At 61.3% G+C, this 57,671-nt stretch carries 45 protein-coding genes, 1 pseudogene and 1 CRISPR repeat array (1 of these 47 running past the window's edge); of the genes and pseudogenes, 30 read left to right on the top strand and 16 right to left on the bottom strand.

The window, feature by feature from the left end; genetic code table 11:
* The 4 genes from cmr6 to crn3 form a co-directional block, all read left to right on the top strand.
* On the top strand, positions 1-284 hold the end of the coding sequence (cmr6, locus tag MAMT_RS03080) for a type III-B CRISPR module RAMP protein Cmr6 (protein WP_178086885.1). 1,009 nt of this gene lie to the left of the window's left edge; 284 of the gene's 1,293 nt are visible here — the last part of the coding sequence; its start codon lies off the left edge, out of view; the stop codon is at positions 282-284.
* Positions 281-1,141, top strand: a complete 861-nt coding sequence (cmr1, locus tag MAMT_RS11810; RefSeq protein WP_142659546.1) for a type III-B CRISPR module RAMP protein Cmr1 — start codon at positions 281-283, stop codon at positions 1,139-1,141. Before cmr6 ends, cmr1 begins: the two co-directional genes overlap by 4 nt.
* The gene (locus MAMT_RS03070) at positions 1,138-2,355 is read left to right on the top strand and encodes a PDDEXK family nuclease (protein ID WP_142659544.1); all 1,218 of its coding nucleotides are present in this window, start codon (positions 1,138-1,140) and stop codon (positions 2,353-2,355) included. Before cmr1 ends, MAMT_RS03070 begins: the two co-directional genes overlap by 4 nt.
* Before the next feature lie 131 nt (positions 2,356-2,486).
* Positions 2,487-3,446, top strand: coding sequence for a CRISPR-associated ring nuclease Crn3/Csx3 (crn3, locus tag MAMT_RS03065; RefSeq protein ID WP_142659542.1), 960 nt, complete (start codon positions 2,487-2,489; stop codon positions 3,444-3,446).
* A 281-nt stretch (positions 3,447-3,727) separates the two neighbouring features.
* Here the strand turns inward: crn3 and MAMT_RS03055 are convergent, their stop codons facing one another.
* Entirely contained in the window at positions 3,728-4,141 is a 414-nt protein-coding gene (locus MAMT_RS03055) for a hypothetical protein (RefSeq protein ID WP_178086884.1), read from the bottom strand.
* A 19-nt stretch (positions 4,142-4,160) separates the two neighbouring features.
* Here MAMT_RS03055 and MAMT_RS11280 point away from each other — a divergent pair, with 19 nt between their 5' ends.
* The 6 genes and pseudogenes from MAMT_RS11280 (at position 4,161) to MAMT_RS03030 (ending at position 9,938) form a co-directional block, all read left to right on the top strand.
* The gene (locus MAMT_RS11280; RefSeq protein ID WP_178086883.1) at positions 4,161-4,337 is read left to right on the top strand and encodes a hypothetical protein; all 177 of its coding nucleotides are present in this window, start codon (positions 4,161-4,163) and stop codon (positions 4,335-4,337) included.
* Between the two features lie 142 nt (positions 4,338-4,479).
* Positions 4,480-5,631: a CRISPR-associated ring nuclease Csm6 gene (gene csm6, locus MAMT_RS03050; RefSeq protein WP_142659537.1), complete on the top strand. Its 1,152-nt coding sequence runs from the start codon at positions 4,480-4,482 to the stop codon at positions 5,629-5,631.
* A 159-nt stretch (positions 5,632-5,790) separates the two neighbouring features.
* A pseudogene (gene cas1 / locus MAMT_RS03045) lies at positions 5,791-6,426 on the top strand (CRISPR-associated endonuclease Cas1); the annotation flags it as partial.
* Positions 6,371-6,799 (top strand): CRISPR-associated endonuclease Cas1, encoded by a 429-nt coding sequence (cas1, locus tag MAMT_RS11860; protein WP_142659533.1) that lies wholly within the window; start codon positions 6,371-6,373, stop codon positions 6,797-6,799. The pseudogene cas1 (MAMT_RS03045) and the gene cas1 (MAMT_RS11860), both read left to right, overlap by 56 nt.
* A gap of 122 nt (positions 6,800-6,921) precedes the next feature.
* Positions 6,922-7,197 (top strand): CRISPR-associated endonuclease Cas2, encoded by a 276-nt coding sequence (cas2, locus tag MAMT_RS03035; RefSeq protein ID WP_246186494.1) that lies wholly within the window; start codon positions 6,922-6,924, stop codon positions 7,195-7,197.
* A gap of 211 nt (positions 7,198-7,408) precedes the next feature.
* A CRISPR array of direct repeats spans positions 7,409-9,204; the repeat unit is 37 nt; unit sequence GTCGGGGACCGGAGAGATGCCGAAAGGCAATGGAGAC.
* Between the two features lie 362 nt (positions 9,205-9,566).
* The gene (locus MAMT_RS03030) at positions 9,567-9,938 is read left to right on the top strand and encodes a 4a-hydroxytetrahydrobiopterin dehydratase (protein WP_142659529.1); all 372 of its coding nucleotides are present in this window, start codon (positions 9,567-9,569) and stop codon (positions 9,936-9,938) included.
* Positions 9,939-10,004: 66 nt separating this feature from the next.
* On the opposite strand, the gene MAMT_RS03025 is transcribed toward MAMT_RS03030, so the two are convergent.
* The 3 genes from MAMT_RS03025 to MAMT_RS03015 form a co-directional block, all read right to left on the bottom strand.
* A complete protein-coding gene (locus MAMT_RS03025) occupies positions 10,005-10,907 on the bottom strand; it encodes an NAD(P)-dependent oxidoreductase (protein WP_142659527.1) in 903 nt (300 codons plus the stop codon).
* Between the two features lie 355 nt (positions 10,908-11,262).
* On the bottom strand, positions 11,263-12,651 hold the full coding sequence (gene lpdA, locus MAMT_RS03020) for a dihydrolipoyl dehydrogenase (RefSeq protein ID WP_142659525.1): 1,389 nt from the start codon (positions 12,649-12,651) through the stop codon (positions 11,263-11,265).
* A gap of 23 nt (positions 12,652-12,674) precedes the next feature.
* The gene (locus MAMT_RS03015) at positions 12,675-13,919 is read right to left on the bottom strand and encodes a dihydrolipoamide acetyltransferase family protein (RefSeq protein WP_142659523.1); all 1,245 of its coding nucleotides are present in this window, start codon (positions 13,917-13,919) and stop codon (positions 12,675-12,677) included.
* 261 nt (positions 13,920-14,180) lie between these two features.
* Here MAMT_RS03015 and MAMT_RS03010 point away from each other — a divergent pair, with 261 nt between their 5' ends.
* Both MAMT_RS03010 and MAMT_RS03005 read left to right on the top strand, forming a co-directional pair.
* Positions 14,181-15,344, top strand: a complete 1,164-nt coding sequence (locus MAMT_RS03010) for a helix-turn-helix domain-containing protein (RefSeq protein WP_142659521.1) — start codon at positions 14,181-14,183, stop codon at positions 15,342-15,344.
* 134 nt (positions 15,345-15,478) lie between these two features.
* Positions 15,479-16,984, top strand: coding sequence for a tetratricopeptide repeat protein (locus MAMT_RS03005; RefSeq protein ID WP_178086882.1), 1,506 nt, complete (start codon positions 15,479-15,481; stop codon positions 16,982-16,984).
* Between the two features lie 18 nt (positions 16,985-17,002).
* On the opposite strand, the gene MAMT_RS03000 is transcribed toward MAMT_RS03005, so the two are convergent.
* Complete coding sequence (locus tag MAMT_RS03000; protein WP_142659516.1) at positions 17,003-20,575, bottom strand: 2-oxoacid:acceptor oxidoreductase family protein; 3,573 nt, start codon at positions 20,573-20,575, stop codon at positions 17,003-17,005.
* Positions 20,576-20,736: 161 nt separating this feature from the next.
* Between MAMT_RS03000 and MAMT_RS02995 the strand changes: the two genes are divergently transcribed.
* Complete coding sequence (locus MAMT_RS02995; RefSeq protein WP_142659514.1) at positions 20,737-21,084, top strand: DUF3088 family protein; 348 nt, start codon at positions 20,737-20,739, stop codon at positions 21,082-21,084.
* Positions 21,085-21,452: 368 nt separating this feature from the next.
* Positions 21,453-22,697, top strand: coding sequence for a hypothetical protein (locus MAMT_RS02990; RefSeq protein ID WP_178086881.1), 1,245 nt, complete (start codon positions 21,453-21,455; stop codon positions 22,695-22,697).
* 17 nt (positions 22,698-22,714) lie between these two features.
* Here the strand turns inward: MAMT_RS02990 and MAMT_RS02985 are convergent, their stop codons facing one another.
* The 4 genes from MAMT_RS02985 to MAMT_RS02970 all read right to left on the bottom strand — a co-directional run bounded on the left by MAMT_RS02985 (position 22,715) and on the right by MAMT_RS02970 (position 27,434).
* Entirely contained in the window at positions 22,715-24,595 is a 1,881-nt protein-coding gene (locus tag MAMT_RS02985) for a SulP family inorganic anion transporter (RefSeq protein WP_142659511.1), read from the bottom strand.
* Entirely contained in the window at positions 24,541-25,692 is a 1,152-nt protein-coding gene (locus tag MAMT_RS02980; protein WP_142659508.1) for an Lrp/AsnC family transcriptional regulator, read from the bottom strand. The genes MAMT_RS02985 and MAMT_RS02980 overlap by 55 nt, the downstream gene beginning before the upstream one ends.
* Before the next feature lie 82 nt (positions 25,693-25,774).
* The gene (gene leuB / locus MAMT_RS02975) at positions 25,775-26,860 is read right to left on the bottom strand and encodes a 3-isopropylmalate dehydrogenase (protein ID WP_142659506.1); all 1,086 of its coding nucleotides are present in this window, start codon (positions 26,858-26,860) and stop codon (positions 25,775-25,777) included.
* A gap of 31 nt (positions 26,861-26,891) precedes the next feature.
* Positions 26,892-27,434, bottom strand: a complete 543-nt coding sequence (locus MAMT_RS02970) for a LeuD/DmdB family oxidoreductase small subunit (protein WP_142659504.1) — start codon at positions 27,432-27,434, stop codon at positions 26,892-26,894.
* 225 nt (positions 27,435-27,659) lie between these two features.
* Between MAMT_RS02970 and MAMT_RS02965 the strand changes: the two genes are divergently transcribed.
* The 8 genes from MAMT_RS02965 to aat all read left to right on the top strand — a co-directional run bounded on the left by MAMT_RS02965 (position 27,660) and on the right by aat (position 38,397).
* Positions 27,660-28,631, top strand: a complete 972-nt coding sequence (locus MAMT_RS02965; RefSeq protein WP_142659562.1) for an aspartate carbamoyltransferase catalytic subunit — start codon at positions 27,660-27,662, stop codon at positions 28,629-28,631.
* Positions 28,628-29,908: a dihydroorotase gene (locus MAMT_RS02960; RefSeq protein WP_142659502.1), complete on the top strand. Its 1,281-nt coding sequence runs from the start codon at positions 28,628-28,630 to the stop codon at positions 29,906-29,908. Before MAMT_RS02965 ends, MAMT_RS02960 begins: the two co-directional genes overlap by 4 nt.
* Positions 29,896-31,071, top strand: coding sequence for a glutamine-hydrolyzing carbamoyl-phosphate synthase small subunit (gene carA, locus MAMT_RS02955; protein ID WP_142659500.1), 1,176 nt, complete (start codon positions 29,896-29,898; stop codon positions 31,069-31,071). The genes MAMT_RS02960 and carA overlap by 13 nt, the downstream gene beginning before the upstream one ends.
* Positions 31,068-32,147, top strand: a complete 1,080-nt coding sequence (gene trpD / locus MAMT_RS02950; protein WP_142659498.1) for an anthranilate phosphoribosyltransferase — start codon at positions 31,068-31,070, stop codon at positions 32,145-32,147. Before carA ends, trpD begins: the two co-directional genes overlap by 4 nt.
* A gap of 29 nt (positions 32,148-32,176) precedes the next feature.
* Entirely contained in the window at positions 32,177-33,292 is a 1,116-nt protein-coding gene (locus MAMT_RS02945) for a S1C family serine protease (protein ID WP_142659496.1), read from the top strand.
* Between the two features lie 94 nt (positions 33,293-33,386).
* Positions 33,387-36,416 (top strand): preprotein translocase subunit SecA, encoded by a 3,030-nt coding sequence (secA, locus tag MAMT_RS02940; protein ID WP_142659560.1) that lies wholly within the window; start codon positions 33,387-33,389, stop codon positions 36,414-36,416.
* 33 nt (positions 36,417-36,449) lie between these two features.
* Complete coding sequence (locus MAMT_RS02935) at positions 36,450-37,685, top strand: competence/damage-inducible protein A (protein WP_142659494.1); 1,236 nt, start codon at positions 36,450-36,452, stop codon at positions 37,683-37,685.
* Positions 37,686-37,734: 49 nt separating this feature from the next.
* On the top strand, positions 37,735-38,397 hold the full coding sequence (gene aat / locus MAMT_RS02930) for a leucyl/phenylalanyl-tRNA--protein transferase (RefSeq protein ID WP_142659491.1): 663 nt from the start codon (positions 37,735-37,737) through the stop codon (positions 38,395-38,397).
* A 47-nt stretch (positions 38,398-38,444) separates the two neighbouring features.
* Here aat and MAMT_RS02925 read toward each other — a convergent pair whose 3' ends face one another.
* Positions 38,445-38,813, bottom strand: a complete 369-nt coding sequence (locus tag MAMT_RS02925) for an ArsR/SmtB family transcription factor (protein ID WP_142659489.1) — start codon at positions 38,811-38,813, stop codon at positions 38,445-38,447.
* A gap of 64 nt (positions 38,814-38,877) precedes the next feature.
* Here MAMT_RS02925 and arsB point away from each other — a divergent pair, with 64 nt between their 5' ends.
* From arsB to arsA, 3 genes are read left to right on the top strand one after another with little or no spacing between them, the layout of a single operon-like run.
* Complete coding sequence (gene arsB / locus MAMT_RS02920) at positions 38,878-40,029, top strand: ACR3 family arsenite efflux transporter (RefSeq protein WP_142659487.1); 1,152 nt, start codon at positions 38,878-38,880, stop codon at positions 40,027-40,029.
* Positions 40,026-40,382: an arsenite efflux transporter metallochaperone ArsD gene (arsD, locus tag MAMT_RS02915; RefSeq protein ID WP_142659485.1), complete on the top strand. Its 357-nt coding sequence runs from the start codon at positions 40,026-40,028 to the stop codon at positions 40,380-40,382. The genes arsB and arsD overlap by 4 nt, the downstream gene beginning before the upstream one ends.
* 14 nt (positions 40,383-40,396) lie before the next feature.
* The gene (gene arsA, locus MAMT_RS02910; protein ID WP_142659483.1) at positions 40,397-42,151 is read left to right on the top strand and encodes an arsenical pump-driving ATPase; all 1,755 of its coding nucleotides are present in this window, start codon (positions 40,397-40,399) and stop codon (positions 42,149-42,151) included.
* 5 nt (positions 42,152-42,156) lie between these two features.
* Here the strand turns inward: arsA and MAMT_RS02905 are convergent, their stop codons facing one another.
* Positions 42,157-42,648 carry an arsenate reductase ArsC gene (locus MAMT_RS02905; RefSeq protein WP_142659481.1) on the bottom strand — a complete coding sequence of 164 codons (492 nt, stop codon included), beginning with the start codon at positions 42,646-42,648 and terminating at the stop codon, positions 42,157-42,159.
* Between the two features lie 94 nt (positions 42,649-42,742).
* Here MAMT_RS02905 and MAMT_RS02900 point away from each other — a divergent pair, with 94 nt between their 5' ends.
* On the top strand, positions 42,743-43,564 hold the full coding sequence (locus MAMT_RS02900) for a lysophospholipid acyltransferase family protein (protein ID WP_142659479.1): 822 nt from the start codon (positions 42,743-42,745) through the stop codon (positions 43,562-43,564).
* Here MAMT_RS02900 and MAMT_RS02895 read toward each other — a convergent pair.
* Genes MAMT_RS02895 through MAMT_RS02885 form a run of 3 tightly spaced genes read right to left on the bottom strand, consistent with a single transcriptional unit; the run spans position 43,482 to position 46,369 of the window.
* Complete coding sequence (locus tag MAMT_RS02895; RefSeq protein WP_246186493.1) at positions 43,482-44,381, bottom strand: M14 family metallopeptidase; 900 nt, start codon at positions 44,379-44,381, stop codon at positions 43,482-43,484. The two genes, MAMT_RS02900 and MAMT_RS02895, sit on opposite strands and share 83 nt — an antisense overlap.
* Before the next feature lie 36 nt (positions 44,382-44,417).
* Entirely contained in the window at positions 44,418-45,230 is an 813-nt protein-coding gene (gene mazG, locus MAMT_RS02890; RefSeq protein WP_142659477.1) for a nucleoside triphosphate pyrophosphohydrolase, read from the bottom strand.
* Positions 45,227-46,369: a DUF362 domain-containing protein gene (locus tag MAMT_RS02885; protein ID WP_246186492.1), complete on the bottom strand. Its 1,143-nt coding sequence runs from the start codon at positions 46,367-46,369 to the stop codon at positions 45,227-45,229. Before MAMT_RS02885 ends, mazG begins: the two co-directional genes overlap by 4 nt.
* A 26-nt stretch (positions 46,370-46,395) precedes the next feature.
* Between MAMT_RS02885 and dnaG the strand changes: the two genes are divergently transcribed.
* From dnaG to recA, 3 genes are all read left to right on the top strand, one after another.
* Positions 46,396-48,144 carry a DNA primase gene (gene dnaG / locus MAMT_RS02880; RefSeq protein WP_142659475.1) on the top strand — a complete coding sequence of 583 codons (1,749 nt, stop codon included), beginning with the start codon at positions 46,396-46,398 and terminating at the stop codon, positions 48,142-48,144.
* A gap of 69 nt (positions 48,145-48,213) precedes the next feature.
* Positions 48,214-50,076 carry an RNA polymerase sigma factor RpoD gene (rpoD, locus tag MAMT_RS02875; RefSeq protein ID WP_246186491.1) on the top strand — a complete coding sequence of 621 codons (1,863 nt, stop codon included), beginning with the start codon at positions 48,214-48,216 and terminating at the stop codon, positions 50,074-50,076.
* A gap of 82 nt (positions 50,077-50,158) precedes the next feature.
* Complete coding sequence (recA, locus tag MAMT_RS02870) at positions 50,159-51,220, top strand: recombinase RecA (RefSeq protein WP_142659554.1); 1,062 nt, start codon at positions 50,159-50,161, stop codon at positions 51,218-51,220.
* Between the two features lie 29 nt (positions 51,221-51,249).
* Here recA and MAMT_RS02865 read toward each other — a convergent pair whose 3' ends face one another.
* Entirely contained in the window at positions 51,250-53,880 is a 2,631-nt protein-coding gene (locus MAMT_RS02865) for a valine--tRNA ligase (protein WP_142659471.1), read from the bottom strand.
* An 86-nt stretch (positions 53,881-53,966) separates the two neighbouring features.
* Positions 53,967-56,384: an AsmA-like C-terminal region-containing protein gene (locus tag MAMT_RS02860; RefSeq protein WP_142659469.1), complete on the bottom strand. Its 2,418-nt coding sequence runs from the start codon at positions 56,382-56,384 to the stop codon at positions 53,967-53,969.
* A gap of 63 nt (positions 56,385-56,447) precedes the next feature.
* On the opposite strand from MAMT_RS02860, the gene MAMT_RS02855 reads away from it, so the two are divergent.
* Positions 56,448-57,671, top strand: a 1,224-nt coding sequence (locus MAMT_RS02855; RefSeq protein WP_142659467.1) for a glycine--tRNA ligase, incomplete at its 3' end; no start/stop codon positions are given.

The raw sequence follows: 57,671 nt of genomic DNA, 5'->3' as shown, positions 1-57,671 counted from the left end.
GCGAGCGCGCTCGGAAGCGGGCAACCCTTACGCCGGATCCGAATTGGCTGGAAGTTCTTGCCAAGGAGAGGGAGGACCAGCTCCGGGGGAGGATCAACCGATTTAAGTATGAGGAGCAGTATTGGAGCGAAGCGGACAGGAACGAGGGGTACCAGCTCACTCTGCTCCATTTCCTTACCGTGCAGAATCCCGATCTTTACCAAAAAGAAAGGTCGAATCCCAAGTCCAGTGTTCTCAAAGGCCTCCAGAATCTGACCGAAAAGTTCGGGAGGAGGCTGCCGTGAGTCCTGAACCCTACGAATTCGAATTCCTGACCCCGTGCTTCTGTGGGGGAGCCGATCCGGCCAAGGCGGAGCTGCGAGCCTCCACCATTAGAGGCCAGTTGCGCTGGTGGTTTCGAGCATTGGGAGGAAGCAGGGAGGAGGAAGCGTGTTTGTTTGGATGTATCGGAGACTCGGCGCGCGCTTCCTGCGTGGCGGTCCGTATTGTGGAGTCACCAGATGGGGGAGATCGGGACTGGGCAGGTTGGAGTGTTGGAAGTTACATCTGGTACTTCATCAGGAGCAATCCGCAGAGGTGGCAAGCCGATGGCGCGCTCCCTCCGGGAAGCAAAGCCAAAGTAGAGATCTTCTTCCGTCGATCTCTTGATTCGGATCTCGAGAAGCGCTGGAAAGACGCTTGGAGAGCCTTTTGCCGTTTTGGCGCGATCGGCTATCGGATGACTCGTTGTGCCGGAGCTTTCCGGGTGAGTGGATTCGATGGAGAGAGAGAAGAATATGAAAAAACGGCGAATGCCATTTTGAAACCCGCCGGATTCCATTTCCGCTTTTTCTGGGAGGAGAAACGGGATTCTTGGCGAGGCATCGTGAAGCTGGCCGAAGAAAAACTAAGAGACCCTCTCCGAAAATCCTTCTCCGCGATGAGGCCTAGCCCTCTTGGCTACTCTAGTCTACCGTCGGAGTTTCGTGCCTATTATCCACCGCGACAGACGAGTGCTGTCTATTTCCGGCCACTCAAGCTCGCAGAGAAAGAGTATTATCTGATGCTTTTTGAGGCGCCTCACAAGTGCGTGGTTGGGGAAGAGGTCCGGCGTACTTCATCGGTCGGATCTGTCTTGGAAAAGGTGTTTCCCCAACCATGATGCCGCTGATTCTGCCGCAAAATCCGACTCTCCTCACTCTCGCCAGCCGCCAGATTTGGCCGCAGGTGCTCGCCGTCCTGCATCTCCGACCGGCTCGTGTCGTCTTGCTCCATAGCGAGAACAGGGCCGAGTCGAAAGACCCCGCGCAGCGACTCAAGAGATTTTTCGATGCGTCCGGCCTTGTTCCCAAAGGGGGAACGAAGATGGAGGAAATTCCTTATCACGACTTCGAAGGAATTGTGCATCGATTGGAAACGCTGGAAGTCGATTCCCAAAGAAGCCTTCTCCATTTCACGGGTGGGAACAAGCTGATGGCGACGGCCGCTTTCCAGTGGGCGAGCCGGCGCCATATCCCCTCGTTTTATCTGGAGCGGGGGAGTCGGCTGATCTGGTTTTTTCCGAATCACGACGAGACCAGCACACGGGAGGAGTCCTTGGACGGCCACGTTGCGGATGCCCTCGATCCGTTGGATCTCCTCCGCTGCCAAATCGAAGCTTCGGAATTGGAGCGAAAAGGCCAGCTCCTCGGACTCAGCGCGAGAGGAGCCGAGCTTTCCCTGGAGGAGATTTCCGCTCGTTGCGCCCAAGGAGAAGACTTACGGGGACTCCTGTCGATCGAGGATCGGACCGAAGGCGACCGATTTCCCAAGGAGGGAGACCGGCTTGAGTACAACACTGCCGTCGTGCTGCTCAAGCTCGGCGTCCATCGCATCCGGCGGAGCCTCCGGCTCAAGGTGAAAAGCGCCATGGGCGTTTCGACCGCTTTACCCCACGAAGAGATCGACCTGCTCTTCAATTTCGGTGGGAGGCTTTGGCTTGTGGATTGCAAGGACAAGCGCCCGACCGAAGAGCTGGTTGACGCGTTGGAAGACCAGTTCCAAAGAAATCGGGTTTCGATGGAGAGGTTTGCGGGACTTCTTGCTCGGATTCGGGATGAGCTCTCCATCGGCCAACTCAAGGCGTTGAAGCTCGACCTCTTATCGATCCAGGACGCGGGTGGCCTTCTCGGCCGGACAATTTGCGTCCGGAGAAGCGCCTTGCCGGCGGAGGTGGTTGAATACGCCAGGCGGAAGGGAATCGATCTCGTCCGCTCGTCCGACCTCGCGGACGGCCTGCGGGCTCTGCTTGGCGTGAACATGCCGGCAAGCAGCCGCCAGTTATCGAGACTTCAAGAGAAATTTGCGCAGCAGAGCCATCCGCATCCTGACGGATAAGATATTAAAGCAAGCCGGGCCTTTTGTCGCGAGTTCCCATTTTGTCGCGTCGAACGAAAAAGGTCCGATGTTTCCCCGCTGTTTTCCTCTCGCGACACGCGAGGCAACCCTGTAACCGTGCAAATCAATGTATGAAAAACTTAAGCTTGCGTCTTGTTTCTCCTCCGCATCCCTTTCAGATCCTTGCAATCCATCTTACCGGAAACGGAATCCTGGATGCCAAGGAGCTGCCGGGAATCTCCCTGCCGGAAGAGATCGACTATCAGAAAGGCCTGATCCTTTTCGGAAAAGGCCCGATATGGCTCTATACCTACCTGGCCCATTTGGCTCATCCCTGTCGCTGGCTTGCCGTGTACGATCCCCGTTGTGGCGGCATCGTCGTAGAAGCGCACCATCCCGACGCTCCTTCGGTGGGCGAGATTCTAAGCCGTGAATCGATCGATCCTCATCTGCCTCGAAGGGAAGTCGGCCCTCCGGCGGCGAGCCATCCGCCGGAGGCTCCAATCCACCGAGTCGTGGCGGTCGTGGGTCCGCCGCACAGTGGCAAATCGGTTTTTCTCTTCTGGCTCCGGGAAGCGCTACGCAGACGAGTGTCACCCGAAAGGTTTCAGAACGATCTTTTCACGATTCGCGCCTGTCCGGACGGAGAAGGCGACTGGTTTTTCGAAGCCCCAGGCGCGGGAGAAACCCTGCGCTACAAGAATCATTGGGATGCCGAATTCGTCGCCAAGAGCGTAGAGCAGATTCAAAACCTGTCCCGAACGAAGGTTCTCCTGCTCGTCGATTGCGGGGGCAAGATCGACCGCTTCAATCGGGATATCTTAAGCGTCTGTACCGACGTTCTCATCGTCTCCGGGGATGCGGAGGCGTTTGCCGAGTGGCGCGGAGCTGCCCAGGTCTGCGGCCTTCAGAGACTCGCAGAGGTGCAGTCTGTGCTGGAGCCGACAAGGCAGGTCCTTTCCCACTCTCCCTTTCGAATCCGGGTGGGACGTCTGGATCGTGGCGCTGCTCCTTCCGAGCTTCCACCTGAGTTGGTGGATAAGTTGCTCGACTGTTTCCGTCCGCTCGGGGAATCGCGAGCCAGCCTGTGAATCCTTCCATTCACGCCGGCCGAAAACGGATCCGCTTTTTGCAAAATCCCCAAAGGAAATGTGACCAGTCCGAGCCTTGGATCGAGGATCCGTCTCGCGCCATCGAGTCCGTCCCGGCACTCGCCAGCTTGCTCTTGTCTCCCGAACCCACGAGGTCATTGTAATGGGCTGGAGTGGAACTCCCATACGACTTTCCATGAACTTCGACTCGGCTTCCCTGACCAGCCGCAGCAGGCGGGAAAACAACGAAGACGCCCGCGGCTGGGCGACCGTGGGAGAGCTCACGGCATGGACGTGGCCGACGGCCTGAGGGGAAACGGGGAAGAGAGATGGCTTTCCAGCTTGCCATGGACACGTTTCTTGAGGCCTTCCTGCTCCAGCTTTCGCTCTCCTCCGAAGCCCTCCTCGGCTATGTCGCCCGAGCCGATCAGACCATCAAAGAAAGCCAGGAAACTCATCCCATGCTCGCTCGGATGGGATCGACCATCGTGGCCGCGATCGGCGACGGCCGGCGTCCGCGCATGATCCACCTTGGCGACTCTCGCTTCTACTGGTTTCGCGGAAGGAAGGGTTTCTTCCAATCGAAGGACCACAGCGTCCTTCAAACCCTGTGCGACGCCGGAATCATCGGGCCGGAAGAGATCCGCTCCCGTCCCAACCGCAATATCCTTTTGAGATACCTTCCTCTTCTGCACCGACGGATTCTGGGGTCCGGTGCGGGAAGAGGATGGGGAGAAGAATCTTTGCCAGGCTGCCAGCGCCTCCGATTGGCTCCAGTGGATGGAGGCGCTCCGGCAACAGAGGGCATCGGACCTCGCGGACGGCGACAACTATACCGCGATCGGCGTGCTGGTCGGAGGGAACGGAAAGCCATGGACCGATTTGGCCTAAGATGCACCGGGTGCCGTACGATGCTACACCGTCTTACGGGAGGAACAGGGATGGGATTTTGCTGCCGCTTGGATAGCCGGAATCGGGGAGTCGGCGGTAGAGCATTCCTTGCGGCGGATCGCTTGCGGGAAGCGTCACGAACATGAGCCCCGTCGAGCGGTCCTCCAAGGAAATCGTCTTGCTCGCGGTAACGGGCATGGCGCCCGCCGTGGTCACGGAAACCCTCTGGGCGTTGGCCCACGAAAATCCTCCCACGATTCCTCACCGAATCCGCATTCTGACCACAACGGCGGGCAAGCGGTGCGCGGAAGAAGCTCTCTTTCTCCCTTCCGCCGCTTTTGGCGGACGCCCGGTGTGGGAAGCTCTCCGGCAGAGCCTCTTGCGCGGTCGGGCGCAGCGCGGTCCCCGACTCATTCTCGACGAGATCCGAGTCCTTGGCCGTCCCGCTCCCGAAGAGGGCAGGCGGCGAGCGCTGGAGGATATTCGGACCGCTTCGGAAAACCAAGCTCTTGCCGACGCTCTCTTGGAGGAAGTTCGCCAGATCACCGAAAACCCCGATACCGCACTGATCGCCTCCATCGCCGGGGGACGCAAGACCATGAGCGCCCTGCTTTATGCCTGCGTCTCTCTCCTCGGGAGGCCGCAAGACCGTGTGACCCATGTGCTCGTGAATGAGCCTTTCGATCATCCTGGGCTCTCCCCTCGCTTCTATTTTCCCGCCGAGCCGCCTTTGCAGCACGCATACCCCGGCCACGGGGATGACCGTCTCCAGGTGGTCTCCTCCGAGGCAGCCCACATCGAACTGGCGGACATTCCCTTCGTTCCGCTCCGCATGCTCTTTCCGCGACAGATCGGCTCTTTCCCCGGCCACTTCACCGCGTTGGTGCGGTCCTGCTCCGGCCGTATCGCCTCCCTGGCGAAAAGGCCGCACGTCGCACTTCGGGAAGATCGTCCTCTTATCGTCGTCAACGAGCATCTCATTTCACTCTCCGGCCGGGAGCACGCGCTCTACGCTTTCCTTCTCGACCGCCATCGAAAAGGGATGCGTCCTTTCCTTGCACAAAAGGACGCGCTCGAAGACTTGACCGCGTTCCTCTCCCAATGGGCGAGGGCTCATCCGACCGAGTCATTTCAACACAGAGCGGCCATCGAATGGGTGGAGCCGGGCGAGGACGATCTGCGCAAGCTGCTGAGCTCCTTAAAGGGCAAGCTGAAAGCTGCCGGACTCGCCGCCGAAATCGACCGGCTGCTCCCCCATCGTGGATCGTTCGGAATCGACGTGGCGCTCGCTTGAGCCGGGAGTCTGCGGAAGACCATCCGATTCGCCTCGCTCGGGATGTCCTCCGACGTCATGGCCCAAGCGGGATCGCGCCGCCGAGATTAAAGTAGAATCAGAAAGGATCAGGATGTCGTCGCGGGCTTCCCATCGAAGACATCCTCCTTGAGAGATCTTATGCCGAGCGCGTGCATCGTTCAAAGCTATGCCAAGGTCGGACTCCTCTCGGAGCGGCTCGTGGTCTTCGGTTCCCATGGCACGAATGGAGATGCGGAGGTCCTGCGGGAGATCCCCATCATCGATCTCGACAGGCTTACGATCGAAGAAAGCGTTTCAATTACTACGCCAGCTCTTGCCGAGCTTCTCCGCCGGGGTATCCCCATCCACGTCCTGGGGACCAACGGGCGCTTCCTCGGCAGCTTCCTCTCGGCTCAAAACGATCACGGCCAGTGGCGTCTGACCCAATATTCCAAGACCCTCGATTCCGCCTTTGCGCTAACCATGGCGGGCCGCATCATCAGCGCAAAGATCTACAACCAACGTCGCCTGATCCAGCGCCTCGCGGCGAACCGGAACTCGGATGCCTCCTCGGCCCTTAACGCCCTGGAACGGATCCTCAGGCAGGTCGCTCATTCCACTTCCCTGCCTGAGCTTCGCGGGCTAGAAGGAGCGTCCACCGCTCGCTACTTCGACGCTTGGGCGGCTTTCCTGCCTCCCGAGTTCCCCTTCGAGCGGAGGTCTACTCGGCCTCCGCTCAATCCCGTCAACGCATGTATTTCGTACGGAGCGGTTCTTCTTTACGCGGAAGCAGCCAGCTTCCTCCACGCCCCATGGGCTCGATCCCGCCCTCGGGCTCCTCCATGTCACCGAAGACGGCCGCTGGTCGCTTGCGCTCGATCTGATCGAGCCGTTCCGCCCCATCCTCGTGGAAGCGCTGGCCCTGGATCTGTTCAGCCATCAGATCCTCAATCGACAACTCTTCGAAAGCCGTGAGGGTGGTGTTTATCTTGCTCGCGACGGAAAGAAAAAATTCCTCCTCCAATATGAGCGGAGGATGGAGCGGCAGTTTTTGTCCGAGGCTGTCGGCTGCCGCACCACGCTCCGAGCAGAACTGGAACGCCAAGCCACCAACTACAAGGCTGCGCTGGAAAACCCGGGTAAGTTCGAACCATTCTTGATGAACTAAACAGGAAGGGTATGACAGAAGAGCGGCCCTGCCCGGACTCGAGGAATACCGAGGACACTTGCTGGTGGGAGGAAGCGTTCGCATCCCTCCCCTACAAAAGGTCCCCGCCGGGGGAAAAGAAGATGCTGAGCATCATCGCCTATGATATCGCCGACCAGCGCCGGCTGGCCCGGGTCGGCCGTATCTGCGAGGATTACGGGATGCGCGTGCAGTACAGCGTTTTTGAATGCTATCTTGAACCCGAGCAGCTCGACGAGCTTTGGGGCAAGCTCCAAGACGAACTCGACTTCGAGGAGGATCGGATCGTCGCCTATACCCTGGATGCCAAGTGTGCGAAGAAAATCCGTACCGGTGGCACCATGGTATGCTCGGAACGGGTAGTCTGCTACCTAGTATGAAATGGTCTGATGTGCTTCTTCAGGTCGGCAGGCATAAGGCGATCTTTTCCGGCATCTCCCGACCTAATGCGCATCCAGTTCTTAATCAGGATACTACAACCTGCATGTCCTTGCGTGCACCCTTTTGGGCAAGTAAAATTAGTGCGATCGTCTGCCCTCCCGATCTGCCGGCCTTCGGAGAGATTGATCATCAGCATTTTCCAAGGCTGCGGTCGGGGACCGGAGAGATGCCGAAAGGCAATGGAGACGCGCATTCGAGGATGTTTCCTTCTTCCAGATTTTTCCATGTCGGGGACCGGAGAGATGCCGAAAGGCAATGGAGACAAACAAATCCGCAATTGCTTCTGTATTCATTTTAATTGAAAAGTCGGGGACCGGAGAGATGCCGAAAGGCAATGGAGACAGTAGGTCCGCTGCTTGTTGTTCGGGTCTAGCGCGATGCGGTCGGGGACCGGAGAGATGCCGAAAGGCAATGGAGACACTTGATAATCCTTTCTATCGTTGTGTTTATTCGGTGGTGTCGGGGACCGGAGAGATGCCGAAAGGCAATGGAGACTTTCGGATACTCCGAAAGCCTCTTCTCCAGAATCCGAAGGGTCGGGGACCGGAGAGATGCCGAAAGGCAATGGAGACACTCTGCGCGCCTCTTTGTGGTCTCCCCTCTCGCCCGCTTGTCGGGGACCGGAGAGATGCCGAAAGGCAATGGAGACTATGGATTTTGAGCAAGGTCATTCACTCACGGGCTTTCGGTCGGGGACCGGAGAGATGCCGAAAGGCAATGGAGACATATAAAAGCGTCGGCGTATTCAACGGAAACGTCGTCGGTCGGGGACCGGAGAGATGCCGAAAGGCAATGGAGACCGTTCAGGGTCTGTGAGTTGACGTTCATGGTTCGGCAAGCAAGTCGGGGACCGGAGAGATGCCGAAAGGCAATGGAGACGTGTACGTCGGCGCGCCTTCCTTATTGAGCCGCACTACGGTCGGGGACCGGAGAGATGCCGAAAGGCAATGGAGACCGAAGAATGCGATTCTCCACGTACCCCCTCCGATTGCGGGTCGGGGACCGGAGAGATGCCGAAAGGCAATGGAGACCCGTAAACTCTTTCCAACTTTCAACCTTTCGGATTTTCAGTCGGGGACCGGAGAGATGCCGAAAGGCAATGGAGACCCAGATTACCAGCTTGCGGCCTTTATTTCCGGCGATGAGGTCGGGGACCGGAGAGATGCCGAAAGGCAATGGAGACACAACTCTGGAGCCGCCGTGTCTATGGGATAATCCTCTAGCGTCGGGGACCGGAGAGATGCCGAAAGGCAATGGAGACCCCATCTCGGACGTTGGCGCTTTCTTCATAGAGCACGCCGGTCGGGGACCGGAGAGATGCCGAAAGGCAATGGAGACCTCATGCTTCGTTCCCTCCCGTTACTCGCGTGCCCTAGTGTCGGGGACCGGAGAGATGCCGAAAGGCAATGGAGACTCGAGATTGTTATCGCGGCGTCCGTACAGCCACCGCCTGTCGGGGACCGGAGAGATGCCGAAAGGCAATGGAGACGATGTAATGCTCGATGGCTAATTCCTTCTGATTCCGTGTCGGGGACCGGAGAGATGCCGAAAGGCAATGGAGACCGGCTGCCTTGGTTTCAATGGTTTTCACGCTTCCTTCCCGTCGGGGACCGGAGAGATGCCGAAAGGCAATGGAGACTCCTCAATATGACGCAGCGCCTTTCCCAGGAAGTACCTGGTCGGGGACCGGAGAGATGCCGAAAGGCAATGGAGACATAGGGCCAGCCTCCGAGCGTTTGGAACTTATAAAGCACCTTGTCGGGGACCGGAGAGATGCCGAAAGGCAATGGAGACAGGCATTCCAGTAGGATAAATGCTTGCCATACTTTCTCCCCCGGAGACGGGAGAGATGCCGAAAGGCAATGGAGACGTGCTGCCTCCAGACAGACACCAGCACCGAGACCGTCTAGCCGGGGACGGGAGAGATGCCGAAAGGCAATTAACAATATGTAGAGAAGGGAATTCAGTTGAGCAGCCTTGAGGAGGTTCGGCAGTCCCGGACAAGCCGCAATTTACCAATGAGGAGAGAGAAGCTGTCCGAAAGGCATATCTGCTCCGAAAGCAGCAATGGCAGGAGGAGCAGAAAGCGAAGGAAGAGCAGAAGCGGATGAGGAATTCCGCGACTCCGGCGCAGCGACTATAGTCTGCCTGTCGGCCCCGCGTTCTCCTGCGGCTTGCGCCCAGGCTCATCGGCCCGCGCCTCGGGTACGAACTTCGGGCGAGAGGCGGGGTTTGGATTGCAGAGATTGGCGCCTTCGGGGGGGCCATGCCCCGTTGCGATTGGTGCAGAGAAGGGTAAGCTCTGGATATGAAGACGACATTAACAGGAGAGCGCTGTGTTGCCTGCCGGAAGGGTGCTCCTCGCCTCACGGACGCCGAGATTGCGGGGTTGCGGCACGAGGTGCCCGAATGGGAGGTGGTCCAGAGGGAGGGTATGCCGGTTTTGGAGAGGGCCTTTCCCTTTCCCGACTTCGCGAAAGCCTTGCACTTCGGCCAACGGGTCGGCGAGCTGGCCGAAGCAGAAGGGCATCATCCCGCTATCCTGACGGAGTGGGGGAAGGTGACGGTGAGCTGGTGGACGCACAAGATCCACGGGTTGCATCGGAATGACTTTATCATGGCGGCAAAGACGGATGCGATCTACAAGACCGAGGCCCATCATTCCGTCCGGAAGGAATAAAAAGCAGAGAGCCTTCCCGGGTGGGAAGGCCCTCCACTCACTTGCAGACGTTCTTCTGGATTCCGATTACTCGGGAATCTCGCGAGCCCTTCGGTCGAGGAAGGTGAGCTCGGAAATGGCGGACTTGTCGAGTTCGCCTGCCCCGAGCTTGACCAGACGGTCGTATTGGCACTTCGTCGTATCGGCCAGAGCGATTTGCAAGCCGACTTCGCGCGCCATCGCCAAGGCGATTCCGGAGTCCTTCGCCGCATGCTCGGCCGAGAAGAAGCAGCTATGCTCCCGATTCTGCATGTCTTCCCCGTCGGTCTGCAGCACGCGGGATGCCGCTCCGGTCTGACTGAAGACATTGCGGATCATATCGAGATCGAGTCCGAGGGCATGCGCCAGCCCCAATCCCTCGGCCAGCCCGAGCGTATTGATGTTCATGACCATGTTCACCAATGCCTTGACCTGGGCTGCCTTGCCGGCGGTTCCCGCGTAGGTGAGCGCGGTGCTCAACGCATCGAGGACAGGCTTGACCTTCTGGAAGACCGCCTCCTTGCCGCCGACCATGAGATAGAGCTTTCCTTCCCGGGCTTGCGGGATGCTCGAAGCCATGCAGCCTTCCAGGCTCGAGGCGCCGACTTTTCCGACGATCTCTTCGACCTGGACATGTACCTTCGGGCTGACCGTCGCGCAGTTGACGAAAACCTTTCCCTCCGCCTTGCTGCGCAGGAGGTTGTCTCCGGGGGCCTCAAAAATGCCAAGCTGGGCCTTATCATCGGTGACCACCGTGAAGATGATGTCGGCCAGCTCGGTGACTTGGGCGAGAGTGGAACAGGCGGTTGCCCCGATCTCCCGCGCCAGATCAGCCGTCACCTCCGGGCGCACGTCGTAGACTGCGGTGACCTTGAATTTCTTATCATGCAGGCAGCGGGCCATATTGGCTCCCATGCGCCCTAGCCCAACAAAACCGATCGTATCGCTCATTGCTTCCTCCGATTTCCCAATCGTTGTTCTCTCATATTCCTCTCCCAAGGGAAAGCCGAGCCTTCGCCAAGGAGACCCTTCCGCCGGCCGAAGATCGCTCCTCCGGCTCGCCTGCGGCATCCTCCACGGGTCAGACACGAAAGCAAACGTCAGCCGTTGCCCGCGAGTCTGCTTGGTAGAGTTTCGCCGTAGACCTGCCTTTGGCTGCCAAGCTCCAAAGCGGAATCCCATTTAAAACAGCAGTTGTGGCGAGAATCAAGCCTCTCTCCACAGGTCGGCGAGAGGAATTTCCGCGACGGCGATCTCCCAGCCGCCATTTCGCAAGCTGCAGGAGAAGGCTTGGGAGAGAGGCTGGTTAAATGTGCAGCGGCCGCTTTTCGGCAACGAGGGCGGCTTCGCCGATCATTTCGGAAAGGGTCGGATGGGGGTGAATCGCCTCGTGAAGTTCCGCGGAGGTCCCCTCGCAGGCGCTCGTGACCGAGAGTTCGGCGATCAGCTCGCTGGCATCCGCCCCAAGGATATGGGCGCCCAGGATTTCGCCATGCGGTTCGCCGAAGAGGATCTTGACGAATCCCGTGGAATCTCCCGAAGCCATCGCCTTCCCGTTAGCCGCGTAGGGGTAGCGACCCACGCGAAACGGCAAGTTTCGTTCGCGCGCCTGTTCTTCGGTCAGCCCGAGCATGGCCACTTGGGGTTGCGCGTAGACACAGGAGGGGAAAAGGCCGACGCGGGCGGGTACTTTGCCCGGAATGAAGATTCCCTCGACTACCTCCAACCCCTCTCGGAAGGCAACGTGCGCCAAGAGGGGAGGACCGATGAGATCGCCCGCGGCGAAAACTCCGGGGCAAGAGGTCTGGTAACGCGAATCGACTTTGAGGAAACCGCCCTCCTGCTCGAGCGCGACACCGGGAGCCAGGCTCGAGGCGATGTTGGCTTCCACGCCGACCGCCACGAGGACGGAAGTGACTTCGAGCCGCTGGGGGTTTTTCCCTGAGAGATCGAGTGTAACGGAGTCTTTCGCGATGTGCGCGGATTCCACCTTGGCGGAGGTGAGGATGTGGATGCCTCGCTTGGCCAGAGAGCGTTCTAAGCCCTTGGCCACCTCGCCATCGCTCTCGGAAAGGAGCCTCGGCAGGAGCTCGATGAGGGTGACTCGACTGCCGAAGACGGAGTAGAAGTAGGCGAATTCGACTCCGATGGCTCCTCCTCCGATGATGGCGATCGATTCGGGGCGTTGCGTCGAAGCGAGGGCCTGCCTGCTGCTCATCACGCGCTCGCCCTGCAGGGGCAGGAAGGGCAGGGTTCTCGGTCGGCAACCCGTTGCCAGGAGGATATGTTCGGCCGCGAGCGTCTCTTCTCCCTCCTCTCGGAGGAGTCGGATCTTTCGATCGGGGTGGAGAAGGCCGCGGCACCGGAACAACTTGACGCCCCGGGCCTCGAAAAGATGGTCCACTCCCCTGGCCATCCGGTCCGCCACCGAACGGCTGCGGGCAATCACGGCCGGAAAGTCGAACGCATGGCCGCTCGACCGGAGGCCGAATTCCTCGGCTCGTCCGAAAAGATCGAAGACTTCGGCACTCTTGAGGAGCGCCTTGCTGGGGATGCATCCCCAGTTTCCGCAGGTGCCGCCGAGCTTCTCCTGCTCCACGCAAGCGACCTTTTTTCCGAGTTGAGCGGCCCGGAGGGCGGCCACGTAGCCGGCGGGCCCTCCTCCCAGGACAATCAGGTCGTAGACTTCGGGCATAGGTTCGTGAGGGTTCGGTCGGCTTAGAGAAGCAGGGCCAGCGGCCGTTCCAGCAGGCCTCTGATTTCCTGGAGGAAGCGGGCTCCGATGGAGCCGTCGACGATTCGGTGGTCGCACGAGGCGACCAGGCGCACACGGTGACCGACAACGATCAGATCATTCTCAGCGACGACCGGTTTTTTCGTCAAGGCGCCCACCGCCAGGATCAAGGCTTGAGGGGGGTTGATGATCGCCGCAAACGACTCGATGCCGTACATTCCCAAGTTCGAGAGGGTCAGCGTCCCTCCCGAATATTCTTCGGGCTTGAGCTTTCGCTCCCGCGCCCGGGCCGCCAACTCCTTCCCCTCCCGAGCAAGCTGGCGTAGGGACTTGTCTTGCGCGTCGCGGATGACGGGGGTGATGAGGCCATCCGGAACCGCGACCGCAAGGGCAAGATGAACCGCTCCGTATTGCCGGATGGCTTTTCCTTCCCAGGAGACGTTGACCTCGGGTACCCGGCGAGCGGCCTCTGCCGTCGCCTTGAGCAAGAAGTCGTTGATGCTGAGCTTTTCGTCCGAAGGCAAGGCGGCGAGGGCATCGTTGAGTTCGCTCCGGAGAGCGATCAGGGGGGCGGCATCGATCTCGATTTCGAGGTAGTAGTGAGGGATCGAGGTTTTGCTGGCCAGGAGGCGGGCGCCGATCTGCTCCCGCATCATGGAGAGAGGAAGAAGCCGGGTTTCTTCCGGGGTCGCGCCGCGGGGAGGAGCGGGAGCCGCGACAGGGCGGCTGGAAAGGGCCTGGAGCACGTCCCGTTGGAGGATGCGACCTCCCGGTCCGCTCCCCGAGAGCGAAGAGAGGGAGAGCGCTCCTTCGCGGGCGATCTTTTTCGCCAAGGGTGAGGCTCGGATGCGGCCCGACTCCTCCCGGGAGGTTGCGCCGGAGGGCACGGAGGCGGTTTTCTCCGGCGGGCTGGAAGCGGGAGCGGATGGGGCTGGCTGGGCCGCGGCGGGGGGAGCTGCCGCCCCCGGAAGAAGACTTTCGATCGACTCGTCGGCGGAACCGACAATGGCGATCGGTGCGTTCACCGCCGCTCGCTCGCCTTCTTGGACCAGGATCTTCCGTAGCACCCCCGATTCAAAGGCCTCTAAATCCATGACCGCCTTGTCTGTCTCGACTTCGGCGACGACCTCGCCTTCCTCGATCGGTTCGCCCTCCTTCTTTCGCCAGGTGACCAGACGGCCTTCCGCCATCGAAGGGCTCAACTGGGGCATCGTGAGTTGCTTCGCCATATCTCCTACGGTTGAATCGGCTTCCGAGCCGGAACATTGCGCTCTTTGTCTGCGCAACGTAGGGATAGCCGAGATCGGGGGTCAAGTACTTTCCGGTTTGTCTCCTCCTCGCGGCGAGAGAAGAAGCGCAATCGGCGCAGGGGCGTCGGGAAGGTTGCGGAAGAAAGGATGTGGGTGTCCACTCCGAGGAAAAGAGTTCCGTCGGAAAGACCGCGTGGGTAAAGGCAGTGCGGTGGATCGGTCGAAGGGGGACGAAAGACGATGCTGACTAGGGTGGAATTGGGGCAGCGCTTGCGCCGGAGCCGGGAGAGCGCCGGATTAAGCCAGAAGGAAGCGGCGACGGAGTTGGGACTCCCTCGTCCCGCCATTTCGCAGATCGAGGCGGGGAAACGAGGGGTGGACACCTTGGAGCTCGCGCGGTTGGCGCGGCTCTACGGCAAGCCGGCTTCCTGGTTTTTGGAGCCCGGCACGGGTGCAAATCCTCTGGAGATCGTGACGCAGTGGGAGACCTTCTCGAAGGCCGACCAGGAACTCCTTTCCGGCTTCGTTCGCTTTTGCGAGGACTACGGCTGGATCGAAGGAGTGCTGGAGCTCTCCCCGGCCTCCCCGTTGCCGGATTACGGGGCGGCGGATGATCCGGCGGACGAGGGAGAGGCGGTCTGCCAAGGGGAAGCGGTGGCTGAGGCGGAGAGGAGAAGACTGGGGTTGGGAGGCATCTGCGGAGAGGGCATCGGCAGCTTGCTCGATCGACTGGGCATCCGACTCTCCATTCGGCATCTGCCCGCTTGCCGCGTGCAGAGCGCATTTCTCTTTCATCCGCGAGTAGGCGCCGCCATTTTCGGGAACGCGGGTTGCCGGGAAAAGTGGCTGCCGCTGGTTTTGATGGAGGAGTATGGTCATCTGCTCTTTGACCGGCGATTGGGCGGGGCGATCCACGCGACGCCCTCCGAAGAGGGGAAGGCTTCCCACGATCTGAGGTCGATCCGCGCCCATCGGTTCGCCTCCGCCTTCGTTCTTCCCGCACCGGAACTCCGGAAAGCTCTGCCGTTCGATCCGGAAGCGCGTTCGGAGGCCGGGCACCACCTCGGCGTTCCGGACCTTTTGCTCTTGGAGCAGATGTTCCGCTGCCCGAAGAAGGTGCTGTGGGAACGGTGGGAGCAGCTGGGTTGGGTCCGACCTGAGCAGTGGGAGCGGTTCGGCTCGGTGCGCGCAGCCGAGTGGAGTCGAAGATTCGAAGGACGGGGGAGAACGGAGGGGAAAGTGGATCATCCCTATCCCAGCCGATTCTTGCGGCTGGTTCTTGAAGGCTGCAAGAAAGGGCTGGTCTCTCGGGAGCGGCTGGCGATCCTGCTCGACCTGGATCCCAGACGGGCAGGGCAGCTGATGTCCTGGTTGGAGAAGTGCGCGAGATCGGGTCTATGCTGAGGAGCAGCCGGTTCAAGCCCTTGCTTCCCGCGCGGAGAGAAGCGTATGGTTTCTCTCGGAGAGGAGCGGATGGGACCGGCGTGCGCGCGATGAGGGCTCTGGGCAGATGGATTCTTGTTGGGGGGGCGGCAGGAATGTGGGTCTTGCTCGCACTGGCCTTAGGACCCATAGGGGCGCGAGCGGCCTCGACTTCCCCGCAGGACCGTTTCCTGGAAGCCTACGTGTCGCTGCGGGATGCGGACAGGCTCGCCGCCCGCAAGGACTATGCCGGAGCGAGCCGAGGATACCAGCAAGCTCTTTCGCAGCTATCCGAGATCCGCCGCCGTTATCCGGATTGGGAACCGGCGGTCATTCGTTACCGGCTTCGCTACACCACGGAGCGGCTGGACGCGGTCGGGAAGAAGGTCACTCTCGCGCAGCAAGGGTCGCCTCCGCTCCCTACGGAAGGAGGCTCGGGGGGGGCGCCCGAAGACCTCCGGGAACTCGTCAAGCTCAAGGCCCGAATCGCCGATCTGCAGGCGGCGCTCACGCGCTCCCAGGTGCAGCGAGACCAGCTCTTCGCCGATCTCTCCCGCTTGCAAAAGACGGGTCCGGCGCGGGGAACCAATCCCGGCGGCTCTCGTCTCGCGGACCAAAGAGACCTGGAGCAATTGACCACCCGATTAGAGCAAAGCGTCGGCCAGTCGCTGGAAGCCCTCGGCGCTCTTCAAAAGGAAAACAGCTCTCTTCAAAGCATTCTCGCCCGGTTGCGCCAGCAGGTCGCCGAAATCCCCGCACCGGTCAAGCCGTTGTCTCCCCGCTCCCAACCCGACGACCAGGCGGCGCTACGACAGGAAAATCTTCTCCTGCGGGCGGCCTTGGCCGACCTCTCCGATCAGGCCAGGCGGCTGTCAGCCGAAAAGCGCGAGATCTTGACGGAGTTTCGCAGGGGATTCCGGCAAAGCGTGGAGAGTGAGGTCATTGAGTCGAGCTTTCGGCCGGAGGCAGCGGCCGATGGGCGCGGGAACAAGAGTCCGCTGCCTCCGAGAGCTTCGCTTGCTTCTCTCTCCGATCCGACCGCGGAGCGAGCCTCGTCTTCTCTTCAGGTGGCAGAGCTCAGCCAGATGCTCAACGAGGCGGCGAAGCTTTATGGCAAAGGACGGCTTTCGGAGGCAGCCGATCTTTACGAGCAAATCCTGGAGAAGGAGGTGCGCAACGTCACCGCCTGGTGCAACCTCGGGGTGGTCCGCTTCGCGCAAAAGCAGTACGTGCAAGCGCAGGAGGCTTTGCGCAAGGCGATCGAGCTCTACCCGAGGGACCCCTATCCCTACGCGGTGCTCGGGATGGCCTACTATCGGGCCGGATCGTATGCTCTGGCGGCGACGGTCCTCGAGCGGGCGGCGGCGATTGATGAAAACAATCCTCGCATTCGAAGAGAGCTTGGCTTGGCTTATGCGGCCGAAGGAAAGGAGGTCGCGGCCAAGCGGGAGCTCCTCAAGGCCTTGGCTCTCGATCCATCGGATGGGCAGAGCCATTTCAACTTAGCCCTGCTCTACGCTTCCGAACTTCCTCCGGACAAGAAAAGGGCCCGCCTTCACTATCGATCGGCGCTGGCCCTGGGCGTGGCGAAAGACGCTTCCTTGGAGACCGCGCTTCACTAGCCCGCCCAACGGATTCGGTTATCGGGCGATCGATTCGCCGGAATCTTCCGATTCGGCAAGCAGCTTCTCGGTCTGGGCGAGAGCCTCCTCCATCTTGCTATAGCGGATCTCGCGGTATCCGCGCACGGTTTCGGGCAGCCGCAGGATCGTGAGCCACCGCTGGTAATCGGCGGGCGAGGAGAAGGCGAAACGCCCGAGCAGGTCGCAATACCAGTCCCGAAAGTCCCGTTCTTTCTGGTGCCATCCAACGAGGATGCGCCGGAGGAACTTGGCTCGGCGCATCAGCCGGAGCATCCAGTCGCGCGACTCCATCCGAAAACGAAGGCGCAGCGGGCCGAGGATGAACTCCGGACGGGTCAGGTGCCGATAGAGGATGCGGTCTCCCCGTGCCGGATCGACCTGATAATGCTCCCGGTCTCTCTCCTCTTTTTCTTTCGAGGTCAGTAGGCGAGCGACTTCGACTTCGTCCTTGATCGCCATCACTCGGTGGGCACCCCAGATCGCCGCCTTCGTGGCCGCCATGCCGAATTGCACGGAATCTTTCGCGGCGACCGCGCGAATGAGCGCCGCGTACTTTTCCGCATAAGCAGCGTTCTCGTAGTGGAAGAGATCCCGAATGCGAAGGATGAAGTCGTGCAGATCGGACTCTTCCAGCGGAATACCGGCGATGCCTTGGGTAATGCATTGCCAGAGACGTTGCCCGCGTTCCTTGCCTCGGCGCCCGTCCTCTTCCAGTGCGGCCAGACTCTTGGCAATCTCCCCCTGGGGGGTTGCCGGCTCCAAAGGCTGGAAAAACTCTTCCGGATGTTCGGCGAGATAGCGTCCGAAGAGGAAGGCCTTCCAATTCGTCGCGGCGGAGCCGCCCATCGTCTGCTGGATCGCCCACTCCAAGCTCTCCTGGGAGAGGGGGAGCTCCCCTCGCTGGAATGCGATTCCGACGAGAACCGTGTTGGCGTAAAGCTTCGTGCCGAAGTGGCGCTCGGCAAGAGCGGACACCTCACATCCGAAGAAGCGGCGAGCATCCGTGGCTTGCCGGATCCTTTCTTCGAGCTCTCGTACGCAAAAGTCTTCCCGACCGAGCAAGCTCAAGATGGTCGGGGTCTTGGAGGAGTTCAGGATGACGCCGGTACGATCGCGGGAACCGACGCGAAGCCGTCCGGAGCCGTCGAGAGCCCGAGCCGTTTCCAGGGCATCGAGACCGAGGATGAGATCGGCCGACCCATAGAGCGGAATCGCCGTAGTAGGTGGAGCCTCGTCGTTCCGATAGACGATATGCGAGTAGACGGCTCCATTGCGAATCGCCAGACCGTTTCGATCGCAAAAAAGAACTTGATACCCTTCCCGGTGGCCTGCGCGAACGAGCACGGCAGCCGTGCTGGCGATGCCCATGCCGCCCACCCCGGTCAGGAAGAGGCGATGGGTTCCCGAGAAGGGTCGGGGACGAGGCGAGGGAAGAGCATCGAAGGCGAGCGAATCGAGGACGGAGCCCGGCCGTCCGCCGCGCACGACCGTGACCTCCTCGAAGGCGGGGCAGGCGTAGAGCTTGGCGCAGGCGCCGTCGGCGACACACCAGGAGAGGTCGGTCTGCACCTTCCGGCCGAAATCGGTTTCGGTGAACGTCAACCCGGGGCAACCGGTGCTCGTCGTGCAGGCCAGGCAGTATTCGCAAACCTCCGGGGTGATCTGGATGTACCGCTTTTGCGGGAGGAAGCCCTTTTTCCGAATCTCCTCACGATCCTGCCGCGTCTCCCGGCGGTGCGTGAGGATCCCACATTCCTTGTCCGCGATGACGACCTTGACTCCGTCCCCGAGGACCGTTTCTTCCAGGACGGCTCGATATTGGTCTCGCAAGCCCGGGTTGATCCGGATCACCTCGCAATGTCCTTCGGCGGTGATCGCTTCGACGACCTTCTCGATATTCTGCGTAAAGGTCGAGTTCCCAAGCAGGTCTTTCTCCAATCCCGGCGTCGTCTGGTGGCCGGTCATGCCCGTGGTTCGATTATCCAGAATGATGTAGGCGAGGTCCTGCCGGTTCTTGATCGAATTGGAGATGGCAATCTGGCCGGAATGGAAAAAGGTCGAGTCGCCCATGAAGACGACCTGCTTGTTCCGGATGAACGGGTCGATGCCGAGCCCGGTTCCCCCGCCCAGACCCATGCCGCTGTAATTGTGCATCAGGGGCTTGGTCGGCTCGAACATCAGCATCGTGTAGCAGCCGGTGTCTCCATGGAAGACGAGATCGACCGGCTCCCGACGATGCCTGCGCCGCATATAGTCGGGATTCCGAAAATCCCGCTGGATCTCCAGCAAGACCGAAGCAGAGTCCCGATGGGGACAGCCGGGACAAAAGGTCGGAGTTCTAGCCGGGAGCTGCCAGGACGGGCCGGAGACGCTTTTGAGGCTCTCGAGGCAGCTTTCGATTCTTTTTTGCCGCGCCGGGGTGGCCGCGAGGGCAAAGAGAGGACCCAGCCGTTCCGCGAGCAGGGAGGGGTGGAGGCCACCCTGGGAGGGGATCCCGGGGAGCTTCTCCGGAAAGGTCTTCCCCCAAACCTTCTGGAGAACCCCGGCCTCTTGCAGCGTGTGGCCGACCGCCTGCTCCAGGAACGGACGCCGCTCCTCTACGACGACGAGCTCTTCTGCTTCCTTGGCAAAGCGGAGGAGAATCTGCGGGTTGATCGGATAGGTGAGTCCCAGCTTGAGCACCGGAATCTCGCCCAGCAGCCCCAGCTCCTGCAGCGCCTGTTCGAGATACCAGGCCGCCATGCCGGAACTGACGAGGCCGAACCGCTGCCGGCTCCTGCTGCGAGCAGCGGGCAGAATCCGGTCGATGCCTAGCTCCTCGGCCGCAGCCCAGAGCCGGCGGTATCTCGGCGAGAGATCCTCTTCCCTGCGCCCTGTTCTCGGCGGGAGCAGCACTCGTGCCTCATAATCGACGGTGGCGGTGTCCAAGGTGGCGGGATTCAGAGAGTTGATGCGGGGGAAATGGTTCCTCCGCACCTGGACGGAGCCTCCTCCATCCGCCTGATTGGTTGTCACCAGATAGGTGACGTAGAGGTTGGCTCGGCGGGAGAGCTGAAAGCCGACGTCGATCCAGTCTTTGAGCTCTTGGAGCGTGGCCGGTTCGAGCACGGGCATGTGGAGGTGCTGCGAGAGGAAGCGGGAGTCGGCGGGTACCTGCGTGGAATCATTCCACGGGTCGTCGCCGACGATGACGAGGCAGCCTCCCTCGGGATGCGCCCCGCTGAGGTTGCCCAACGCCAGCGCGTCCGAGGCCACATGGAATCCGACGCTCTTCATGACGGCGACCGCCCGTAAGCCGAGCATCTGCGAGCCGTTGAGCATCGCGGCGGCGAGCGCCTCGTTGTTGGCGAGGGTCGCTTGCATGCCATGGGTCTGGAAGAGACCGGAAATGGCTTCGACCGTGTCGAAGATGCCGGAGACGGGGGAGCCCGGATAGCCGGTCCACAAGTGAGTGCCGCCTTCGGTCTCCAGCAGTCCCTTCACCATCGCTTCGTTTCCGGTGAAGACTTCGAAGCCTTCCTCCTGGAGAAATCGGGGATCGGCGGCGGAAATCGCGCTTTTGGTCGCCATCAAATCCTATTTCCATAGAGGGAGTTGAGCCTTCTGTAAACGCTGAAGTTCGGAGCCCACCGGCGGCAAGGGGAGTTACCTCCCTGCGGCCCAGCGGATTGAGTGCGGACAGGCCGAAGAAGGGGGGTGCCGGGCGGGAACCGGGTTGGTAGAATCCTCCTATGAAAGATCTCCTCTTCCTCCTTGCCGCCGGATTTTCGGACGGGGAAGGAGCGCCCTACTACTGTCCGCACTGCGCGATCTTCGAGGGGCTGCTCGCTCTCTATCCGAAATTAGCGGAAGCGCTCACGGTCGAGCGGGTTCCTTATGCCCGTCCGCGGCAGGAAATCGTCCGCCTCTTGGGCATGGAACACCAATCTTGCCCCGTGCTGATTCTCCAGCGGGAGCTTCCGCCTTCCTGCGCGGATTTGCCGTGGCAGAAGGCAGAGGGCCGCCTCTTCCTCGACGACCCGCAGGGGATAGGAGATTACCTGTCCCGGGCTTACGGAATCCCGCGTCCGCACGCTTGAACGGAGCTTTGGGGAAAGGAGCGAGTCTCCTCTCGCTGAACGAGCGCCGAGGGGCAGGCGCATCGTCTGGAAGCGCAGCTCCTTCTCTTTCCTGGGGTTTACGGACCCTGAAAGGGAAGATGTCGTGACCGATGCTTGATGAATCCCAGCGCTTGTGCCCGGGATTTTCTTTCTCTCGCGGAAAGCCCTCTAAATCCTTGACCAGTTCGGCCCTGCTGGAATCTTCCGTAAGAATCGCAATCTTTCGGCGGACTGTCGCGCTCGGGACCAAGGGTGACGGTCGCGGAATGAGTGGCCAGGGAATGGCGAGGTAGTCCGATCGGCTGAACGAGGCGGGCGGGGGCGACGAAAAAGGGAGGGGTAGGGAAGTGATGCGGAGGATTAAGGCAAGATACTGGTGGCTCATAGCGAGCGTTGCCATAGTAGGTATTTTGTTCCTTTTTCAATTCATAAAACCGGGCGGAATTGTCGCTTCGTTAAGCGCCATTATCTTTACATTCTTTGTATTCTTTGCCTTTTTGTATTCTCTTTTGCAAGCGTTGGTATATATAATATATGGTCATGACTTGGAAATAGCGGGATCCAAGGAAAGGATTGAGGAGAGGTGCGGGAAATTACGTAAGGATTTTAGCATTCCATTTTCAATAGTAACGACCGCGCTGGCGGTGCTCGGATGTTTTGTGCGCTCTGTCTGGTCTGCAGACCATGGAATATCCTTCGCTACAACGAATGTGACCCAGAATCTTGCTATTATCAGCATAGCGACTGGTCCGTTCATTGCTGGCTTCATCGCTTTGCGATATATGACTTGGATATACCTGCATGATAATTCTCTCATGCTGCTGAGAGATAACACGGATCCGATTGCTGAAATCGTAAAGGGAGTGAGAGGCTCGTTGCAGCTCTCGCGGCGCAGGTCCGCCAAAGGATCGGTGGAGGATGCGTGGAAGTGGGAGCGAGAGTTTCTGTGGCGTCAGTGGGGCAAGATTGTGTGGCAAGTTTTACTTCCCTCGATCTTTGTTTCCTTTTGTGCTACCTGGATATTAGGCACAATAATGTTCTCTAGATATGGGCAGTCTTCTCTGCCACTGGAGTTTTGGGGTTTCACGTTTGCATACTGTTGGAGTTTTGGTCTTCTCATTCCCATGTGTGTTGCCTATTTCCAAATGTTGGCGACAATTCCGGAGAGTCGATACTTGGTCATAGGCCAGTGGATATTCTTCGGTGTGTCGGTGTTGGTAGGTTGGACTACGGACTGGGGCCCTCCGATATGTGGTGCGATGCCGCAGCAATTTGGCGGGTTTCGACCTGAAGAGTGCATAATTTCCTGGAAAGAGGGAAAGCGGAAGGACGTGCTTCCTCCGGAATATTACACAAGAGCGGACGCTTCGGCGGGCTCTGAATCGAAAACCGCCCCAGATGGTGACGACAGCACAGCACCGCGGAAATGGAAAATCAAAGTGGTATATAAAACAGAGAAGTACCTCTTTCTCGCTCCGATGTGCGAAGAGAAGCAAAAGCTGCCCTGGGGCTGGCAAAGCGTCATGGTCAGCGCCGATGGACTAGAGAGTTTGCATCCATTCGTTCTCGAGCCGCGCCCCACAAGACATTGATCTGGAAGGCCGGTTCCTTACGTGGATCCGTTGTCTTCGGCCTCGCCCGCCTTGGGCTTGACCTGAACCTTTTCGTAGAAGATCCGGACTTCGCTCTCCTTTTTGCCGAGGAGCTGCTGGGCGCGGAGAAGGGCGTTCCGGGTCGAGAGGTTAGGGTGGACGCCGAAAAGGGGGAAAACATTGTCTCGTCCGAGCGTCTTGATCACTCCGGAACTGCGGAGGACCCGGATGATCGGCCTCGTGGCTCCGCTGATGAGGAGGTGGCGTCCGCTATCGTGCATCATGCGGGCAAGCTCCTCGAGGGCGAGGGCGCAGGTCGCATCGAGGTGATGGGCGTTGCGCATCCGCAGGATGACGACCCGGAGAGAGGGATCGAGGCAGATCCGGCGGATCTGTTCCCGGAAGAGGTCGGCGACGGCGAAGAAGAGCTCTCCCTCTACGTGGATGATGCAGATTTCCGGAAGGATACGCTCTTCGGAGCGGCCCTTTTCGCGCAATCCCTCTTCCTCGTCGTAGGTATATTCCACCAGCGAAGGTTGGCCCACCTGCTGCAGGAAGAGGAGAACGGAGACGCCGATGCCCAAGCCGATGGCAAAGTCGAGGGGAGTCAGGAGGGCGCTCAAGAAAGTGACCAGGAAGACGAGGCCGTCGGCTCGGGTCGTGGTCAGCGCGATATGGATGTCCCGCCAGTTGATCAGGGATAACCCCGTCAGCACGACCAGGGTGGCGAGCGCCGGCATGGGGATGTAGGCAAAGAGCGGGCCTGCCAGGAGGAGACCGCCCGCCAGCAGCAGACCGCTCCAGAGGTTCGCAAGAACGGTGGCGGGCTTGCTGATCCAGTTGAGGGCGGAGCGGGTGAGGGAGCCCGAAACGGGCATTCCCCCCAAGAACGCGCAAGCGACGTTGGCCGCACCCTGGGCAAACATCTCCCGGTTGGGGTCGATCGGTTCGCCGGAGCGGCTGGCGAGCGATTTGCCGATGCTCGTTCCTTCGACGGCGGCAAAGAAGGCGAGCGCCAAGGACGCGCTGGCGAGCTGCGAGAACCAGTGCCAGTGGAAGGAGGGCAGGGTGATCGGCCAGGAGCCGAAAGGGATGGGTTCGAGATAGTGGATCGGAAGGGAGACAAAACGGAGGGGAAGGGCGAGGACGGAGACGACGAGGAGAGAGATCGCGACGGCGGGAAGCTTCGGGAAAGCGGTCTTGAGCCACCACCAGACGAGGAGGGTGACAAGGCTCAGAAAGGCCGCCGGCCATTGGGTTTGACCCGCATGGCGGATCGTCTGGATCACGATGTCGGAAAAGGTCGAGACCTCCGGGATCGAGACGCCCAGCATATGGTGGGCCTGATTGGCGATGATCAAAAAGGCGGCGCCGGTGATGTAGCCGATCACGACGGTTCGGGAGACATATTGGGTGAGCGCGGCTGCGCGAAAGAGGGCACCGATCAGGAGGGCGAACCCGATCAGGAGCAGAAGCAAGCTCAAGGAGTGGCTCTTGTCGACTTCCCCTCCCATGTTCAGAAAGGAGCTGAAAACGAGGACCGCGGTCGCGTTGGTCGGGCCGAGCACGACGTAGCGGGAACTCTGGAAGAGCGGACCGATGATCGAGGCGACCGCGCAGGCGTAGATTCCGTATTGGATGGGCAGTCCCGCAATCAAGGCGTAAGCCATGCCCTGCGGAAAGGAGAGGAGGGCGACGTTGAACGCCGCGCTCAGGTCGGTGCGCAGCTTCGCGGGGGAGTAGGAGCGAAAGGTGGCCCGGAGCGGCCCGAGGTCCAAGTGAAGCTCGTTCCACTGATCGCGAAAATGGCGAGCCAGTCGGGCGGAGGCGGGCCTAAGGCTCTTCAGGAAGAGCCGGCGAGCAGTGTCTCCCAGTCGATTCCCTTTGTGCGGCTCCATTTCCGATAAGCCTCCGGCAAGATTTCCGACGGTTTGATTTCGCTTCGTCCTCCCCAGAAGATGTTCGAGTAGAGGACCGGGATTCCGCACTGGCGAAGGTGCGCGTCCATCGCGGCCTTGTGGAGCAGCAGCCGATCTTTTTCGCGGCCGTGCGCGACCGCCATCAAGTTGACGTTGCCGAACTCAGGGCCCGCCTCCCGCCAGTAGCAGTGGGTGAGGACCTCGAAACGGCCGATTTCTTCTCCCGCCTCCTTCTCCTTGCCGGGCGGGACCGCCCAGTGGAAGAGGCCGTTGAAGCGGGTGACCCGCTCGCCGGTCGTCAGGGGCTTCACATGCTCGAGGAAGGTCGAGAAGCGGCCGAGGATTCCCATGCGCTCGATCTCCCTCGCCACCCGGACGAACTCTTGCCGGGAGATTCCGATCGATCGGGCGCGGGCTTCCCACAAGCCCAAGGCGACTTCTTCCGGCTGCAGCTCTTCCTTGAGGGCGCCGAGAACCTTCCACTGCTCCGCGGAGAGCTGGCGCACCTCCACCGCATGCATCTGCGCCCGGCCCGCAGACATGGCGCCGATCTCGAGCGTCCGCCGACGGACGTGGCCCACGCCGAGGGTGAAGATTCCCTTGGCGCGGAGAATCCGATGGCGGACGGCGCCGATCTCCCCAGCCAGGTAGCGGCAATGGGCTTCCAGGGAAAACCCTTGCGGCACTTTGAGGGTGCTCCAGAGCCGAAAGGAGGAGCCCGCGCGGGCGGCATCGGTCGAGCGGAGGACTACATGGCCGCTGAAAGGGTCTTCGACGACGAGAAAGTCGAACGCGGGTCCCAGCTTCTCTTCCGGGATCTCCCAAGCAATCAGGGCGCCGGGGGCCAGATCGTTGGCGAGCAGGGTCTGCCGCACTCTGCGGATCGTGCCGTTCTCGAGCATCGCCCGGATGCGCGCCGTGACGGTCGCGACCGGAAGGCCCGAGAGCCGGGAGATCTCTTCCAAAGGCTCTTCTTGAAAGCCCGCCAGCTTATCCTCGGAGACGGAGAGGATGCGGGCGTTGATCGGATCGTCGGTGCCGACGGGAAGGGGCTCGCTCAGATCGATGGAGTTCATCCCCTTCTTTTTGGCAAAGAAAGAAGGCTCGCACAAAAGAAAAAGCCTCGCTGGAGGCCATCCTCTCTCCTGCGGCTTCTCGTTATGGGTTCTCGAATCGATCGAGGATCGCCTGGGCAAAGGCTTCCGTTCCCACGGTCTTTGCTCCGTCGGAGGCAATATCCGGGGTACGGAAACCGTCGCTGAGCGTGGCGCGGAAGGCGGCTTCGATCGCGAGTGCCGCCTTTTCTTCGCCTAAGCTGTAGCGCAAGAGCAGAGCGGCACAGAGGATCTCCGCGCTCGGGTTGGCGATTCCCTTTCCGGCGATGTCGGGAGCGGAGCCTCCGGCCGGCTCGTAGAGGCCGAACCGGGCCTTTCCCAAGGAAGCGCTCGGGAGCATGCCGAGTGAACCGCAGAGGGCGGCGGCTTCATCGCTCAAGATGTCTCCGAAGAGGTTTTCACAGAGGAGCACGTCGAACTGCCGGGGATTGCGCACCAGTTGCATGGCCGCGTTGTCGACGTAGAGAAAGCCCAACTGGACGTCGGTGTAGTCGGCGGCGATCCGGCGGATCGTTTTCCGCCAGAGGAGGCTCGACTCGAGCACGTTGGCCTTGTCGACGAGGGTGACGAACTTCTTTCTGGCTCGCGCGGCCTCGAAAGCGACGCGGGCGACCCGCTCGATCTCGGAGGTCTCGTAGACCAGGGTGTCGATCGCCCGCTCCCCGCGATCGGTCATCACGGTCCCTTTGGGCTGGCCGAAGTAGAGGCCTCCCGTCAGCTCCCGGACGACGAGCAGGTCGACGCCGCGAGCGATCTCGGTCTTGAGAGGCGAAGAGCTCAGAAGCTCCGGATAGCAGGAGATCGGACGGAGGTTGGCGTAGAGGCCGAAGGTGCGCCGCAGGGGCAGGAGAGCCGCGCGCTCGGGCTGCTTTTCGGGGGGGAGGGCTTCCCACCGGGGGCCACCTACCGCGCCGAAGAGAATCGCCTGGGAATGCCGGCAGACTGTGAGCGTCTCTTCGGGGAGGGCTCTGCCGGTGGCGTCGATCGCCGCCCCTCCCACCAGGGCTTCCTCGAGGTCGAGGTGAAAGCCGAACTTATGGGCGGCCGCCCTTAGGATCGGCAGCGTGGCTGCCATGGTCTCGGGCCCGATTCCATCTCCAGCGAGGACAGCGATTCGATAGGTATTCATGGAAGGGAAAATGGGGCAGGAGAAGGTACCCTTACGGGGTTGCAACCATGCCGGTCTTGCGAGCGTATTGGAAGAGGCCACCCGCCTCGATCACGGGCCTGACGTCTCCCAACGATTTGAGACGGTGCCGGACGCCTCCCGCCGAGATCGTTTCATTCAGGAGATCGACTTCGACGGGATCGCCGGTGCGGATCTGTTCGCAAAGGCGCTCGGCGCACTCGTAGGGGAAGAGAACCCCGGTCGAAACCGAATTCCGGAAAAAGATTCGGGCGTAGCTTTCGGCGATCACGATCCGGCAGCCTGCGGCGGCGAGTGCGATCGGCGCGTGCTCCCGGGAAGAGCCGCAACCGAAGTTGCGACCCGCAACGACGATCGGGTAGCCGGCCGTCTCCTCTCCCGGAGCGACGAAGCGCTTCGGGTAGAGAGCGTCGGGCAAACCGGAAAAGGCGTAGGAGCCGAGTTTACGGAGCTCGCCCGGCACCGTGGGCACCAACATGAGATATTGGGCCGGGATGATCTGATCGGTATCGATATTGTCGCCGACAACGTAGGCCGGGCCGGAAATCGTTGACACTGCTTGGTCTCGTTCGAGCTTTATCGCGGTCCCGCTCGGATGGCAATCGCAAAATCGCCCGCTGCCGTGGAAAAACCAGACGGGGCGGATTCCTTTTGAGCCGCAGCACCGGTAACGAGCGGGAATCCGCTCTTGGGTTTGCGGCCGGGGGGAGCGGAGCGCAAGGAGGAAAAGCGGAGCAAGACGCTGGACGGGCAGCCCTCCTTTTGCCATTTTCCTTCCGCGATGGCGTCGGAAAATCCAGAGCAGTTCCCGGGAGGCCGATGGAGGCGACGGCATCTCCTGGGCTTACAGGAGCTGGAGAAGGAGGAGATCCTTTTTCTGCTCGATGCCGCCGACGAGGTCGCGCGGCGCTTGGAGGCCGGACGGGAGCTGCCCTCGTTGCGGGGCCTCACGGCGGTCAATCTTTTCATCGAGCCAAGCACCCGCACGAGGGTCTCCTTCGAGCTTGCCGCCAAGCGGCTGGGGGCGAGCGTTCTCGAGATCGATCAGGAGTCGAGTTCGATCCGGAAAGGGGAAACCCTCAAAGACACGGCGCGGAACTTGGAGGCGATGGGTGCGGATTTCCTGGTGCTCCGCCATTCGGCGGCGGGGGCGCCGCATTTTCTGGCCGACCGGGTACGGTCGTCGGTGATCAACGCCGGCGACGGGGCGCACGAGCATCCGACGCAGGGTCTGCTCGACCTTCTGACGATCCGGCGCCGCCTCGGGAGGATTGACGGGGTCCGGGTCGCGATTGTCGGGGATATTCTCCATAGTCGCGTGGCCCGTTCCGACATCTGGGGTTTGCGCAAGCTCGGCGCGGAGGTCACCCTGGTCGGCCCTCGGACGCTTCTCCCGGAGGTCTTTGCACGGTTCGGGGTGAGGCTGAGCAACGAGCTCGAGCCGATCCTGCCCTGGGCGCAGGTGATGATCCTGCTGCGCATCCAGCATGAGCGGCAGCGGGAGGGGATGTTTCCGTCGCTCGGAGAATATGTCTCCCTCTACGGGCTGAGCGATGCCCGGCTGCGCCGTTGCCCTCCGGAGATCCTCCTGATGCACCCGGGACCGGTCGAGCGCGGGGTCGAGATCGAGAGCGAGCTTGCCGATGGGCCCAGCTCGGTCATCCTAGACCAGGTCACCAGCGGGGTCGCGGTGCGAATGGCGGTGTTTTCGGAGTTGGCTCGGTTCCATCGGCGGGATAGGGAAGGGATGTGAGCGGCTTCTACCGTCTTTCGGGCGGGCGCATCCTCGATCCGAGCTGTGGCCGGGATGAGGTAGGCGATCTTTTCGTCGCTGATGGCCGGTTCGTCGATCCCGCTTCCCTCCCGGCGGAAACGAGTTGGGAGTGGATCGACGCCTCCGGCCGGATCGTCGCCCCGGGCCTGATCGATGCCCATGTCCATCTGCGGGAGCCGGGAGAGCCGCAGAAGGAGACGATTGCTTCCGGGACGCATGCCGCGGCGGCCGGAGGCTTTACGGCCGTGGTGGCGATGCCGAACACCCGGCCTCCGGCCGATCAGCCCAATACGATCGGCTGGATTCGGGAACGGGCACGGGAGCACGGGATCGTGCGGGTCTATCCGACGGGCTGTCTTTCCGAAGGACGGAAAGGGGAGAAGCTCGCGCCGCTCGCTTCCCTTCGCGCGGCGGGGGTGGTGGCCTTGACCGACGATGGGAGTTGTATCCAGGACGCGGGCCTCATGCGCCGGGTCATGGAGTATGCCGCCATGCTCGATCTTCCGATCTTGGAGCACTGCGAGGCGAGCAGTGTCTCGGCCGGAGGGGTGGCGCACGAGGGCTACTGGAGTACGGTCTTGGGCCTCCGCGGCTGGCCGAGCCTGGCGGAAGAGATTATCGTGAGCCGGGACATTCTCCTGGCGGAGCTCACGGGAGCCCGGCTCCATTGCCAGCATCTTTCGAGTGCCGGCTCGGTCCGGCTTGTCCGGGAAGCGAAGCGTCGCGGTGTCCGCGTCACGGCCGAAGTAACCCCGCACCATCTCGCCCTGACCGACGAGGCTCTCGCCGACTATGACACGAGTTTCAAGATGAATCCTCCACTAGGCTCCGAAGCCGACCGGGAGGCGTTGCGGGAAGGGATCGTCGATGGCACGATTGATTTCATCGCAAGCGACCATGCCCCCCACTGCTCCTTCGAAAAGGAGGTGGAGTTCGACCGTGCCCCCTTTGGGGTCGTCGGACTGGAAACGATGCTGGCGGTGGCTGCCGAGACCCTCGTGAAGACGAAGCTGCTCGACTGGCCGGGGCTGGTCGCCCGGCTGAGCACGATTCCCGCGCGCATCCTGGGCGTGCCGGGGGGAAGCCTTGCGGCCGGGGCCCCCGCCGACCTGGCCGTCATTGATCCGAATCTGCAATGGACCGTGAATCCAGAGGCGTTCCTTTCCCGCAGCCGAAACACGCCATTTGCCGGATGGGAGGTGCAAGGAAGGGTCATGCTGACGATGGTGGGAGGGAAGATCGTATGGCGTCTGTAAGGGAGAAGGAAGCCGTGCTCGTCCTGGAGGACGGGGAGTGCTTTCGTGGGCGTGCGGTGGGGAGTCGGGGAACCGTCGTGGGAGAGGTCTGCTTCAATACCGCGATGGCGGGTTATCAGGAGGTGCTGACCGATCCCTCCTACCGGGGGCAACTGGTGGCCATGACCTTTCCGGAGATCGGCAACTACGGGGTCAACCCGCTCGACGACCAGTCTTCCCGCGTGCAGGTGGCGGGCTTTTTGATGCGGGAGCTTTCGGAGAGAGCCAGCAGTTGGCGGGCGACCGGCACCCTTCGGGAATACCTGACCAAGGCCGGGGTGGTCGCGCTCGATGGCATCGACACGCGGCGCTTGACCCTTCGGCTGCGGGAGCAGGGCGTCTGCCGCGGGGTCCTCTCGACCGAGCCGATCGAGGTCGCGGAGGCGGTGGCCATGGCGAAGGGGTGGAGCTACGGAGGGCGCGATTTCGTGAAGGAGGTGACCTGTCTCGAGTCCTATGCTTGGGAGGGCCGGCAGGCGGCGGACGATCCCTGGGAAAAGGAGGAGGGGCAGGCGGAGCGGGTCGGGACGCGGCTGCCGCTCCGGTTGGCGGCTTTCGATTTCGGGGTCAAGTATGCGACCCTACGGCTGCTCCGGCGGGCGGGCTTCGCGGTGCGCGTGGTGCCGGCGGGAACGCAGCCCGAGGAGATCCTCGCCTCCGGAGTGGACGCCGTCTTTCTTTCCAACGGCCCCGGCGACCCTGCCGCTCTCCCTTCGCTCCACCGGACGGTCCGGGAGCTGGTCGGAAAGAAGCCGATTTTCGGGATTTGCCTCGGCCACCAGCTTCTTGCTTTTGCGCTCGGAGGGAGGACCTTCAAGTTGAAGTTCGGCCATCGCGGGGCCAATCATCCGGTCGCCGAACTCGTGACAAAAAGGGTGAAAATTACTTCGCAGAACCACGGCTACGCGGTGGATCCGGAGTCTCTGCCCCCCGGGGTGCGCGTGCGGGAGGTGAGCCTCAACGACGGAACCTGCGAGGCAATGGCGCACGAAGAGTTGCCGATCTTTTCGGTGCAATATCATCCCGAGGCGGCACCCGGCCCCAATGACGGCCTCGACTGGTTTCCGCTCTTCCGAAAGATGGCGGAAAGCGGTCTCCCTCTTGCCGAGGAAAGTCGTTCATGAAGAAGTCGGGGTTGGGGAGCCATTCCGGCCGGGAGCTCACGCGTGAGGAGGTCGAAGGAGCGGTCGCCTGCTTGCTGGACGAAACGGTCGCGGAGGAGGAGAAGGTTGCTTTCCTCCTCGACCTGGAAGAGCGGGGCGCCACGAGCCGGGAAGCGGCCTTTTTCGCGGAGGCCTTCCGAGGGCGCTCCGTTCCGTTGGGGTTTTCCGGTCACTGGGAGGGAAGACCCCTGGTGGACTGCTGCGGGACCGGTGGAGGCGGGCTCAACCTCTGCAACATTTCGACCGGGACCATGTTCGTGCTCGCCGCGGCGGGCATTCCGGTGGTGAAGCATGGCAACCGAGGGGTGAGCAAGATTTCGGGGAGTGGGGACGTCCTGGAAGCGATGGGCATCCCGATCCGGCTCTCCCCGCCGGCGGCGGAGCGCTCCCTGCGGGAGTTGGGGATGGTCTATTTGCATGCCCCGGATTATCATCCGGCCTTTGCGACCCTGGGTCCCCTGCGCAAGAAGCTGGCGGCACGGGGGAGGAGGACGATCTTTCATCTGCTTGGCCCGCTGCTCAACCCGGCTCGTCCCTCCGCTCAGATCGTGGGGGTTTTTCTCCGAGGGCATCTCGCCTTTTTCGAGGAAGCGCTTCTGCTCGGCGGCTGCCGGAGGCCGGTGGTGCTCTTCGGAACGGATGGGAACGGGCGGGCTCTCGGGGAACTCGGCCTGGAAGGGGAGGCGGTGATCCAGGGGCTCGATCTGCCTGAGGCAAAGCAGGTCCTGGCAGAGTTTGCGCAACGCCGGGGATACTCGGGCGGCCGCCTCGAGGAGGCCCTGGTCACCTCCGCCCGGGAGAGTGCGGCCCGGCTGCGGGCGGTCTTCGCGGGTCAAGAGAAGGGACTGGTTCGGGCGCTGTTGGCGGTGAACGCGGCCGTGGGGCTGGTCGCCTGCGGTCAGCCCGCCTCTTTCGCGGAGGCGCTGGAGATGGTCGAAGATCTCCTCGATCGAGGCCTCGTGGCGGAGAGGCTTTGCATGGCGGAACGACTGGCGCCCGAGCTCAAACGCGCTTCCGCTTCCTGGGCTCTCTCATGACGGGAGAGCGAACGATTCCGGAAGACGGGATGAGAGCGAGGACCGGTTTCCGGCGGAGGAGTGCGTTAGGCTGTCTCGCCATCCTGTTGGGGTTTTGCCCGCCTCTCGGTAGGGCCGAGGCCCCGGCCGACGAGCCGGCCGTCCAAGTCGTCCAAAAAGTGCTTCCCGCCGTGGCGAACATCAACGCCGAACGAGTCGTGCGTCGCCAGATGCGGGATCCCTTCGATCTCTTTTTCGGCCGCTATTACTCCTATTCGGAGCGGGTGCGCAGCCTCGGATCGGGAGTGGTCGTCGCCCCCGGAGGCTTCGTGATCACCTGCGCGCATGTCGTCGAACGGGCGGTCAACCGCGCGGTCAAGGTGAGTCTCTCCCAAGGGAGCGATTGGCAAGCCAAGGTCCTCTTTGAGGATCCAGTGCAGGATCTCGCCCTTCTCAAGGTGGAGGCGTCGAAACCTCTCCCCTGGTTCGATATCCAGCGGCTCTCCCCCAACCTCTTGGGTCAGACCGTGATCGTGCTAGGGAACCCGGTCGGCTACCAGAACAGCGTCTCCAAGGGGATCTTGAGCGCGAAAGGGAGAGCGATCGAGACGGGGGAGGGTCGAATTGAAGGACTGTTGCAGACCGACGCCGCCATCAACCCGGGCAACAGCGGAGGGCCTCTGGTGGACCTTGCGGGCACCTTCGTTGGCTTGAGCTCGGCCAAGTTCAGCGGGGAGGCGATCGAAGGGATCGGCTTTGCGATTCCCGGAGACCGGGTTCTTGCTTGGTATCGGAAGGCGAGAGAGAACTCGCAAGACGGTCGAAAAGGGGAGTCGGCGACGCTCGCGGATTTCCTGCTCAAGCGGTTCGGCATCGTCGCTCAGGAACTGACGGAGGATCTGGCCGCCTCGTTCCGAGTCGCCCCGGGGAGCGGCCTTCTGATCGGCTCGGTGGAGCGCGGGAGCCCGGCCGCCACCGTCGGGATCCAGGCGGGGATGATCCTGGCGGCTATCGGAAACTTTCCCCTGTCCGACCTGGGAGAACTCCCGCCCGAACTCGCTCGGATCGGCGCGGGCACGAAGGCCGCCTTGACCATTACCCTGGTGGAGCAGCGGGGGCCGATTCTTTTCCAGCGAACGCAGACCGTAGAAGTTGTTGCGCGGTAGCCTATGGTGCGAAAGAGCTTAAGGAGGAGTCGGCAGAGGAAGGCCGAACGCTCGCCCCTTGTGTGAGTCCGCGCGATTGCATAGAGTCTTTATGATGTTCAAGAAGATCTTGGAGATGCTCTTCGGCTCGAAGGACCGGAGGGAAGTGGCGCGGATCTGGCCACGGGTGGGGGAAATCAATCGTTTCGAGGAGCAGTTGCGCTCCTTATCTGACGAGGAGCTTCAGCAGAAGACGGTGGAATTCCGGAAGAGAATCGCCGCCGGGGAAGCGCTCGACCGCTTGTTGCCGGAAGCCTTCGCGGTCGTGAAGAACGCCTGTCGCCGCTTTGCGGAAGCACGGAGGATCATCCAAGTGCGGGGGCACAGTCTCCCTTGGGAGATGATCCCCTTCGACGTGCAGCTGATCGGAGGCGTGGTCCTGCACCAAGGCAAGATTGCGGAGATGTCGACCGGAGAGGGCAAAACCCTGGTCGCGACGCTTCCTGTCTACCTCAACGCCCTGACGGGGAAGGGTGTGCATGTCGTGACGGTCAATGACTACCTCGCGGCGCGGGATAGCGAGTGGATGGGCGAAATCTACCGCTTCCTCGGTCTGACGGTGGGCTGCCTGCAGCAGGGACAATCCTTCGAGGAGCGTCGGCAGCAGTATGCCTGCGACATCGTCTACGGGACCAACAGCGAATTCGGCTTCGATTACCTTCGCGACAATAGTGTCGTGACGAGCCGGGACGAGAAGGTCCAGCGAGGGCACTCCTACGCCATCATCGACGAGGTCGACAGCATTCTGATCGACGAAGCCCGAACTCCGCTGATCATTTCGGGCCCCGCTACCGTCGCCTCGACCGGAGAGTATGAGCGATACCGAGGTCCCGTCACCCGGCTGGTGCAGCAGCAGTTGATCGAGTGCGCCCGGTTGGCGGAAGAAGCGCAAAAAGCTCTCGCTGAAGGGCGCCCCCGCGAGGAGATCGGACGGATCCTTTTTAAGACCAAACTCGGGATGCCGCGCAACAAGCAGCTTCTCAAGCTCCTGGAAGAGGGGGAGGCCCGCCGGATGATGGAGGATGCGGAGCTGGCGCTCTATCAGGATTCTCGCCGCATCGAGCTTTACCAGATCAAGGAAGAGCTGCTCTTCGCGATCGACGAAAAGAACCATGAGGCCGACTTGAGCGAGCGGGGCCGGAAGTTCCTGAGCCCCGATGATCCCGATTATTTTGCGCCACCCGACCTCGCCGTGCTTTTCGACGAGATCGGGAAGGACACTGCCCTGAGCGGGGAGGAGAAGGAGAAGAAGCGCCAGGAGGCCCAGAAGCGGTACGAAGAGGCGAGCGAGCGGATCCACACGATCGCGCAGCTCCTGCGCGGGTACTGCCTTTACGAGAAGGATGTCCACTATGTCGTCCAGGACAACAAGGTGGTCATCGTCGACGAATATACCGGGAGGCTCATGCCCGGCCGCCGTTGGAGCGACGGGCTCCACCAGGCGATCGAGGCGAAAGAGGGAGTGCAGATCGACCGGGAGACGCAGACCCTGGCGACGATCACGATTCAAAACTACTTTCGGCTCTATGCGAAGCTTGCCGGCATGACCGGAACGGCGGCGACGGAAGCCAACGAACTCCACGATATCTACAAACTCGATGTGGTGGCGATCCCGACGAACCGGCCCTGTGTTCGTAAGGACGTGGACGACAGCATCTTCAAGACGAGGAGGGCGAAATACCATGCCATCGTGGAGAAGATCCGGGAGCTCCATGCGAAGGGAGAGCCGGTCCTGGTGGGAACGATCTCCGTGGAGTCGTCCGAGCTCTTGAGCCGGATGCTCAAGCGGGAGGGGATTCCCCACAGCGTCCTCAACGCCAAGTTTCACCAGCAGGAGGCGGAGATCGTCGCGCGCGCGGGGTTGCGGGGGATGGTGACGATTGCCACGAACATGGCGGGAAGAGGAACCGACATCAAGCTGGGGGAGGGGGTCAACGATGTGGGGGGGCTCTTTGTGCTGGGAACGGAACGTCACGAGGCGCGGCGGATCGACCTCCAGCTCCGAGGACGTTGCGCCCGGCAGGGAGATCCCGGCATGTCCAAGTTCTTCATCTCCCTGGAAGATGATCTCATGCGCAATTTCGGCGATTCGCGTCGGATTGCGGGCTTGCTGACTCGCTTGGGGATGAAGGAGGACGAAGAGCTCGAGCATCCCTGGCTCACGAAGGCGGTCGCAACCGCTCAAAAGCGGGTCGAGCAGCGCAACTACGGCATTCGCAAGCACACCCTGCAGTACGACGATGTAATGAACCTGCAGCGCGAGGTGATCTACACCTTCCGCGATCAGATCCTGGAGGCCGAGGATCCGCGAAAGGAACTCTTCGACGTTCTCGACGAAGTCGTGCGGGAGGAAGCGCAGGCCCGGCTCCAAGGTGGGGAGGGCGAGATCGAGGGGCTGCTCGGTTGGGTGAATACGAACTTCCCGGTGGGGATGCATAAGGAGGATTTGGGCGACGGCGAGCCTGAGGCCGCCGCCGAAAAGATCCTCTCGCGCGTGCGGCAGGCCTACGAATTAAAGGTGAAGTACGAAGAGCCGGCCTCTCTCCAAGAACTGGAGCGGATTACGGCGCTCTCCGCGATCGACCGTCTCTGGCAGGAGCATCTCTATGCGATGGACGGGTTGCGCGGCGGGATCGGGCTGCGCGCGTACGGCCAGAAAGATCCGCTCATCGAATACAAGCAGGAAGCCTATGCTCTCTTTCAGGACCTGATGGGAAGGATCAAGCGGGAGATTGTCCAAAACCTCTTCCGGTCGGCGTCGAGCGTTCTCGCCTTCGAGCGCTTCCTTTCTTCCCTGCCGCAGCAACTGGTTCGGCCCGAGCTTTCGAATGGCGATGCGGCGGTCGCTCCCGAAACGAAGCTCGCAGGAGAGGAGGCGGAGCGTGGATCCCACGACCACTCGATCATGCCGATCAGCCGAACCGGCCCCAAGATGGGGCGAAACGATCCCTGTCCGCTCGATCCCACCAAGAAGTTCAAGAATTGCTGCGGCGCCTTGGGAGAGAAGACCTGCATCAAGGTCTCTCTTCTTGGAGGGCAACCATTTTCTACGCCGCCGGCAAAGGGCGAGAGGAAGAAGCCCTGATCGCTCCCGATCGAGGATGGCGGAGAGTGGCGGATGACCGTGGAACTGGTAAGCACCGGGACCGAGCTTCTACTGGGCGAGGTAACGGAGGCGCACCTTGCTCTGGTCGGGAGAGAGCTTCGGACTTTGGGAATGCGACTGGAGCGGCAGACGATTGTCCCCGATGGGGTCGTCGTCCGACGCATCCTGGAAGAAGCGTTGTTCCGCTCGGATCTGGTGGTCGTCACCGGCGGCCTTGGCCCCACCTCCGATGACAATACCCGGGAGGCCGCCGCCGAGGCGATCGGCCGGGGGCTGGAATTTCGGGAAGACGTATTTTTACGGATCAGCTCCTTTTGCGCTGCCAAGGGCATCCGAGCGGTCCCGGATGGGATCCGACGGCAGGCGATGGTGCCGAAAGGGGCCCAGGTCTTGTGGAATTCGGTCGGAACCGCACCGGGTCTGTTTATCCAGAAGGGCAGGCTGGCGATGTTCCTACTTCCCGGACCTCCTCGGGAGTTCGTTCCGATGTGGCGCGCAGCGGTCGTCCCCTGGCTTCGCGCCCGAGCTGAGGGACAAAAGTTTCTCTGGCGTTCCTGGTGGATCGTCGGCTTGACGGAATGGGAAGTGCAGAAGCAGTTGGAGGAAGAACTTCGCGGCTTGGGCATCAAGGAGATCGGTTATTGCGACCGGCTGGGAGAGGTGGAGATGCGCGTCGGAAGCGCGGAGCCCTCCCTCCTGGAGCGGGCGGAGGCTCTGGTGAAGGCACGTCTGGGCACGGCCCTCTTCGGAGAAAACGAGGCCACCTTGGAGGCAGCCGTCGTCGAGTTGGCGTCCCGGCTGGGAAAAACCATCGCCACGGCGGAATCGTGCACGGGCGGGCTCGTCAGCCATCGGCTGACCGATGTGCCGGGAAGCTCCGCCGCCTTCACTTTCGGCTGGATCGTTTATGCGAACGAGGCAAAAGTAGAGGAACTGGGCGTGGCTCCGGAGCTGCTCACGGCCCACGGGGCGGTGAGCGCCGAGGTGGCGGAGGCGATGGCGAGCGGGGCCGTGCGGCGGAGCGCGGCCGACCTTGCCATTGCAGTGACCGGGGTCGCCGGACCTTCAGGAGGCACTCCCGAAAAGCCGGTCGGCTTGGTCTGGTTCGGGTTGGCGGCCAAGGGAAGGGTCACCTCGTTCCGGAAAACCTTTCCGGGGGATCGGAGCATGGTGAAGCGGCTCGCCTCTCAGGCAGCGCTCAACGCCCTGCGCCTCTCTCTCCTGGCCGAGAGTGAGCTTGCGAAGTGATGAAATTAAGAGTTGTTTTGTAAAACCAACTTTTTTTAAAAAGAGCGCCGTGGCTGCGATTATCTTGAATCTGTTTCGCGTCCATTTTCCCGACGTCTCCCGCGCCGATCCGGATGGCTTGGTGGCCGTAGGGGGAGACCTTTCCGTGAACCGTCTGCTTGCCGGATACCGGTCGGGCATTTTTCCATGGACGGATCGGCCATTGACTTGGTGGTCGCCGGACCCCCGCGCGATTTTCGAGATGGATCGTTTCCACGTCCCTAGGCGGCTCTCGCAGAAGCTTCGGCAGGGGAAGTTTGCGTATACGGTCAATCGGGCTTTCCCGGAAGTGATTCGCGGCTGCGCCCGACCCTCGGTCGGCCGCGAGCATACGTGGATCAGCCCCCGATTCATCAAGGCGTATTGCGAACTCTATCGGCATGGCTACGCGCATAGCGTCGAGGTATGGCGGGACGGCGAGCTTGTCGGGGGACTCTATGGAGTCGCGATCGGAGGCTTTTTTGCCGGCGAATCGATGTTTCATCTCGTTCCCGACGCCTCGAAAGCAGCGCTGGTCTTCACGATGGATCGTCTGATCGAGCGCGGTTTCCTGCTCTTCGACACACAGGTGGCCACGCCGACTACCCGCCAAATGGGTGCAGTCGACATCACGCGAAACGAGTACCTCGAGCGGCTTCCCGAAGCTCTGGCCTGCCCGGCTTCCTTTGTCTAGCTTGCCCGTCTCCCAAGCGTTCTTCTGCTAACGACAGGCCGTGTCGGTCACGAGTCGGCCCTTTCGGAAACCGACTTTGTCCCGGGTTTCGATTCGTCCGCCGCTTGGCCGCAGATTTCCAGGTCGGTACGCGGTCGGCCGCAGCAATCGTGGAGGAGATAGCCGATCAACTGGTCGATGGTCCTGAAATTGGCGGAATAGATCACGAGCTTGCCCCGCTTTTTCGAGCGCGCAAGCCGCGCATGCTTCAAGTGCTGGAGGTGAAAGGAGAGCGTGGCGAGCGGGATTTTGAGCCGCGCGGCGATCTCTCCGGCCGGTATCCCGGCGGGGCCCGCCTGAATCAGCAGCCGGAAGACATCGAGCCGGGTCTCCTGCCCGAGGGCTCCGAGCACCCCGACCGCTTGACGAGCTCTCATAGTTCTAGTATTGTAAAAGCGTGACAAAAAGCGGTATTGGCTTCCTGTTGCTCTATAAACGATTATGAAAGCAAGGTCAAGCAGACGTCTCGCTTTCTTCGAGCGATATCTCTCCCTGTGGGTGGCGGCTTGCATGTTCCTCGGCGTGGGACTCGGAAAGCTCTTTCCCGGCATGACCCACCTCTTGAGCGGCATGGAGTGGGGGAAGAGCCATGTCAATATTCCGATCGCGGTGCTCATCTGGCTGATGATCTTTCCGATGATGCTCAAGATCGACTTCGGCGGTCTGCGCGGCGTCGCCCGTCGGCCGAAGGGGCTTGCCGTGACGCTGTTCGTCAATTGGCTTGTCAAGCCGTTTAGCATGGCTCTTTTCGGATCCCTCTTCGTCGTGGGGCTCTTTTCCTCGACTCTCCACTGGATCGACCCGGCCACGGCCCATAACTATCTGGCGGGCCTGATCATCCTGGCGGCGGCTCCTTGTACGGCGATGGTCTTCGTCTGGAGCTACCTGGTCGAAGGGGATGCGGCCTACACTTTGGCGCAGGTGGCGATCAACGATCTGATCATGACCTTCGCCTTCGCCCCGATCGTCATGTTGCTCGTCGGGGTGAGCGGGATCGTGGTTCCCAAAGAGGTGATGCTCACCTCCGTCGTGGCCTTTATCGTGATTCCGCTGGCTGCGGGCTGGATCAGCCGCAGTCTCGTCATTCGGCTGAGGGGCTCCGCTTGGTTCGAGAGTACGTTCCTTCCGCTCTTCAAGCCGGTAACGACCATTGCCCTCTTGGCGACTCTGGTGATGATTTTTGCCTTCCAGGCGGAGAACTTGCTCACGAACTGGGTTGCCGTGGGCCTTTTGGCAATTCCAATCTTGATCCAGGTTTATGCTAACTCGGGGCTCACCTACCTGCTCATGCGCTGGTTTCGCGTCCCGCACCCTGTCGCCTCTCCCGGAGCTCTGATCGGGGCGAGCAACTTCTTCGAGCTTGCCGTGGCGGTCGCGATCACGCTCTTTGGTCCGACTTCCCCGGCAGCGCTAGCGACAGTGGTCGGGGTCCTGGTCGAGGTGCCGGTCATGCTTTCGGTCTGCCACCTCTGTGTAGGCACTAAGGGCTGGTACGAAGCAACCGGATTGGATTTCTTCGACACGGAATCGATTCCGCGGGGAATCGAGTCTGACGATTCTTGGAAAAATAGAGAAAGAAAGGAAGAAAGATGACAACGATCGAGATTTTTGAACCACCTCTCTGTTGCAGCACGGGCGTTTGCGGGACCGAAGTTGACCAGGAGCTCGTCGATTTCGCCGCCGACGTGGAGTGGGCGAAGCAGACGGGCACGACGATTCGGCGGTGGAACCTTGCGCAACAACCTCTCGCCTTTGCCGAGAACGCCATCGTGAAGGCTTTCCTCGAGCGCTCCGGCCAGGAGGCTCTTCCCCTGGTCCTGGTGGGAGGCGAAGTGGCGTTGGCCGGACGGTATCCCCGCCGAGCCGAACTCGCCCGCTGGGCGGGCCTGGAGCAAGAGGGGGCCGAGTCCGACGGAGATTGCTGTTCCGGCAACTGCTGCTGCTAAGGAACGGAGCCCGGATGCACTTCCTGGATCGGCCGCCGCGCTTCCTTTTTTTTACAGGAAAGGGTGGGGTCGGCAAGACGTCCCTTGCCTGCGCCGCGGCGGTGCATCTCGCAAGCAAAGGCAAGCGGGTGCTGCTGGTCAGCACCGACCCGGCTTCGAATGTGGGGCAGGTCTTCGGATTCCCGATCGGTCATCGAATTGCGGCCCTTCCCGACGTGCCCAACCTGTCCGCCCTCGAAATCGACCCGCAGGCGGCGGCCCAAGCCTACCGGGATCGGATCGTCGGCCCCGTCCGCGGTCGCCTGCCGGAAGCGGTCGTCCATGGAATCGAGGAGCAGCTTTCCGGAGCCTGCACGACGGAGATCGCCGCCTTCGACGAATTTACCGAGCTGCTGCTCGATTCCTCGTTGACGGCAGGTTTCGATCATATCGTCTTCGACACCGCCCCTACAGGACACACGATTCGCTTGCTGCAGCTGCCCGGCGCATGGAGCGGATTTCTCGAGGCGGGGAAGGGTGACGTTTCCTGCCTGGGCCCGGTGGCGGGGCTGGAGAAACAGCGCTCCCAGTACAAGGCCGCGGTCGATGCGTTGGCCGATCCCGCTCGTACCCGCCTGATCCTGGTCGCTCGCGCGCAAGCGGCCGCGCTGCGAGAGGTCGCTCGCACTCACGAAGAGCTGGCGGCGATCGGCTTGTCGCAACAGGTCCTCGTCCTCAACGGCGTCTTTCCCTCGGACGAAGCGGAGGGGGATCCGCTCGCCTCGTCCATTTGGCGGCGGGAGCAGGACGCTCTTCAGGCCCTTCCGGCCGCGCTCCGGAGGCTGCCCCGTGACGACATTCCGCTTAAGCCGTTCAACCTCGTAGGACTCGATGCCTTGCGCCGACTGCTGCGTGACGATGGAGGCAGGCAGGAGCCGCCGGAGGCCTCCTCCGCGCTCCCCCGGAGCGGTTCCGCGCTCTCCTCGCTGGCGGACGAAATTGCCTCGCAGGGGCGAGGTCTGGTGCTGTTGATGGGCAAGGGCGGAGTCGGCAAGACCACGCTTGCGGCCGCATTGGCCGTCACGTTGGCGGACCGGGGCTTGCCGGTGCACTTGACCACCTCCGATCCGGCAGCCCATCTGGCAGAGACGCTCGAAGGCTCTCTCGCCCGCCTGACGGTGAGCCGGATCGATCCCCAAGAAGAGACTGCGCGCTATCGCCGCCATGTGTTGGAAACCAGAGGCGCCCATCTCGATGCCGCCGGAAGAGCCCTGCTGGAAGAGGACTTACGCTCACCTTGCACGGAGGAGATCGCCGTCTTTCACGCCTTCTCCCGCATCCTCCGGGAGGCGGAGACCAAGTTCGTGATCCTGGACACCGCGCCGACCGGCCACACCCTTCTTTTGCTCGATGCCGCCGGGGCCTATCATCGCGAGGTTTCGCGGCAGATGGACAAGAGAGGCGTACGCGACGCGACTCCGATGATGCGGCTCCAAGACACGAAGGAGACCAAGGTGCTGATTGTCACGCTGGCGGAAACTACCCCGGTCTTGGAGGCCGCCGGCCTGCAGGCCGACCTTCGCCGTGCGGGAATCGAGCCCTGGGCTTGGGTCGTGAATGGCAGCATGGCGGCATCGAATCCGCGGTCTGCCTTGTTGCAGCGGCGGGCGCGCAACGAATGGCGCGAGATCGAGGCTGTGGCCGCCGATCATGCGAAGCGCTTCGCTCTGGTTCCGCTCTTGGCGTACGAGCCTGTCGGCCCCGACCGCCTAAGAGAGCTGGTGGGATAGGCGGGCTAGGAAGCTAATCTGTGGAGCTCCTGCTCGAGCCGAAGTCGATCGAAAAAGTTTTCGAGCGGGAGGGCAAGCAGGCGGCGAAAACGCTCCTCAAGCGCTTGCGCGACGTCCCGAAACGCCTTTTCCTTCTCCTCGGCCGTACCTTCGACGGCTGCTGGATCGGGAAACGGCCAGTGGGCACGGGCGGCCGGGTAGGGCCAGACGGGGCAGTGGGCCGCCGCGCTGTCGCAAAGGGTCACTACGGCGGCGAAGGGTTCATGGGGAAGCTCGTCGATCCGCTTGCTCCGCGCGGCGGAGGCATCGATGCCGTAAGTGTTTTGGAGCACGGAAAGGGCATGGGGGTTGACTCGGCCCGTTGGGTGGGAGCCGGCGCTTTCGACTCGGAAGCGGTCTCCGGCGAGGGAGCGAAAGAGAAATTCCGCGAGAACGCTCCGGGCCGAATTGCCGGTACAGAGGAAAAGAAAGGCTGGCTTGGTTGCGGAGCTCGACATTTTCGTTTGCATGAGGGCCTTGAACGGTGCTCTTCCCGACAAAGGATTTGCTTGTTCCGGGCCGCAATGACAAGGCAAAGTTTTGGCTCCGAAAATGGGAGCTGAACAGAGGGAATTACACGATCCGGAGGAGGAGAGTCCTTTTTCCGAGAGCTACGTCGGGGGAAATGGTGCGCCGGGCAAGAACCAGAGACGGAGCAACGGCAACGGGGCTTTGGGGCAAAGCGGGCGCGACCGCTTTTTCGCCATCAGTGGGGCCATCTGCCACCGAGTCCTCCGCAGAAGTGCGCGAATCTCGATCGAAGGGTTGGAGCGGATCCCCAAGAGCGGCGGCTGTCTTTTGGTCTGCAACCACATCAGCCATTTCGATCCGATCCTCCTGGGGATGGAATCTCCGCGCCCGATCGACTATGTGGCGGATGGAAAGCTCTTCAACGACCTGGTTCTCTCGCAGATCCTGGGGGCGCTCAATGTGATCCCCGTCGATCGGAACCGGCAGGATCCGCGGGCCGCGAAGACAGCCGTCGGGCGGCTCAAACAGGGAAGGATCGTCGGTCTCTTCCCCGAACGGGGCATTCGCCATGGAAAGGCTTCGATCTTGCTCGGAGCCCGGCTCAACCCGAGCGCTGCGGCACTGGCGCGGATGGCAAACGCTCCCGTTTTGCCTGCCGTGGTCGTAGGCTCCGACCGGCTCTATCAACTCCGTTCCTGGCGGCGGCCGCCGCGAGTCTTCGTTTCGTTCGGGGAACTCCTCACCTTGGCTCCCGGAGAAGGGCGCGGCAGCTTTACCGAACGGATCCACGAGCGGCTGCTCTCTCTCTTCGAGAGCCTCGTCAAACGCTACGAGATTGATCCGATCGATTTTCCCCATTCTGCACAGGAGCGGTGGAAGGAAGAAGGGCGCGCGCGGAAATAGCAGCCTTGGCTCGGCGGGAGGCGAGAGCGCCTGCGCGAACATCGGCGGACGGCCGGTTGGCGGCGAGTAAGCCGAGCGCGGCATCGATTGCCTCCATGTGCGCTTTTACGCGCAAGCCGACATCGAACTCGGAGGGGGTTTCGATCGTGAACACCCGCCGACAGCCGTGGAAGTGGAGATGGGCGGCTTCGGGCAATCCAATCTTCTCGAACCACTTTTTTCGCAGGGGCCGGACGAGGATTCCGTTGCGATGCTTGCGCCCTTCGATCCGGTCCCGGGGATCAACCGGACACCAGGAGCTCACCCGGGAGAGAATCTCCTCCCCGAAACCGACTTCGCCGCTTGGGCCTGTCTCGTAGAGGTAGATGCCGCAGGCATCGTAGTCCTCGTGAAGGAGGAGGGCTAGGTCGAACGGACCTCGGCGGTCGTAGAGGGTGCAGAGTTCCCGGATCAGCGGCAGGTCGCTCTGTTGAAAGGAACGATTGAGGTCGAGGCCATCCTCATTGAGACGCGAGTTATGGCGTAGCCCCCAAGGGTTGAGCAGCGGAACGAGGGTAAAGGTGAATTCGGCGGTCCAGTGCGGCTTTTGCTCGAAGTAGGAGAGCAGGGCTTCGACTCCAGCCGGCTCGTCTCCATGGATCCCCGCCGAAAGGAAGACATGGGGCTTTCTCTTCCGGTCGCCCCGCTCCGGGGAGCAGAGCACCTCCACGGGGTCGTTCCGGATCCGGAGAAGGATGGCCCGCCTCCATCCCAGCAGCCGACCAAGAGCAATCGCGCGCCTGTGGATGTTGGCTGGGTCGTGAACGGCATGAATCATCTACAGATGAAAATGGGAGGGAGCGGGGGAAAGATGTCAAGAGACATCGGGAGGGGTTCCGCGTTCTTGGGCGAGCGCCTTGCTCCGTTCCCAGAGAAGTTCCAATTCGGCAAGCTCCGGAGGATTTCCGGGCGGGCGGGTGCGCAGTTCCTCCTCGATGAACTGCACGCGGGAGCGGAAGCGCGCGGCGGCCCCGCTCAGGGCACACTCGGCGTTGATGCGCAGATGGCGGGCCAAATTGACGACGGCGAAGAGGAGATCGCCCATCTCCTCTTCGATTCGCTTCGGATCTCCTTGTGCCACCGCTTCCTTCACCTCGACGAGTTCCTCGGCGATCTTTGCCTTGGGTCCATCCCAGCTCTTCCAGTCGAGGCCGAGCTTTGCCGCCTTGCTCTGGTACTTCTGGGCGCGAAGGAGGGCGGGAAGCTCTCGAGGAATCCCATCGAAAAGGCTTTTCCGCTCGGGTTTTTCTTCCCGCTTGCTTCGCTCCCAGTGGACGGTAACTTCCTCCGCGTTCTTGGCGCTCGCTTCCCCGAAGACATGGGGATGGCGCCGAATCAGCTTTTCGGAGAGGCCTTCGGCTACCTCCGTGAAGGAGAAGTTCCCCTGCTCTCGCGCGATCTGGGAATGAAAGAGCACATGGAGCAGGAGATCGCCGAGCTCTTCCTTGAGGTCTTGCGTCGAGTTCCGGTCGATTGCTTCCAGGACTTCGTAGCATTCTTCCAGGAGCTGGCCTTTGATGGTCTGGTGGGTCTGCTCCCGGTCCCAAGGACAGCCGTCGGGAGCCCGGAGCCGGGCCAGAATGGCGTTGAGCCGGTCGATGACGGGATCGGAAGAGGAGGCGTTCACGGGAGAGGGATCAGCAAGAGGTTCTTAGGATCGGCGGTGCCCAGGCCATATTCGACGGCGGTCTCGATGTAATGAATCATGGGCTGAAAAGAAGGAATGTGCGCGCCGATACGCCAACGGTCAACGCGGCTCGCGAGAAGGGAGTCGATGGCGACCGGATCTCTGCTTAGGTAGATCGCTCCGAGAGGATAGGTATATTCCGGGGAAAAGTCGGGCCCCCCGGCATATTGGGCAATGAGTGCATCCATGACGTGGAGGACGACCTTGCTGCGCACGAAGGGCCGATCCAAGATCTCCGCTATGGCGGGATCACCCCAATTGCCCCCCTCTCCCTCGAAGCGGCGGGTGTTGTCGACCATCCCGAAGGCGAGGGACGCGAGGCTTCCGTTGAAGCCGACGCCGCTATTGTCGGTACAGACCGGCACATTGATGATCTTGGTGCAGATCTGAGTCAGCAGCCGAGCGTAGTAGGACTTGTTGCTGACCTGGTTCTCCAGGCTTCCCGCCGACACCCCTTGGCCATACATCTGCGCGACGCTCTGCTTCTCGCCGCGTTTTTGCGCTCGTTGGCCCTGGCCGCGGCCGGGTTTGATTCCCTGAAAGGCGAGATCCCCCCAGATCAGGCGACCCAAGACTTCGTTTACATAGAAGACATGCTCATCGAAACCTGTTTCCGGGATCACGGAGCGGACGTGGTAGGGCGCTCCCTCGGGACGAGGAAAATATTCGGCTTCCCGCAGGTCGTCTTCCAATTTATCCCAGACGACGATCTGGTACGCGGGAACTCCCGCCTCTGCCAGGCTTTCCGCGATGGCCGCGACGAGAGACTTGCGGCTCGACATCACGGGACCGCCGGATGCGGAAATCTTAATCCCCACGACGTCGCGGGGCGTGATGCCGATCCCTTTGGTCCAAGCGCTCTTCACCGATGTCTGTTTCGTGTATTCGAGGAGGGCGTCACGAAACATGGTCCGAACGGATGCGGCATCGACCGTGAAATTGTGGACGACGCCTGGCCTCTCGACGATGACGACGGGCGAGCCGGCGGCGGGCGCCTCGGGCGGAGCCGCAAAAAGCAGCAGCAGGGGAAGTAAGCGGAAGAGTTGCCCCATGGGTTTCGGGTATGCCTTGCGTTTCACCACGATAGTGGATTTATTCCAGCGGAATGGGGACGCCGGCGTTCCGAGAGTTCGTGGAAGCGATCCGTGCCGCGAGCGACATTGTGGAGGTCATCGGCAATTATGTTCCTCTAAAGCGAGCGGGCTCCAAATACAAGGCTCTCTCTCCATTCAATTCGGAGCGGACGCCTTCTTTCTTTGTCGATCCTCAGAAGCAGGTATTCAAGTGTTTCAGTAGCGGCTACGGGGGAAGCGTGTTCGACTTCGTGATGCAATACGAACGGCTCGACTTCCTGGGAGCCCTGCGCCTGTTGGCCGAGCGGGCCCGCATGGAGATGCCCGCGAGCTTTCGGAAGGAGGCGGGTGCGCCCTCGGCGCGCGAGCGTCTCTTCTCCCTCCACCAAGCCGTCGCGGACTGGTGGCGCGAGCTCTTGTGGAAGGCGCCGGAAGGAGAGCTCTGCCGCCGCTATCTGGAGTCCCGTGCCATCGCGAGAGAGATCGCGGAGACATTCGGAATGGGATATGCCCCGAATCGATGGGATGGCGTTCTCCGATGGGGTGCCGCGCACGGCTATTCCGTAGAGTTTCTGGTGGAGGCCGGACTTGTGGTTCTCGGAGAAAAGGCTCGGCCCTACGACCGGTTTCGCGACCGGCTGATCATCCCGATCGCCGATGAGGCGGGGAGGATTGTCGGCTTCAGCGGCCGGAGCGTGGGATCCGAAGAAGCGGCTCCCAAGTATCTCAATTCTCCCGAGACCCCGATTTTTTCGAAAGGAAGGATTCTCTTGGGAATGGATCGAGCCAAGCGGGCGATCGCCCAGGAGGGGAGAGGGATTCTCTGCGAAGGGCCGATGGATCTGATCCGCTGCCATGCCGCCGGCTTCGGTAACGTCGTTGCCGTGCAGGGGACGGCGCTCACGGAGCACCACGCGCGGCTTTTGCGCAGGTTTGCCGAGGAGGTGATCGTCTGTTTTGACGCCGATCGGGCCGGGGAGAGCGCTGCGGTACGGGGATTAGCCATTCTGACGGAAGCGGGACTCGATGTCCGTGTTGCTTCGCTTCCGGCTGGGGAAGATCCGGACAGCTTCCTTCGAGGGGGCGAGGCGGCAATCGCGAGCTTTCGGGAGACCTTGCAGCGGGCGCCCGCTTATCTTTCCCACCTTCTGGATCAGGCCGCTCGCCAAAACGACCTGACTCATCCCAGAGGACGAAGCCAAGCGGTCCAATCGATGGCCGTCTGGCTCGCCAAGATCCCCGATCCGATCGGTCGGGAGGCCGTCGTCCTGGATGTGGCGGTTCGCCTGGGTGTTTCGCGCAGCTCGCTAGAGGAGGCGATTCGGAGAACAGGAACGACAGGCAAGGAACACGGGATGCCGTCAAGCGCTCCGCCCGTGCAGCGGAATGCGGTTCTGACGGAACTCATCTGGCTGCTCTGCGAAGTGCCGGCGATCTTGGAGAGAGCGCGTGCGGAACTCGATCTCCGGTGGTTGGAGGAGAGCGAGGAGGGAGGGCTGGTGCGGAAGATTCTGGTGTCGGGTTCGGATCCGGAGACTCTCTTTCCGATCCTTTCCGAAGAAGAACGAGGTTATGTTACCGGGCTGTTGCTTCGTCCTCCCCCCGTCGATCTTTCGATTGTTCCGGAAGAGCGGTGGGTAACGCTCTGCCGCCGTCTCGAAGTTTTCTGGAAGCAGAAGCGTATGCGCCTTCTCGAGGAGCGGGTCCGTGCCGGAGGAGTAACCCTGGAGGCGCAAGCCGCGCTGAGGGAACTCGTTGACTTGCGGAAGAGTCTCGATTAACCTTCTTCACTTTGTCTTTCCTTGGCCTTTTTGTAGTTGTCGAAACCCCGCAACGAGTCGAGCATGACCATGCCGCGCAATCCAAGAACTAAAAAAACCACCCCATCGCGTACTCCATCCTCTTCCTCTCCCGCTCGTCATCTCACTGAGTCCTCTTCTGCCGTTTCCACGCTGAGCAAGGTTCACGCCTCCGAGGAAAACGGTCGGCACGCCGAGCCCGTCTCCGTCTCTCCGGCCGCTCTCGTCACCGAGGGGCCGCAGTTGGCCAAGAAGCTCGCGGAGATCTGGTCCGACGAGCCTCTACGGCAAGAAAAGCTGCGGACCCTCGTGAAGCTCGCCAAGGAGCAGGGTTATCTCACCTTCGACGACATCAACGAGGCGTTGCCCGATTGCGTGCCTCAACCCGACGTCGATCTCGAGGCCGTCATCGCGTTTTTGCGGAGCCTCGAGATTAACGTCATCCGGAGTTCGGAAGTCGACCGCCAGAAGAGTACTGCTCCGGCCGACACGGCGGTAGTTCACGAAGAAAAGGAGACCAAGCTCGACATCCTCGACGACCCGGTGCGGATGTACCTTCGGCAGATGGGGCAGGTACCCCTTTTGACCAGGGAAGAAGAGGTGGAGATTTCCAAGCGAATCGAGACCGCCGAGCTCATGGTGCAAAAGTGCCTCCACAGCTTCGGGTTTATCGCTCGGGAATATCTGCATCTGGCCCGGAAGCTCGAGCAGGGAAGGGAACGATTCGACCGGCTCATCCAAGACAAGCATATCGAAGGCCGCGAGGCCTACATGAAGGTCTTGCCCACGATCATGAGCAAGCTCGAGGAGAAGATCGAGGAGACCGATGCACTTTACGCCCGGTTGAGCGCATTGCCGGATGGCGCCAAGGAGAGGCCGAAGTTGGTCAAGGAGCTCGAGAAGCAGCATCTGGCTCTGGAAAAGATTTTCCGTCGCTTCTACTTCAAGCAGAAGGTCGTCGAAGACCTAGTGCAAGTCAGCGAGGAGCGCTTTCAGGAAGTATGCCGGTGGGAGAGCGAGAGGAAGCGGCTCCGTGCTCAGGGGCGCGGGAGCAGGACGTCCGAGGCGCTCGTGGCGGTAGAGGAGCAGCTGCATGAGTTTCAGAAGCAGGCCCACGCCGGTGTGGAGGAGTTTAAGAAAAGACATAACGAGCTCAAGAAGTGCCTGCATCAAGCCATGCGGGCGAAGACCGAGATGGTCGAGGCCAACCTGCGTCTGGTGATCTCGATCGCGAAAAAATATACCAATCGCGGCCTCTCCTTCCTCGATCTCATTCAGGAAGGGAACATGGGCCTGATGAAGGCCGTGGAGAAGTTCGAATACCGACGCGGCTACAAGTTTTCGACCTACGCAACCTGGTGGATTCGTCAGGCGATTACGCGGAGCATCGCCGATCAAGCCCGCACCATCCGGATCCCGGTGCACATGATCGAGACGATCAACAAGCTCATGCGGGTGCAGAAGCAGTTGATTCAAGAGCTGGGCCGCGAGCCGAATCCGGAAGAGATTGCCGACGAGATCCAGCTGAGCGTCGATCGCATCCGGGCGATTCTCAAGATGGCGCAGCAGCCGATCTCTCTCCAAAGCCAAGTCGGGGAGAGCGATGACACCACGTTTGGAGACTTTATCGAGGATAAATCGGCGGAAAACCCCTCCGAAATGACCGCCTATTCCTTATTGAAGGAAAAGATCCGAGACGTTCTTCATACGCTGACCGAGCGGGAGCGAACGGTGATCGAGCAGCGATTCGGGCTGCTCGACGGATATCCTCGGACCCTCGAGGAGGTCGGCCGTCAGTTTCGCGTCACGCGGGAGCGGATCCGCCAGATCGAGGCAAAGGCGCTTCGGAAGATGCGCCATCCAACCCGGCTACGCCATCTCGAAGGCTTCCTCGAGGCGGATCGAGGCTTTTAGATTTTCCGGAGTTGTGTGCGGAACATTCCCTCTTGGCAAGGGACTGACTGCGGGAAGAAGGTGTTTTGTGGAATCCGAAAAGATGGATGCGAAGGCGCGGCGACAGGATAAGAATCTCGATCTGGCGCTCCAGACGATCTCGAAGGAATATGGCGAGGGGGCCATTCTGCGTCTGGGCGATGATCGGGCCCGTCTGCAGATCGAAGTCATTCCTACCGGATGCTTGGTGATCGATCGGGCGCTCGGGGCAGGGGGCTTCCCGAGAGGTCGCGTCGTCGAAATTTTCGGTCCGGAGTCGTCGGGAAAGACGACCCTCGCTCTCACCATCGTGGCTCAGGCGCAGAAGCTGGGCGGAGTCGGGGTCATCATCGACGTGGAGCATGCGCTCGATCCCCAGTATGCGCAGCGCCTGGGCGTCAACATGTCCGAACTGTTGATCTCTCAGCCTGACTGCGGAGAAGAAGCACTCACCATCGCGGAGACCTTGATCCGCTCCAATGCGGTGGATGTCATCGTGGTCGACTCGGTGGCCGCCCTTGCTACGCGAGCCGAGCTGGAGGGGCAGATCGGAGACGTTACCGTCGGTGCACAGGCGCGATTGATGAGCAGCGCTTTGCGGAAGTTGACCGCCCTGATCAGCAAGGCAAAGACGATCTGTATCTTCACCAATCAGCTCCGAGAGAAGATCGGGGTTATGTTCGGGAATCCCGAGACCACTCCGGGCGGAAGGGCTCTCAAATTCTACGCTTCGCTTCGTGTCGACGTGCGTCGGATCGGACAGCTGAAGAGCGGCGATGGAACGGTCTACGGAAACCGGACGAAGATGAAGGTAGTGAAGAACAAGATCGCTCCTCCCTTTACCGAGTGCGAGTTCGACATCCTGTATAACGAGGGGATCTCCCGAGAGGGATCACTCATCGACCTTGGCATCGACCAGAGGATCTTGGACAAGCGTGGCGCCTGGATCTACTTCGAGGGGACGCAGATCGGTCAGGGAAGGGAAGCGGCCGTCCAGGCGATCAAGACCAATCGGGAACTCGCAGCCCGCATCGAGGCGGCTGCTCGTGCGAAGGTTTTCGGTGTCGGTAACGGCGAGCCGGTCAAGCCGGCGGAAAAGCCTGCAGCCTCTTCCGCAGCCTCGTAAACCGGACATCAGCGGGCGAGCCGCCTCGCCTATTCCGAGAGTTCGCTCAACTGAGCTTCGAGGCGGTGGATCGCCGTTTCGAGTTGCACCGCCTGCTCTTTCCAGGCTTCGAGCTTTTCCGCAGGAACCCGAGCGGAGACCGCCGGATTCTCCAACCGTTCTTGGATCGCTTTCCAGTTGCGGGAGATCTTCTCCTTTTCGCTCGTCAGCCGCTTCCGCTCGACCTCGAGATCGAGAAGTCCCTCCAAAGGCAAGTAGAGCTCTCCCAGGACGGTCAGGACCATGGGAGCCTTGGGTGGCGGACCATCGACATCGGTGATTTCGCTTGCGTTCGCCAGCGCGCAAAGCACGTTCCTCTCGGCCTTCGCCAGGGGTTCTTCGGCTCGGAGGAGAAAGGGCACCTTCCGATTGGAAGGGATGCCATAGGTGGAACGGAGATGACGGCCGCGCTCGGCCGCCTGATAGATCGCCCGCGCTTGGAGAGCGGTCTCTTTCCGTTCACCCAGCCGCTCGTCGAGCTTCCGCGCTTCTGCGGCGGTGAACCAGCCCGCAAACTGGATGGTCGAAGGGCCGAGCTCGAGGTGACTCCAGAGTTCTTCGGTCACGAAGGGGCAAAAAGGGTGGAGCAGTCGAAGGATCCAGGAGAGGGCGTAATCGAAGGAAGCGAGAGTCCCCAAGGCGGTTGGGCTCCCTTCTTGGGCAAGATCCACCTTGGCCGCCTCGAGGAAGCAGGCGCAAAAGTCGTTCCAGACAAAACTGTAAAGCAGTCCGGCGGCCTCGCTGAATTCGTACGCGGCGAAAGCCGTCTCAAGCCGGCTGCCGGTTTGGCTCAAACTGGAGAGCATCTCCACGGCAAACGGGGAAAGAGGATTCTCCCAGGGGCGCGCGTTCGCAGAAAGCCGGCCGAAGCGGACTCGGAAGCGGCAGGCATTCCAGAGCTTGTTGCAAAAGTTTCGGCCCTCTTCGATCTGCTTCTCGTCGAAGCGAATGTCCTGGCCCTGAGGGGCGATTCGCAAAAGTCCGAAACGGAGCCCGTCCGCTCCATATTTCTCGATCAGCGCCAAGGGGTCCGGGGAATTGCCCAAGGACTTGGACATCTTTCTGCCCAATCGATCACGGATCAGCCCCGTGAAGTAGACGGCGCGAAAGGGGATGTTCTCCTCTGCGCTCGGGCCGTGGCCGGGCCGAAACTCCAAGCCCGCAATGATCATGCGAGCCACCCAAAGGAAGATGATGTCGGGACCGGTCACCAGGACCGAGGTGGGATAGAACTTTTGCCGGGTAGCAGGGTCCATCGTTTCGAACGCCCAGAGCCAGGAAGAGAACCAAGTATCGAGCGTGTCGGGATCCTGAACCCAGTCGGGACCGGGTGATTCCATCTGGCAGCGATGCGAGCCCTCTCTCCACCAGACAGGGATGCGGTGTCCCCACCAGACCTGGCGGGAGATGCACCAGTCCTGAATGTTCTCGATCCAATGTTCGTAGACTTTTTCCCAATGTTCGGGGAAGAACCGGACCCGGCCTTCCCGAACGACGCGGAGCGCTTCCTCGACTTTTGGGTAACGGAGGAACCATTGCTCGGAAAGGCGTGGCTCGATCGGCACGTTTGCGCGCTCGCTCACCCCCACCGTATGGAGGTAAGGCTCGACTTTAGCGAGCAGCCCTTCTTCCTCGAGGAGGGAAGCCGCCTTTTTCCGTGCCTCGAAGCGGTCGAGGCCGTCGAGCGCAGGAACGGCGGGGCAGTGGATCCGGCCGTCCGGGTGCAGGATGTCGACGATGGGCAAGTCGTGCCGCTGCCCGATTTCGAAGTCGAGCTTGTCGTGAGCCGGAGTGATCTTGAGGACGCCGGTGCCGAAGGCGGGATCGACCGCCGGATCCGTCAGGATCGGAATCGGGCCCCGGGGGAATGGCCGGATGGCCCGCCGGCCGATCCATTTTCGATACCGGTCGTCTTCGGGATGCACCGCAAGGCCCGTGTCTCCGGGAATGGTCTCCGGACGCGTGGTGGCGACGGTAAGAAAGGAGCCTGGCTCTCCCTCGATCGGATAGCGGACGAAGTAGAGACTCGACTGCTCTTCCCGCGGAAGGACTTCCTCGTCGGAGAGGGCCGTCAAGGAAGCGGGACACCAGTTGACCATCCGCCTGCCCCGGTAGATGAGCCCCTCTCGGTAGAGAGCAACGAAGGTTCTTTGAACCGCCCGCGAATAGTCCGCATCCATCGTGAAGCGTTCCCGAGACCAGTCGGCCGAACTCCCGAGCTTCTTGAGCTGCTCAACAATGATCCGGCCATGGGTTTCCCTCCACTCCCGCACAAGCGTGAGGAATTTCTCCCGGCCCAGATCTCTGCGGCCGATTCCCCTCTGCTTTCGGAGCGAGCGCTCCACCACCATCTCCGTTGCTAAGCCGGCATGATCTGTCCCTGGGAGCCAGAGCACCTCATACCCTTCTAAGCGAGCCTTGCGGGCGAGGACGTCCTGAATGGCGTTGTTCAGGACATGGCCGAGAGTCAGCACCCCCGTGATGTTGGGAGGCGGCATGACGATCGAAAATGCGGGCTTGGATGAGGCCGGGTCCGCACGATAGTTTTCGTCGCCGAGCCACCGAGCGTAGAGCAGTTCGGCAACGGCTTTCGGCTCGTACGTTTTCGAAAGGTCGGACATCTTTTCCCTATATCGTCTGCCGGCTGCTTTGGCCAGCGTGGACGAACTCCCGAGCCGGTTAAAAAGCTTCGAAGCCGGTTAAACGGTTAAAAATTGCGCGGCTTCCAGTTGGGCGCGGCAAGCTTACCCGAGCCATGATATTCGAAGAGTTTGCTGATCGGGAAGAAAACAGCCCCTACGGGGCCGCGAATGTTGACCCGCGCATCCGCTTCCAGGTTGTCGTGCAGGAAATTGTAGTTCCCTTTGCCGATGATCGTGAAGGCAACGCTGGCGATGTTGAACTGCTGCGTGGAGACTTCGCCGTTTCCCACGACAAAGTGGGCGTGTGCCTGATCGGCTTTGGCCATGGCGAAATCCGGAATGATTGTGCTCATGTTGGTGGAGAGACCTCCTAGGAAGGGGATTGAGAGAATGTAGCCGTCCTGGACGTCAAAATCGCCATCACCGGTCAGCGAGGGGAGATTGCCGACGAAGCCGGATAAGTTGAGATGGAATTTCAGGGGGCCGGAGCAGGTCTCGACATGGTAGAGACCCGACATGAGCTTGTGAAAGTTGCCATGGTCGAGGTCAAACACGCAGTGAAAGGGGGAGCCTGCGGGTGGCGGTCGAAGCGTCACCTGAAAGATTCCATGAAGGGGTCCTTCGAAAAGGGAGGATTGGTCGACCTGCACCGTGAGTTCATTGCGGCGGAGAAGGATGCGACCCTTCGGAGAAGCGATGGGAAAATTCCGCTCAAAGAGAACGTAGTTGAGCACGGAATCCGACTGGACCTCGACCCTAAGGTCGCTGACCGGATTCTTGCTTCCTTCGTTGAGGTCGACCCGCCCGCTCACCTCGAGTCGGGGGGGGCTCTCAAAACGGTAGGGTTGCACATAGGCCGGAAACTTATCTCCCAGAGCCGGTGCGCAGGCGATCACGTCAACTGCAGAGGATAGATCGTGAACGGTCACGATCTTATGGCTGAAGTCGTTCTCGAAGTTCCCCGAGACCGTTCCCTCGGGGCGGATGGCCTTGAAATGAGAGAAATGGAGGGTGAGGTCTTGAAATCCGATATCGGATTGCACCGAGCGAACCGCGACTCCCCGGTAGGAGCAGTTCTTCGCTAAAAAGCTACCCTTTACCGACCAATTCTGCGGAGAAGACAGGCTTCCGCCCGTAATCTCTCCTCGTGCCCAGGGGGGCTCCTTGGGGAAGGAAAGCGATTCGAGGAAGCGGTCGGCGGCGGGGCCGGCCACCCCGAGGAAGAGAGTCGGATCGATAGTAGACTCGGCCTTGAGGCGCAGCTTGGGCGGGGAAATCTCGTAGAGGAATTCCGCATCAACCTTTCCCGTGGGGGAACGGAGCTTTGCTTCGGGGACGAAGAGTCGCGCGCCGTCGAAAGCGACAGGAACCGAAAGCTCGTCGAACGGGTGGCTCCGATAGCGGAAGTGATGCCAATGGAGGTCGGCGGAGACACGGAGGAAGCTCCCGGTCGATCCCCATTTGGTGGTCAGCCGCCCGCTCAGACTGGGGAGATCGAGAAAATGGAGGTCTTGGATAACGGCGGCAACCTTGTCCGGCAGCGAAGGACGGAGTACGGTGGGATCGGCATTGCTGAGAAATTCGACGAAACCGGTCTGTTGCGGCAGATCGGCCTCTCCCCAAAGCGAGATCTCGCCCCTGGGAAATCCTAAGTGCAGTTCTTCCAGGTGGAGGATGTGTCCGGCCAGCCGCAGATCTCCCGATAGGCGCCCCAGGGGAATTTCCCGCCAGGAAAGCGGAGAAGAGAGGATCCTGCAATGGATGCTGGCTTCCGCAGGGTCCTTGGTGGCCAGGGAGAGGTCGACCTCGACGGGGATCGGCCGCTCGGTCTCGATCTCATCCACCGTCGCGAGGATGCGATGCCAAAGGAGGTCTGTCGTCTCCTGCTTTTCGGGAAAGGGAGCGGGGAAGGAGGGGTAGCCATTGAGCAGGATGCGCCCTTTGAGCAGGAGCTCGAAATTGAGGACGCGGGCGCTCGCGTGCAGCACCTCAAGGGCGCCCGGGACAAAGTTGACCCGGGCGGAAACTTGGGAAAGCTCGACTTCGCTCTGCGGGGTGATCGGGAGGTAGATCGTGGCGTTATGAACGGAGGCACTCTTGATCCAAGGCTTGCCTTTCCACCAGGCAAGCCAGGCGACGGAGAGGCGTACGCGATCAATCTGCAGCCAGACATCCTGCCGATCCCGGTTGCGGAAGACGGCGACCCGGCTGGCGATGAGATGGCCCAACGGATCGAGAGAGAGATGGCCTACGGAGATCGTGATGTCGCGCGACTCGAGTTCCGCCAGAAGGACGTTTTTGATTTGCGTGGGAACTCCGTGGAACCGTAATAGGAGAAAGGCGGCGATGAGAAGCGCCGAAAGCAGCCCAACTGCGGCAAGAATAAAGTGGCTGGCGATTCGGGCGGCAAAACCGGAAAGGAGCCGCAGGACCGATTTTCGAGAGGGGGGTTGCTGCTTCCTGATCTTTAGCCTTCGTGACATGGACTGGTAACTGCTCTCGCGGCTGCGTGTCGGTTCGTTTTTCTTATGACAGAAGAACCCTTAATGGAAAAGCTTGTTGCTCTGTGTAAACGTCGCGGTTTCGTCTATCCCTCCTCCGAAATTTACGGGGGGCTGAACGGCCTCTGGGACTTCGGCCCCATGGGAGTGGAGCTCAAGAGAAATATCAAGGAGCTCTGGTGGCGTTCGATGACCCAGTTGCGCGACGATATCGTGGGTCTCGATGGTTCGATTCTCATGAACCGGGCAGTCTGGAAAGCGAGCACGCATGAGGAGCAGTTCGTCGATTGGCTGGTCGACTGCAAGAGGTGCAAGGCGCGCTTTCGTGTCGATCAGATGGCCGATGCCCGCTGCCCCCAAAAACCGTCCAAGCATCCAGGAGAATGCGGCGGGGAGATGACGGAGCCGAGGAGATTCAACCTCCTTTTCCGGACCTATGTCGGTCCCTTGGAAGAGGAGAGCGCGCTGACCTATCTCCGTCCGGAAACGGCACAAGCGATGTTCGTTCAGTTCCGTAACGTGCTCGAGACCTCACGCAAGAAGATCCCGTTCGGCATCGCGCAAATTGGAAAATCGTTTCGCAATGAGGTGAATCCGCGAAATTTCCTCTTCCGTTCGCGGGAGTTCGAGCAGATGGAGGTGGAGTATTTCATTCGTCCGGGGACCGGTCTCGAAGAGCTGGAGAAGTGGAAGGAGGCCCGACTGGCCTGGTACGAGTCGATCGGGCTCCCGCGGCAGCAGATTCATGTGCGGGACGTCCCCGAGGGCGAGAGAGCCTTCTACTCGGAAAAGACCTATGATTTGGAGTACACGTTTCCCTTTGGGCGCCAGGAACTCGAAGGGGTCGCGTACCGGACCGATTTCGACTTGCGCCAACATGGAGTCGCCAGCGGCAAGCCTCTCGAATATTTCGACGAGGAGACCGGGCAGAAATTTGTCCCCCATGTGATCGAACCGAGCGGAGGAGTCGATCGAACGTTCCTGGCGATTCTCTGCGAGGCTTATGACGAGGAGGATGTGGTTGCCGAGGGAGGGAAGGTGGAAAAACGGGTCGTCCTCCATCTTTCTCCTCGCGTGGCGCCGATCAAGGCCGGCGTCTTCCCGCTCCTCAAGAACAACGAGGAGCTGGTCCGAAAGGCCCGGGAGGTCGCCGACCTCTTGCGGATGCAGCTGCGGATTTTCTACGATGAGAGCGGTGCTATCGGCCGCCGCTATCGCCGTATGGACGAGGTGGGTACACCGTTTGGCGTGACGATCGACTTCGAAACC

The sequence above is a fragment of the Methylacidimicrobium tartarophylax genome, assembly GCF_902143375.2.
Classification (GTDB): Bacteria; Verrucomicrobiota; Verrucomicrobiia; order Methylacidiphilales; family Methylacidiphilaceae; genus Methylacidimicrobium; species Methylacidimicrobium tartarophylax.
The sequence above is the reverse complement of the archived record's forward strand: the minus strand, read 5'-3'. Positions and strand labels throughout refer to the sequence as shown.

What these genes read in the sequence shown, in the direction of transcription:
- MAMT_RS03000 (WP_142659516.1), bottom strand. Translation starts at nt 20,575, where the DNA reads ATGGCGACCAAAAGCGCGATTTCCGCCGCCGATCCCCGATTTCTCCAG.
- crn3 (WP_142659542.1), top strand. Translation starts at nt 2,487, where the DNA reads ATGAAAAACTTAAGCTTGCGTCTTGTTTCTCCTCCGCATCCCTTTCAG.
- rpoD (WP_246186491.1), top strand. Translation starts at nt 48,214, where the DNA reads ATGCCGCGCAATCCAAGAACTAAAAAAACCACCCCATCGCGTACTCCA.
- MAMT_RS02925 (WP_142659489.1), bottom strand. Translation starts at nt 38,813, where the DNA reads ATGAGAGCTCGTCAAGCGGTCGGGGTGCTCGGAGCCCTCGGGCAGGAG.
- recA (WP_142659554.1), top strand. Translation starts at nt 50,159, where the DNA reads ATGGATGCGAAGGCGCGGCGACAGGATAAGAATCTCGATCTGGCGCTC.
- MAMT_RS03015 (WP_142659523.1), bottom strand. Translation starts at nt 13,919, where the DNA reads ATGGCGAAGCAACTCACGATGCCCCAGTTGAGCCCTTCGATGGCGGAA.
- MAMT_RS03025 (WP_142659527.1), bottom strand. Translation starts at nt 10,907, where the DNA reads ATGAGCGATACGATCGGTTTTGTTGGGCTAGGGCGCATGGGAGCCAAT.
- trpD (WP_142659498.1), top strand. Translation starts at nt 31,068, where the DNA reads ATGAAGAAGTCGGGGTTGGGGAGCCATTCCGGCCGGGAGCTCACGCGT.
- MAMT_RS03030 (WP_142659529.1), top strand. Translation starts at nt 9,567, where the DNA reads ATGAAGACGACATTAACAGGAGAGCGCTGTGTTGCCTGCCGGAAGGGT.
- dnaG (WP_142659475.1), top strand. Translation starts at nt 46,396, where the DNA reads ATGGGGACGCCGGCGTTCCGAGAGTTCGTGGAAGCGATCCGTGCCGCG.
- MAMT_RS02900 (WP_142659479.1), top strand. Translation starts at nt 42,743, where the DNA reads ATGGGAGCTGAACAGAGGGAATTACACGATCCGGAGGAGGAGAGTCCT.
- secA (WP_142659560.1), top strand. Translation starts at nt 33,387, where the DNA reads ATGTTCAAGAAGATCTTGGAGATGCTCTTCGGCTCGAAGGACCGGAGG.
- MAMT_RS02935 (WP_142659494.1), top strand. Translation starts at nt 36,450, where the DNA reads ATGACCGTGGAACTGGTAAGCACCGGGACCGAGCTTCTACTGGGCGAG.
- MAMT_RS02895 (WP_246186493.1), bottom strand. Translation starts at nt 44,381, where the DNA reads ATGATTCATGCCGTTCACGACCCAGCCAACATCCACAGGCGCGCGATT.
- arsD (WP_142659485.1), top strand. Translation starts at nt 40,026, where the DNA reads ATGACAACGATCGAGATTTTTGAACCACCTCTCTGTTGCAGCACGGGC.
- MAMT_RS02985 (WP_142659511.1), bottom strand. Translation starts at nt 24,595, where the DNA reads ATGGAGCCGCACAAAGGGAATCGACTGGGAGACACTGCTCGCCGGCTC.
- leuB (WP_142659506.1), bottom strand. Translation starts at nt 26,860, where the DNA reads ATGAATACCTATCGAATCGCTGTCCTCGCTGGAGATGGAATCGGGCCC.
- MAMT_RS02995 (WP_142659514.1), top strand. Translation starts at nt 20,737, where the DNA reads ATGAAAGATCTCCTCTTCCTCCTTGCCGCCGGATTTTCGGACGGGGAA.
- csm6 (WP_142659537.1), top strand. Translation starts at nt 4,480, where the DNA reads ATGAGCCCCGTCGAGCGGTCCTCCAAGGAAATCGTCTTGCTCGCGGTA.
- cas2 (WP_246186494.1), top strand. Translation starts at nt 6,922, where the DNA reads ATGCTGAGCATCATCGCCTATGATATCGCCGACCAGCGCCGGCTGGCC.
- arsB (WP_142659487.1), top strand. Translation starts at nt 38,878, where the DNA reads ATGAAAGCAAGGTCAAGCAGACGTCTCGCTTTCTTCGAGCGATATCTC.
- lpdA (WP_142659525.1), bottom strand. Translation starts at nt 12,651, where the DNA reads ATGCCCGAAGTCTACGACCTGATTGTCCTGGGAGGAGGGCCCGCCGGC.
- MAMT_RS02860 (WP_142659469.1), bottom strand. Translation starts at nt 56,384, where the DNA reads ATGTCACGAAGGCTAAAGATCAGGAAGCAGCAACCCCCCTCTCGAAAA.
- carA (WP_142659500.1), top strand. Translation starts at nt 29,896, where the DNA reads ATGGCGTCTGTAAGGGAGAAGGAAGCCGTGCTCGTCCTGGAGGACGGG.
- MAMT_RS02945 (WP_142659496.1), top strand. Translation starts at nt 32,177, where the DNA reads ATGAGAGCGAGGACCGGTTTCCGGCGGAGGAGTGCGTTAGGCTGTCTC.
- MAMT_RS03010 (WP_142659521.1), top strand. Translation starts at nt 14,181, where the DNA reads ATGCTGACTAGGGTGGAATTGGGGCAGCGCTTGCGCCGGAGCCGGGAG.
- MAMT_RS02980 (WP_142659508.1), bottom strand. Translation starts at nt 25,692, where the DNA reads ATGAACTCCATCGATCTGAGCGAGCCCCTTCCCGTCGGCACCGACGAT.
- MAMT_RS02965 (WP_142659562.1), top strand. Translation starts at nt 27,660, where the DNA reads ATGGCGTCGGAAAATCCAGAGCAGTTCCCGGGAGGCCGATGGAGGCGA.
- MAMT_RS02905 (WP_142659481.1), bottom strand. Translation starts at nt 42,648, where the DNA reads ATGTCGAGCTCCGCAACCAAGCCAGCCTTTCTTTTCCTCTGTACCGGC.
- MAMT_RS03070 (WP_142659544.1), top strand. Translation starts at nt 1,138, where the DNA reads ATGATGCCGCTGATTCTGCCGCAAAATCCGACTCTCCTCACTCTCGCC.
- MAMT_RS03005 (WP_178086882.1), top strand. Translation starts at nt 15,479, where the DNA reads ATGTGGGTCTTGCTCGCACTGGCCTTAGGACCCATAGGGGCGCGAGCG.
- MAMT_RS02865 (WP_142659471.1), bottom strand. Translation starts at nt 53,880, where the DNA reads ATGTCCGACCTTTCGAAAACGTACGAGCCGAAAGCCGTTGCCGAACTG.
- arsA (WP_142659483.1), top strand. Translation starts at nt 40,397, where the DNA reads ATGCACTTCCTGGATCGGCCGCCGCGCTTCCTTTTTTTTACAGGAAAG.